This window comes from Plesiomonas sp. ZOR0011, from assembly GCF_000800945.1.
GTDB lineage: Bacteria > Pseudomonadota > Gammaproteobacteria > Enterobacterales > CAMTGL01 > Plesiomonas > Plesiomonas shigelloides.
Window position 1 is genome coordinate 1 of the sequence record NZ_JRKB01000075.1, and the last position, 43,682, is coordinate 43,682.

The 43,682-nt window shown below is 54.4% G+C and carries 35 protein-coding genes, 1 pseudogene and 1 riboswitch; of the genes and pseudogenes, 15 read left to right on the top strand and 21 right to left on the bottom strand.

What is annotated here, in order from left to right; all coding sequences use genetic code 11:
- Nucleotides 1–157: 157 nt before the first annotated feature.
- The gene (locus L975_RS14310; RefSeq protein ID WP_047709137.1) at nt 158–379 is read right to left on the bottom strand and encodes a hypothetical protein; all 222 of its coding nucleotides are present in this window, start codon (nt 377–379) and stop codon (nt 158–160) included.
- Nucleotides 380–468: 89 nt separating this feature from the next.
- Here L975_RS14310 and L975_RS14315 point away from each other — a divergent pair, with 89 nt between their 5' ends.
- The gene (locus L975_RS14315) at nt 469–1,761 is read left to right on the top strand and encodes a GGDEF domain-containing protein (protein ID WP_052181496.1); all 1,293 of its coding nucleotides are present in this window, start codon (nt 469–471) and stop codon (nt 1,759–1,761) included.
- Between the two features lie 83 nt (nt 1,762–1,844).
- Here L975_RS14315 and cydX read toward each other — a convergent pair whose 3' ends face one another.
- The 3 genes from cydX to L975_RS14325 are packed head-to-tail and all read right to left on the bottom strand — an operon-like array spanning nt 1,845 to nt 4,727.
- Nucleotides 1,845–1,958 (bottom strand): cytochrome bd-I oxidase subunit CydX, encoded by a 114-nt coding sequence (gene cydX / locus L975_RS17745; protein WP_010862866.1) that lies wholly within the window; start codon nt 1,956–1,958, stop codon nt 1,845–1,847.
- Nucleotides 1,959–2,018: 60 nt separating this feature from the next.
- The gene (gene cydB, locus L975_RS14320) at nt 2,019–3,155 is read right to left on the bottom strand and encodes a cytochrome d ubiquinol oxidase subunit II (protein ID WP_047709138.1); all 1,137 of its coding nucleotides are present in this window, start codon (nt 3,153–3,155) and stop codon (nt 2,019–2,021) included.
- A 12-nt stretch (nt 3,156–3,167) separates the two neighbouring features.
- Nucleotides 3,168–4,727 carry a cytochrome ubiquinol oxidase subunit I gene (locus tag L975_RS14325; RefSeq protein ID WP_010862864.1) on the bottom strand — a complete coding sequence of 520 codons (1,560 nt, stop codon included), beginning with the start codon at nt 4,725–4,727 and terminating at the stop codon, nt 3,168–3,170.
- A gap of 484 nt (nt 4,728–5,211) precedes the next feature.
- Here L975_RS14325 and L975_RS14330 point away from each other — a divergent pair, with 484 nt between their 5' ends.
- The 5 genes from L975_RS14330 (at nt 5,212) to L975_RS17370 (ending at nt 13,062) form a co-directional block, all read left to right on the top strand.
- Nucleotides 5,212–6,591 carry a DASS family sodium-coupled anion symporter gene (locus tag L975_RS14330; RefSeq protein WP_010862863.1) on the top strand — a complete coding sequence of 460 codons (1,380 nt, stop codon included), beginning with the start codon at nt 5,212–5,214 and terminating at the stop codon, nt 6,589–6,591.
- A gap of 323 nt (nt 6,592–6,914) precedes the next feature.
- Nucleotides 6,915–8,291, top strand: coding sequence for a DASS family sodium-coupled anion symporter (locus tag L975_RS14335; RefSeq protein WP_010862862.1), 1,377 nt, complete (start codon nt 6,915–6,917; stop codon nt 8,289–8,291).
- 72 nt (nt 8,292–8,363) lie between these two features.
- Complete coding sequence (locus L975_RS14340) at nt 8,364–9,434, top strand: FUSC family protein (protein WP_177326648.1); 1,071 nt, start codon at nt 8,364–8,366, stop codon at nt 9,432–9,434.
- A gap of 105 nt (nt 9,435–9,539) precedes the next feature.
- A complete protein-coding gene (locus L975_RS17365; RefSeq protein ID WP_156121224.1) occupies nt 9,540–10,097 on the top strand; it encodes an OmpA family protein in 558 nt (185 codons plus the stop codon).
- A gap of 133 nt (nt 10,098–10,230) precedes the next feature.
- On the top strand, nt 10,231–13,062 hold the full coding sequence (locus tag L975_RS17370) for a pitrilysin family protein (protein ID WP_081995716.1): 2,832 nt from the start codon (nt 10,231–10,233) through the stop codon (nt 13,060–13,062).
- 64 nt (nt 13,063–13,126) lie between these two features.
- On the opposite strand, the gene L975_RS14355 is transcribed toward L975_RS17370, so the two are convergent.
- On the bottom strand, nt 13,127–13,597 hold the full coding sequence (locus tag L975_RS14355) for a thioesterase family protein (protein WP_039046430.1): 471 nt from the start codon (nt 13,595–13,597) through the stop codon (nt 13,127–13,129).
- 292 nt (nt 13,598–13,889) lie between these two features.
- Between L975_RS14355 and pldA the strand changes: the two genes are divergently transcribed.
- Together pldA and recQ are read left to right on the top strand one after the other, a co-directional pair.
- Nucleotides 13,890–14,861, top strand: a complete 972-nt coding sequence (gene pldA / locus L975_RS14360) for a phospholipase A (RefSeq protein ID WP_230400820.1) — start codon at nt 13,890–13,892, stop codon at nt 14,859–14,861.
- A gap of 168 nt (nt 14,862–15,029) precedes the next feature.
- A complete protein-coding gene (gene recQ / locus L975_RS14365) occupies nt 15,030–16,850 on the top strand; it encodes an ATP-dependent DNA helicase RecQ (protein WP_047709140.1) in 1,821 nt (606 codons plus the stop codon).
- A gap of 146 nt (nt 16,851–16,996) precedes the next feature.
- On the opposite strand, the gene L975_RS14370 is transcribed toward recQ, so the two are convergent.
- The 5 genes from L975_RS14370 to L975_RS14390 form a co-directional block, all read right to left on the bottom strand.
- Entirely contained in the window at nt 16,997–17,686 is a 690-nt protein-coding gene (locus L975_RS14370) for a pirin family protein (RefSeq protein WP_010862855.1), read from the bottom strand.
- Nucleotides 17,687–17,991: 305 nt separating this feature from the next.
- The gene (locus L975_RS14375; protein WP_047709141.1) at nt 17,992–19,641 is read right to left on the bottom strand and encodes a methyl-accepting chemotaxis protein; all 1,650 of its coding nucleotides are present in this window, start codon (nt 19,639–19,641) and stop codon (nt 17,992–17,994) included.
- Nucleotides 19,642–20,129: 488 nt separating this feature from the next.
- A complete protein-coding gene (locus L975_RS14380; RefSeq protein WP_047709142.1) occupies nt 20,130–21,776 on the bottom strand; it encodes a methyl-accepting chemotaxis protein in 1,647 nt (548 codons plus the stop codon).
- A gap of 502 nt (nt 21,777–22,278) precedes the next feature.
- Nucleotides 22,279–23,928 carry a methyl-accepting chemotaxis protein gene (locus tag L975_RS14385; RefSeq protein WP_047709143.1) on the bottom strand — a complete coding sequence of 550 codons (1,650 nt, stop codon included), beginning with the start codon at nt 23,926–23,928 and terminating at the stop codon, nt 22,279–22,281.
- Nucleotides 23,929–24,300: 372 nt separating this feature from the next.
- On the bottom strand, nt 24,301–25,947 hold the full coding sequence (locus L975_RS14390; RefSeq protein ID WP_010862851.1) for a methyl-accepting chemotaxis protein: 1,647 nt from the start codon (nt 25,945–25,947) through the stop codon (nt 24,301–24,303).
- Nucleotides 25,948–26,177: 230 nt separating this feature from the next.
- Here L975_RS14390 and L975_RS14395 point away from each other — a divergent pair, with 230 nt between their 5' ends.
- Together L975_RS14395 and L975_RS14400 are read left to right on the top strand one after the other, a co-directional pair.
- Nucleotides 26,178–26,453, top strand: coding sequence for a DUF3630 family protein (locus L975_RS14395; protein ID WP_052181501.1), 276 nt, complete (start codon nt 26,178–26,180; stop codon nt 26,451–26,453).
- Between the two features lie 132 nt (nt 26,454–26,585).
- Complete coding sequence (locus L975_RS14400) at nt 26,586–27,245, top strand: 7-cyano-7-deazaguanine/7-aminomethyl-7-deazaguanine transporter (protein ID WP_010862849.1); 660 nt, start codon at nt 26,586–26,588, stop codon at nt 27,243–27,245.
- 82 nt (nt 27,246–27,327) lie between these two features.
- Here the strand turns inward: L975_RS14400 and L975_RS14405 are convergent, their stop codons facing one another.
- The 4 genes from L975_RS14405 to glpA form a co-directional block, all read right to left on the bottom strand.
- Complete coding sequence (locus L975_RS14405; RefSeq protein ID WP_010862848.1) at nt 27,328–27,828, bottom strand: hypothetical protein; 501 nt, start codon at nt 27,826–27,828, stop codon at nt 27,328–27,330.
- Nucleotides 27,829–28,215: 387 nt separating this feature from the next.
- Nucleotides 28,216–29,415, bottom strand: coding sequence for an anaerobic glycerol-3-phosphate dehydrogenase subunit GlpC (glpC, locus tag L975_RS14410; RefSeq protein WP_039046435.1), 1,200 nt, complete (start codon nt 29,413–29,415; stop codon nt 28,216–28,218).
- The gene (gene glpB, locus L975_RS14415; protein ID WP_047709144.1) at nt 29,412–30,695 is read right to left on the bottom strand and encodes a glycerol-3-phosphate dehydrogenase subunit GlpB; all 1,284 of its coding nucleotides are present in this window, start codon (nt 30,693–30,695) and stop codon (nt 29,412–29,414) included. The genes glpC and glpB overlap by 4 nt, the downstream gene beginning before the upstream one ends.
- Nucleotides 30,692–32,368 carry an anaerobic glycerol-3-phosphate dehydrogenase subunit A gene (gene glpA, locus L975_RS14420; protein ID WP_052181503.1) on the bottom strand — a complete coding sequence of 559 codons (1,677 nt, stop codon included), beginning with the start codon at nt 32,366–32,368 and terminating at the stop codon, nt 30,692–30,694. The genes glpB and glpA overlap by 4 nt, the downstream gene beginning before the upstream one ends.
- A gap of 507 nt (nt 32,369–32,875) precedes the next feature.
- Between glpA and glpT the strand changes: the two genes are divergently transcribed.
- Together glpT and glpQ are read left to right on the top strand one after the other, a co-directional pair.
- Nucleotides 32,876–34,222 (top strand): glycerol-3-phosphate transporter, encoded by a 1,347-nt coding sequence (gene glpT / locus L975_RS14425; RefSeq protein ID WP_010862844.1) that lies wholly within the window; start codon nt 32,876–32,878, stop codon nt 34,220–34,222.
- A gap of 162 nt (nt 34,223–34,384) precedes the next feature.
- A complete protein-coding gene (gene glpQ / locus L975_RS14430; protein WP_010862843.1) occupies nt 34,385–35,467 on the top strand; it encodes a glycerophosphodiester phosphodiesterase in 1,083 nt (360 codons plus the stop codon).
- Nucleotides 35,468–35,611: 144 nt separating this feature from the next.
- Here the strand turns inward: glpQ and crcB are convergent, their stop codons facing one another.
- From crcB to L975_RS14450, 4 genes are all read right to left on the bottom strand, one after another.
- Nucleotides 35,612–36,010: a fluoride efflux transporter CrcB gene (gene crcB, locus L975_RS14435; RefSeq protein ID WP_010862842.1), complete on the bottom strand. Its 399-nt coding sequence runs from the start codon at nt 36,008–36,010 to the stop codon at nt 35,612–35,614.
- Between the two features lie 228 nt (nt 36,011–36,238).
- Nucleotides 36,239–36,305, bottom strand: a riboswitch (Fluoride riboswitch).
- Nucleotides 36,306–36,340: 35 nt separating this feature from the next.
- Nucleotides 36,341–37,138 (bottom strand): sugar/pyridoxal phosphate phosphatase YigL, encoded by a 798-nt coding sequence (gene yigL, locus L975_RS14440; RefSeq protein WP_010862841.1) that lies wholly within the window; start codon nt 37,136–37,138, stop codon nt 36,341–36,343.
- 235 nt (nt 37,139–37,373) lie between these two features.
- Entirely contained in the window at nt 37,374–38,393 is a 1,020-nt protein-coding gene (gene pldB / locus L975_RS14445; RefSeq protein ID WP_052181505.1) for a lysophospholipase L2, read from the bottom strand.
- Between the two features lie 187 nt (nt 38,394–38,580).
- On the bottom strand, nt 38,581–39,138 hold the full coding sequence (locus tag L975_RS14450; protein ID WP_133240570.1) for a hypothetical protein: 558 nt from the start codon (nt 39,136–39,138) through the stop codon (nt 38,581–38,583).
- A 421-nt stretch (nt 39,139–39,559) separates the two neighbouring features.
- On the opposite strand from L975_RS14450, the gene L975_RS14455 reads away from it, so the two are divergent.
- Nucleotides 39,560–39,907: a hypothetical protein gene (locus tag L975_RS14455; protein WP_047709145.1), complete on the top strand. Its 348-nt coding sequence runs from the start codon at nt 39,560–39,562 to the stop codon at nt 39,905–39,907.
- Nucleotides 39,908–39,975: 68 nt separating this feature from the next.
- On the opposite strand, the gene asd is transcribed toward L975_RS14455, so the two are convergent.
- Nucleotides 39,976–41,088, bottom strand: a complete 1,113-nt coding sequence (gene asd, locus L975_RS14460) for an aspartate-semialdehyde dehydrogenase (RefSeq protein WP_047709146.1) — start codon at nt 41,086–41,088, stop codon at nt 39,976–39,978.
- 305 nt (nt 41,089–41,393) lie between these two features.
- Between asd and L975_RS14465 the strand changes: the two genes are divergently transcribed.
- Nucleotides 41,394–42,002 (top strand): YhgN family NAAT transporter, encoded by a 609-nt coding sequence (locus tag L975_RS14465; protein ID WP_010862836.1) that lies wholly within the window; start codon nt 41,394–41,396, stop codon nt 42,000–42,002.
- Between the two features lie 160 nt (nt 42,003–42,162).
- Here the strand turns inward: L975_RS14465 and L975_RS14470 are convergent, their stop codons facing one another.
- Nucleotides 42,163–42,480, bottom strand: a complete 318-nt coding sequence (locus L975_RS14470) for a DUF1145 domain-containing protein (protein WP_081995717.1) — start codon at nt 42,478–42,480, stop codon at nt 42,163–42,165.
- A complete protein-coding gene (gene rsmD / locus L975_RS14475) occupies nt 42,470–43,090 on the bottom strand; it encodes a 16S rRNA (guanine(966)-N(2))-methyltransferase (RefSeq protein ID WP_036768684.1) in 621 nt (206 codons plus the stop codon). Before rsmD ends, L975_RS14470 begins: the two co-directional genes overlap by 11 nt.
- Nucleotides 43,091–43,173: 83 nt before the next feature.
- Here rsmD and L975_RS14480 point away from each other — a divergent pair.
- Nucleotides 43,174–43,682, top strand: a pseudogene (locus tag L975_RS14480) (signal recognition particle-docking protein FtsY); the annotation flags it as partial.

The following is a 43,682-nucleotide window of genomic DNA, read 5'->3' on the forward strand; positions in this document are numbered from 1 at the left end:
GTGAGTAGCGCAGTCCGGTAGCGCAACTGGTTTGGGACCAGTGGGTCGGAGGTTCGAATCCTCTCTCACCGACCAGCATTCTTGAAAAACCCAGCCTTATGGCTGGGTTTTTTGCATTGTTTTTTTGTATTAGTTTTTTGTATTGGCGTTTTGGCTCCTATCCTTCCTTGATCTTGTTGTTCTTTTCTCTTGGACTCCCTGCCTGTTCGTTTTTCTTCCTGCCGCTATCTGGCATCTCTTCTCGTGGCTGGATTTTAGGTTTCGGTGCGGCATGGTGATTCTGATGCAGTGCATTGGTTGCCATATACCTATCTTGTTTGTAGGCTTTTCTCGGCAGATAAACCCAATAATCAGACATATAACTGCGTGTTTGTTCCATTTAATCCTTTTTAAGCAATGCTAAACTTCACTGTTGTAGATCTAATTTATAAAAAGAACATACCAAGAGTAATGAGAGAGCGCTGGTTAATGGTGTGGCAGAATGCCGCGGCCAAGTTTTTTACTGCCCTGTTGCTGCTAACAGTCGCGGCGGTGGTGTTATACCCGGTGTTTGCCCATCGGGTGATCCGAATTGATGGCTTGAGTGCCGACAGTGTTGAACCGATAGATGATCGGGTGCGCGGTGGCACCTCTGAAGCCGTGGTGACGGTAGACAAAAATGGCCGGATTAATCTGAATTGTCAGTTAACTACCGATTATCGTTGGCCGTATTGTGAGGCGTCACTGCTGGTGGCGGAGCCGGAATTGGGGCTGGATTTGTCTAAGTTTGAGCGGATCCGCATTGCGCTGCGCTCATCCGGTGAAGAGCCGCAGTTCTGGCGTTTGTACCTGCGTAATTACGATCCGGCCTATTCGCGCTGTGATGAGCCATTATCGCATAAGGTTAACGAGCTGATTGTGCGTCCAGCCGATACCGGCAATATGGTGGATGTACCAATGCGCGCATTTCAGGTGGCCAGCTGGTGGATCAACGATTTTAAAGTGCCTGTACAACACGCTTTGCCGCAATTTGATCGGGTCTTTCAGCTGGAATTTGCCTCTAGCGAGGTGATGCCGGCCGGTGAGCACCGTTTGCAGATTGATTATGTGGAGTTTCACGGCAAGTGGATTTCGCAAGAGCATTATTATCTGCTGATCATCGCGGTGTGGGTAGTGAGTATGCTGACCTATTTGTCGCTGATGCACGTGCAGATGCGCGCTCAGCTGCGTAGTGCTCGCCAGCGCCAGCAGCAGTTGTCAGAGCTGAATCTGATGCTGAAGCTGCGTAATGAAGAGGTGGAGTATCAGGCCAAATACGATCCGCTGACTGGGGCATTGAACCGCTACGGCGCACGCGCCTTGATGCTGGATATGTGGCGGCCGACCAAGGCCGAAACGGAAGGCGCGATGATTTTGCTGGATATCGACCACTTCAAGCGCATCAATGACACCTATGGCCATTCGGTCGGGGATGAAGTGTTGCAGCATCTGGCGCACCGTTGTCGCAGTCTGATCCCCGCCAATTGCCGTTTGGTGCGTTGGGGCGGTGAAGAGTTTATGTTGCTGTGCCCTGATATGACCTTGTACCGTGCGCAATATGTGGCTGAGCAGCTGCGCAGTGAGTTTGAGCAGACGATTTGGCCGCTCAATATTGCGGTGACCGCCTCGTTTGGGGTGGTGGAGTTGGGCGTAGGTGAGAATATGGCCGATACCATCTGCCGCGCCGATGTGGCCTTGTATCAGGCCAAGCAAAACGGGCGCAATTGTGTCTGCTTGGGCTAGCGCCGCGGCATGATGCATCACGTGGTGCATAAAAAGCCCCGCCGAGAGGTGGGGCTTTTTAGTGGGCGGATGTCCGTGGTGATTTACTGCGCCTGCGGTGGCTCAGGCGGCAGGTGGGTATTTTCCAACCAGACACCAAGGATGATTGCGCAGGCACAGGCCAGTAAAATGGCCAAAAACCATGCCAGATACCACATATTTGGTTACCTCTTCAGATGGTGTGGAGCGCTGCGGTTAATGCCAGCGCTCCCACGCGTTTAATACAGTTGATGATCATGTTGCTCGATGAAGTCGGCATGTAAGCGACCGAACATCTTGTAGTAGCACCATCCGGTGTACAGCAGTACGATCGGCAAGAAAATCGCCACGATAATTAGCATGATCTCCAACGTTTCATGGCTGGATGTGCCATCCCACAAGGTCAGGCTGGCGACCGGATTGAGGCTCGATGGCATCACAAACGGGAACAGGGTAAATCCCGCCGTGAGGATCACCCCAGCCTGAGTCAGCGAGGCGGTCAAAAAGGCCCAGCCAGACCAGCGGCGCGCACTGGTGAGCAAGGTCAGCAGCGACATCACGACCGCCAGCAGCGGGAAGACCAGCATCCACGGATGCGTGATAAAGTTATTGGCCCACGCCCCCGGCATTACCGCGACGCTTTTCAGCAGCGGGTTAGACGGGCCATTGGGGTTTGCATGCAACAGCAGATAGCCCGGGATCCCTTCCATCAACCAGTAACCGGCCAGCAAGAAGCAGCACAGTAGCAGCCAGCCACTGCTGCGGGTGATCATACGCGCACGCAGGTGCAGCACGCCGCCAGTTTTGAGCTGCAAATAGCAACTGCCTTGCAGCAAGATCATGCACAGGCTGAGCAGGCCACACAGCAGAGCAAACGGATTGAGCAGCGCCCAAAAGGTGCCTTGGTAGCTGATATGCAGATTGTTATCTAAGGTAAATGGCACCCCTTGCAGCAGGTTACCGAACACCACACCGAACAGTATGGCCGGTACCGCGCTGCCGATAAACAGACCCCAATCCCACAGGTTACGCCAGCGGGCATCGGCAATTTTGCCGCGATAATCAAACGCCAGCGGCCGGAAAAACAGGGCGCTGAGCAAGATGATCATGGCAGCATAAAAACCGGAGAACGCTGCGGCGTACACCAAAGGCCACGCGGCAAACAGCGCGCCGCCAGCTAAGATCAGCCATACCTGATTGCCTTCCCAGTGTGGGCCGACGCTGTTGAGTAAAATGCGTTTTTCGGTATCGTTAGCCGCAATAAAGGGCAGTAGCGTGCCGACCCCCATATCAAAGCCATCGCTGACGGCAAAACCAATTAAGATCACGCCGATGATCAGCCACCAGATCAGGCGCAGAGTCTCGTAATCAAACATAGTCATCTCTCCTTAGGCCTGTGGACGGCTGGCTTGCTCCAGCGCATAGCGACCGGTGTGCAAACTGCTGGGGCCCAAGCGGGCGTATTTGATCATCAGGTAGACTTCGGCGATGAGGAACAGGGTGTACAGACCGCAAATCAACAAGATCGAGAACCATAACTGGCCGGCGGTTAACGCTGAATTAGCGGCGGCGGTGGGTAAGACATCTTGAATCGCCCACGGTTGACGGCCAAATTCGGTCATGAACCAACCGGCTTCGATGCTAAACCACGGTAACGGCAAGCTATACAGACAAACGCGCAGTAGCCGTGGGGAGTCGGCCACTTTGCCGCGCACGGTTTGGATAATCGCCGCCAGCATCACCAACGCAATCAACATGCCGCAGCCAATCATGATGCGGAAACTCCAGAACACCGGAGCCACTTCGGGGATGCTGCCTTTCATGGCTGCTTGGTACTGCTCTGTGGTGACGTGTGTCATGTCTGGCGCATACTGTTTCAGCAGCAGGCCAAAGCCCAAATCGGCTTTCACTTTGTCGAACGCGGCTTGGGTTTGTGCGTTGCTTTGGCCTTGATTGATTTGCTGGAGCAGTAAATAGGCTTCGCGGCCGCGCTCTAAGCGTGGCAAGGTCTCGTTCATCAGTGGAACTAGCCCGGGCACCGGTTTATCCAACGAATGCGTGGCTAAAATCCCTAATAAGGCTGGGATCTTGATGGCAAAATCATTTTTCTGCGCGTCTTGGTTCGGCCAAGCGACTAAGTGAAATGGCGCTGGGGCCGGTGAGGTTTGCCATTCGCCTTCCATTGCCGCCAGTTTCACCGGCTGCACTTTGGCCACTTCAAACGCTGAGCTGTCACCCAGTTGAATCGCGCCGAGGATCGACAGCATGCCAAAGCAGGCCGCGACCGAAAACGAGCGCAAGGCAAAGCCGCGATCACGACCGCGCAGCAGGTAATAGGCGCTGATCGCCATCACGAACATCGCGCCGGCCACATAACCGGCGGTGACGGTATGGACAAATTTGACCTGACTGACGGGGTTAAACACCAGATCGCTAAAACTGACCATCTCCATGCGCATGGTCTGGAAGTTGAAGCTGGCACCGGTGGGATACTGCATCCAGCCGTTGGCGTTTAAGATCCACAGCGCCGAGATATTGGAGCCGAAGGCCACCAACCAGGTGGCGAGCAGGTGCTGGTATTTATTCAGCCGCTCCCAGCCAAAGAAAAACATGCCGACAAAGGTGGATTCGAGGAAGAAGGCCATCAGGGCTTCCATCGCCAGCGGCGCGCCGAAAATATCCCCCACATAGTGTGAGTAATATGACCAGTTGGTCCCGAATTGGAACTCCATGGTCAGGCCGGTGGCAACGCCAAGGGCAAAGTTAATCCCGAACAGCTTACCCCAGAACTGGGTCATATCGCGGTAGACGGTTTTGCCGGTGACCACATACAAGCTTTCCATGATCACCAGCAAAAACGACAACCCGAGAGTTAAGGGTACAAATATAAAGTGATAGAGCGCGGTCAGGGCAAACTGTAGCCGCGATAGATCAACAACATCCCACATGTTGACTCCTTTCAGAACACCTGCCTGTGACACGCATAAACGTGACAAGCCATCAATGAGAACGCAAAACAGCGAGCGGGGCGCTAACCAGTTGGGCGTGACCCAGTACCGGCTCACTGATGCGCAATCACTGGCAACAGGCGTCCCTTGCGTTAGGGTAGAGCGTTGGCGGAGAAAACATAGTGTCGGGATACCGCTTGCGGTTGTTATTAACGGGTTGTTTCTTTTTTGGGTAAACGCTCATAGGTACTACAAAATGCTACCTACTAATTTAGTGGCGCGATTTCTGCTGTCTTTTAGTGGAAAAGGTCGCCTAACTATTCGTTTCAGCTCTCATCATTGGCATTAAAGTGAATAGTTAACGTTTAAATCAATTTATCCATTGTTGTGTTGCGGTTATCGTTTGGTGAAATTGATGCGCCTCGGAGGTTGTGTCTGTTGCTTAACTGCGGGGTTATTGATCCCCAACAAGAAAGGATGATTTATGAGCGAGCTGTCTGTCTCTCCTTCACCCGCGTCTGGTGGTATCAGTCGTAGCAGTGTGATTTTGGCAGCGGATATTCTGCTGCTGGGATTGCTATTGGCGTTTTTACCGTTTGAGCCGGCGGCCAACAAAGGGTTGGCGCTGATGATTTTTATCGGTGTGCTGTGGCTGACCGAAGCCTTGCACGTCACCCTGACCGCGCTGCTGGTGCCGATTATGGCGGTGGTGCTGGGGCTGCTGGAAGCGCCTAAAGCGCTGTCGATGTTTGCTGACCCGATCATTTTCCTGTTCTTCGGTGGTTTTGCCTTGGCCACTGCGCTGCACATTCAGGGCATTGACCGTCTGCTGGCCAATCAGCTGCTGCTGGCGGCACGCGGCCGAATGGGCGTGGCGGTAATGATGCTGTTTGGGGTGTCGGCGGGGTTGTCGATGTGGATCAGTAACACCGCCACGGCCGCCATGATGCTGCCACTGGCGCTGGGCGTGCTGGCACAGCTCGATAGCGAAAAAGACCACCGTACCTTCGTGTTTGTGCTGCTCGGCATTGCCTATAGCTGCAGTATTGGCGGCTTGGGCACCTTGGTGGGCAGCCCACCAAACGCGATCGCAGCGGCGCAATTAGGCTTAGATTTTGCCGGTTGGATGAAGTTCGGGATCCCGGTGATGCTGGTCACCATGCCGCTGATGATTGGGCTGCTTTATCTGCTGCTGCGCCCGAACTTGCGCCATACCTTTAAGGTGGAAGTAGAAACCTTGAGTTGGACGCGTCCGCGCCTGCTGGCATTGGCGATTTTTGCCCTGACCGTGGTGTGCTGGATTTTCAGTACCCAGATCAGTGCTGCGCTGGGGGGCGTGAAGCAGTTTGACTCGCTGGTGGCGTTAAGTGCCGCGGTGTTGATTGGTGCCTGTGGGGTGGCTAATTGGCAGCAGATCCAGAAAAACACCGAGTGGGGCGTGCTGATGCTGTTTGGTGGCGGCCTGACCTTGAGTGCGGTGTTAAAAGAGTCAGGGGCTAGCGTGGTGATGGCTAACGGCATGGCCGATCTGTTTGGCGCCGGTCACTGGTTTATCATCATTCTGGCGGTGGCGGCGTTTATCATCTTCCTGACCGAATTTACCTCCAACACCGCCAGTGCGGCGCTGTTAGTGCCGGTATTTGCGACTGTGGCTGAAGCGCTCGGCATGCCGTCGGCCCTGCTGACGCTGGTGATCGGCATGGGGGCGTCGTGCGCCTTTATGTTGCCGGTGGCCACGCCGCCCAACGCGATTGTGTTTGGTACGGGGCAAATTCGCCAAAGCGAGATGGTGCGCGTGGGGATTTGGCTTAACTTGCTGTGCGTCGGCATCGTGACGCTGTTTGCTTGGTTTGTGTGGCGTTAAGCGCCTCAGTCATGCGCTTTAGGCACTAAGCCGCATCCTGTCGCTACGGCAACAATTGCAAACACGGCAACCTCGCGGCTGGAATTTAACCCGCGGGGTTTAAAACAGCCGAATGTTAGAAATGGCTATGCTTGCATAGCCATATTCTTTTTAAGGTCTAAAACGCTTCAGCTCTCAGATTGATAATATGTAGCATATTTGACTAGTTGTCCTCTGGCTGAATGTTTTTATTTGGTTATCTTTGTGTGAAATCAAGGTGTGTTTGTGGGTGACCCTACATGCATACCGGCCGCAGGTCGTATTTTCACAGGGAGTTTTACCATATGGCCGATGTTCCTCTCACTCCGGCGCTGGGCGCAGGTGTTAGCCGCAATGGCGTCATTATCCTGCTGGATATGGCGCTGTTTGCTTTATTACTCAACGTATTACCGTTTAGCCCCGATGCCAACAAAGGCTTGGCGCTGATGGTCTTTATCGGCGTGCTGTGGTTGACCGAAGCGTTGCATGTCACCTTAACCGCGCTGCTGGTGCCGCTGGTTGCCGTCGGCCTTGGCTTGTTGGATGCGCCTAAAGCGCTCTCTTCGTTTGCCGATCCGATTATTTTCTTGTTCTTCGGCGGCTTTGCGCTGGCGACTGCGCTGCATATTCAAGGGCTAGATCGCCTGATCGCCAATCGTCTGATGGTACTGGCGCGCGGCAAAATGTCGACCGCGGTGCTGCTGCTGTTTGGGGTTACCGCAGCGCTTTCTATGTGGATCAGTAACACCGCCACTGCGGCGATGATGCTGCCACTGGCGCTGGGGATCCTGAGCAAATTGGATAAGGAAAAAGACAGCCGTACTTTCGTGTTCGTGCTGCTGGGGGTGGCTTATAGCGCCAGTATCGGCGGTCTGGGTACCTTGGTGGGCAGCCCACCAAACGCGATCGCTGCCGCCCAATTGGGATTGGATTTTGCCGGTTGGATGAAGTTCGGTCTGCCAGTGATGCTGGTGACCATGCCGGTGATGATGGCGGTGCTGTATCTGGTACTGCGCCCGAACCTCAAGCATGTGGTCAGCATCGAAACGGAAACCATGGTGTGGACACCGTCGCGCATGATCACCTTGAGCATCTTTGCGGTGACGGTAGTGTGCTGGATCTTCAGTAGCCAAATCAGTGCAGCACTCGGCGGGATCAAGCAATTTGACTCACTGGTGGCGTTAAGTGCCGCGGTGCTGATTGGTGCGACCGGCGTGGCCAATTGGCAGCAAATTCAGAAAAACACCGAGTGGGGAGTGCTGATGCTGTTCGGTGGCGGTCTGACCTTAAGTGCGGTGCTGAAAGACTCTGGCGCCAGCTTGGTGATGGCCAACGGCATGGCGGATATCTTCGGTGCCAGCCACTGGTTCATCATTATCTTAGCCGTGGCCGCGTTTATCATCTTCCTGACCGAATTTACCTCGAATACCGCCAGTGCGGCGCTGCTGGTACCGGTGTTTGCGACCGTGGCTGAAGCCTTAGGCATGCCACCGTTGCTGCTGACCTTGGTGATCGGGATGGGCGCATCGTTTGCCTTCATGCTGCCAGTGGCCACACCGCCGAATGCGATTGTGTTTGGTACCGGTTTGGTGCGCCAACGCGACATGATCCGCGTGGGTTGGTGGCTGAACTTAGTGTGCATTCTGGTTATCAGTTTGTTCGCTTGGTTTGTGTGGCTGTAATCACATTTTTCTGTTCTCACGCAAGGAGCCTGCTAAAATGCAGGCTCTCTTTTTTGCTGCGTGGTTCTTCCCGTGCGTTTAGTTGATCGCGAATTTATCTTTCGCCACTATCGAGCCTATCATGCGCTGCGTGTCGGTTCGGCCTTCCTGCTGACCTTAATCCTGTTGCATTACGCGCCGCTCGGCCATAGCCCGTGGGTACTGGTTACTCTGTTGGTGGTGATGAGTAACATTCCCTACATGGGGGGCGTGTGGCAAAAGGGCTGGCACCGCATTCTCGGTACCCTGATTGGCGCTGCCGCCGGTCTGATTAGCATCAAAATGCAGTTGATTGCACCGTGGGCAGCATGGGCGTGGATGAGTCTGGTGGCGACGGCCTGTGGCTATTATGGCCTTGGCAAGCGCCCGTATGTGGCGATGCTGTGTGGGATCACGCTGGCCATGATTGGTTGGGGCGGAATGGCCGGCGAGCAAGAAGCCTTATGGCGTGCCGCCGATGTCTTGATCGGCACCGTGCTGGCGATTTTCTTTAGCAGCATCTTCCCGCAACACGCGTCACGCCGCTGGCAATTACTGCTGAGCGATAACCTCAAAGCGATGGCGCAACTGTATCAAGTGCACCGCTCGGAAGTGCTGTTACAGTCACTCGACAGCGAACAAGCCATTAAAACCATCTATAACCGCCATCTTTCGATGCGGCCTCTGTTGGCGCCAGCCTCGCGCGAGCACTTCTTGCCGCTGGAAACCCTCAACGAAATTCAAAACTTGCTGCGTCTGATGCTCAGTACCTTAGAGCTGTTGGTCGGCACCCATCAAGCTTATTCTGATGCGCAAATCCATTGGGAATTGCCGAAACTGAAAGCCGAGCAAATGCAGCTGGCGCGGGCGATGAACGCGCAGGCGATGCGTTTGCGCGGCCAAGATGCATCGCGCCCCGATAGCGGCATGTTCGAAACCTTTGTCCAAGCTGGCGTTGTACCGCTGCGCGAAGCGGGGCGTTTGCCACTCAGTCCATTTGGTTATCTGTGGCTCAATCGGGAGCTGGCGCGTCAATTTACCCGTTTACAGGGTTTATTGCTGCAGGCTGAGCCGCCGCGTAAGCGGGGGGCGAAAATGCTCACCACCGAGGCCGACAGCCAATAAGCGCCGTGGTGTAGCCTACGGTCGTGGCATTGCGTCTTGGGTACTTTAGCTCGCATAATAGACAGATGCGGATAATCACCGCGCGGTTGGATGCAGGAGAAGGATATGATGCCATTGCAACGAACTGGGTCACGCAGATGGTGGTTGGGCTGTGTCATGAGCACCTTGGTGGTGCTACCGGTGAGCCGTGCGCTGGCCGATGTCCCGGTGCTGTTTCAGGTTCACGAGGAAGTGATCTCACGCGGTTATCAGATGCCGATTGCTGGCCCCTATCCAGCGCAGGTGATCCCCGCGGATTGCGAGCAGTATTTGCAACATAACCAGTTTGATGTGCTGGGGGTCGATCCGGTGCATTTTGCCTTTAATCGCAGCGAGCTTAACCCGCGCGATCAGGCGATCGTGCGCTGTGTGGCGCGTGTGATGCAGCAAAGCGATCTGCGTGTGGGCTTGGTCGGGCATACCGACAGCATAGGCAGCGCCGCCTTTAACCAAGGCCTTGGGATGCGTCGTTCGCAATCGACCGCCCGCAGTTTGCTGAATAACAGCGCACCGGCGTCGCAAATTGGCCCACTGCGCAGTGCTGGGGAAAGTGAGCCGGTCGCCACCAACAGCACCGCCGCCGGACGCGCACAGAACCGACGTGTTCAGTTTGTCATTGAGTAAGTGGCGCGCGTGTTATTACGCGCGTATCACTGCTTAATTACTAACGCAGATTATTACTTATATTGTTATCGCCAAGCTTGTGATGGCTGCTCGTGTGTGGGTCGCCATCGGCTGATTATCAGGATGAGAAAACATGGTACAGGGATATGTAAGGCGCCACCTTGCGCGTGGTATGGCGCCGGTGATGGCGTGGCTGGCGGCGGCGCTGATGCTGGTGGCTACGCAGGTGGCGGCCGAGGTGTTGCAACCGGATCCGGCTTGGTTGGAAGGGCGACTGGATAACGGCCTGCATTGGCAGATCTTAAATACCCCACAGCGGCCGAACGATCGCATCGAGTTGCGCTTGCTCGTGCGTACCGGCTCGCTTCAAGAGCGCCCAGAGCAGGCCGGTTATGCCCATTTCCTGGAACACATGGCCTTTAACGGCACCGCCCGTTTCCCTGAGCAAGCCATTCGCGATCTCTGGCAGCAAGCTGGGTTGACCTTTGGCGATGACCTCAATGCTTCCACCGAATATGACAACACCCTGTACCGCATCAGTTTACCGGCGGATAAGCCGCAGTTGCTGACCCCGGCCCTGACTTGGCTCAGTGATGTGGCGGGTGGCTTGAGCTTGCAGCCGGCGCAAGTGTCGGCCGAGCGTGGGGTGATTTTGGGTGAGAGCCTGACCCGCGATAAGAATCAACGTTCGGCCCATCAGCAGTGGTGGGATTACCAAATCAAAGGCTCCGCGCTGGCCAAGCACGATCCGATTGGTGAGGCCGAGGTGATCAACAGTGCTACCCGTGAGCGTTTACAGGCTTTTTACCGTCAGTGGTACACCCCAGATGCGATGACGCTTTTGATCAGCGGCAATGTGGATGCGCGCAAGGTCAGTAGTGAAGTGGCGCATTTGTTTGCTCCCCTGCAGGGCAAGCGTAGCGAGGCCGTGCCGCCGGCCGTGCTGCCGCCACTGGCGGCCAGCCCACTGCAAATCAGCGCGCATAAGCAATTGAACAACCAATTGCTGTTGGTGTGGGACAGCGCGTGGCAGCCGCCACAAGACAGTGCCGCGTTGGATGCGTTGTGGCTGGGGGATTTTGTGCGCGGTTTGATCCGCCAGCGCCTGAGCGATGCCATCAGTCAGCACGGCAGTCAGCCGATCAGTTTAACCTTGGGCTGCAGTGTGCGTTATGCGCGCGAGTCGTGCGCGCTGAGCGTGGAAAGCGATGCCGAGCAGCGGCAAAAGTGGTTGCAATTTGTGGCCACCGAGTTGGCTCGTTTGCGTCAGCACGGGGTGTTACCTAGCGAGCTGACCTTAGCGCATCGCTTGGCCAATGACGATCTTAACCGCTTTTATGAGCAATACGCCCGCATGACCAGCGGCGATTTTATTAATCAGCGTCTGTTTGCCCTCGAATCGGGCGCGCCAGATCTGGGACCGGAGCAGTATCGCCGTTTACGCGCCACCTTCTTGCAAAACTTAAGTTTAGAGCGGGTCAATCAAGAGCTGCAGCGTCAGCTGGCGATCGAGCCGGTCTTGGTGCTGATGCAACCGCACAGTGAAGCGGCGCAATCCGCCGATAGCCTGATGCAGGCTTGGCGTTTTTTATCCGCACAACCGCAAGCGCCGTTGAGTCGCAGCGAATCTGGTGCCGCCGCCGCGCAGCAAATGTTGGCTACGCCGGCACAGATCGGCCAGATCACCGAACAGCAAAGCTGGCCGCAGTGGAAACTGAGTCGCGCGCTGCTGAGTAACGGCTTATCGGTGCTGGTTCGCCAAGACCCGCAAGCTAAAGACCGCATTTATTTGCGTTTACGCTCGCGTGGCGGTGTGCGTTCACTGCCGGTGGAGCTGCTGCCTGCCAGTCAATTGCTCGGCGTGTGGGGCGCGCACGGTGTTGGGCCGTTGGATCGTACTCAAACGCAGCAGTTTATGGATGTGAACCGTTTGGACATGTGGCCACTGCTCACCCTGAGCCAACATGGGTTGGGTGGCTCGTCGGATGTTGAGCATCTCGATGCTTGGTTGGCGATGGCGCGCCAGAGCTTACTAGCGCCGAAGTTGGATAATCAGGTGCTGGACGATGTGCGCACTCAGCAAGCCAGCCAGTTGACCCAGTATCTGGCCACCGCGCAAGGACGTTTTAATCAGATGCTGGATCAGCATCTGTTCCCGCATAACCGCTATGCCGAGTTACCAACGCCAGCGCAGCTCAAGCAAGTCTCACTGAAACAGCTACAGGCGCTGCACCAGATCTTTATCTCGACGATGCAAGATGCCGAGCTGGTCGTGGTGGGAGATGTGGATCCGGCCAAGGTGTTTGCGCTGGCCGCGCGTTATTTAGGCGGCATTGATTTGGGCGGTGAGCCGGAGTGGGCGCGTTATCCGTTCTTACTGCGCCAGAGTAAACCGCTGCTGCGGCAAGACAACCCAGAAGATCGCACTTTGGTTATTGAGTCGCGCTTGTCAGTGCCGGCGATGCAAGATGATTTAACCCACCGTTTGGCGCACGACATGCTGCTGCGTATTTTGCAGCAACGTCTGGAGAATCAACTGCGCGAAGCCTTGGGGCTCACTTATGGGGTGGCGGTGGACATGGATTACCCCAGCACCGACATGCAGCTGAATCTGCTACAAATTCGAGTGCTGGTGGCACCGGATAAGCAAGAAGAGGCGCAAGAGGCGATAGCCGAGCAGCTGGCTTTGCTGCTGGATAAAGGGATCAGCGAACAAGAGTTCACGCAGGCGCGCGGCCAAGTGGCGACCTCGTTGCAAGATATCTGGCGGCAACCTGCTGCTACGGTGGAGCTGCTCAGTCAGTACCGCTTAGCCGGTTATCCGTTAGAGGAGGTGATGGACGTCAATCAGGTACTCAATGGCATTACCGAGCAGACGGTGCGCGATCTGATGCTGCATTACCTGCGTGCGCCGGGCCAGCTAAGTGCGGTGTTCGCGCCGCCGGTGGCCGCCAAGTCAAAATGATCATGCGCCTGAGCGCAGAGTGAGAAGACCGGTAGGGGCGAGCAGGCTCTCGCCCCTGCGGGCATCATCCCACCAGATAGGTGCCGGTCCCGAACGCGATATGGGTGCCATGCTCGTTGTGCAGCTCCATACGGGTGACCGCCACTTTGTTACCGGCGCGGATCAGGTGGCCGGTAGCGATCAGCATCTGGCCACGGCCGGGGCGCAGGTAGTCGATACGCAAATCGATGGTACCGACTTTACCGAGGCGCTCGGCCAGCAGCGCCTCGGTCAGCTGTTCACCTTGGGTTAGGGCTGAGGTGGCGGCTAAGATGCCGCCGACCACATCCAAAATGGCGGCAGTGACGCCGCCGTGCAAGATCCGGTGGTGCGGATTGCCAATCAGCTCATCGCGCATCGGGACTCGGATCTCAACTAAATCTGCATCATTTTGTGTCAGCTGCATATCCAGCAGGCGGTTAAAGGGCATGTCCTGCATGAAGATCTGGCCGATAAAATCCCGCGCTTGAGCCACAGAAAGGTAGGGGGATGGCATACAGGCTCCTTATCCATAAGCGGTAATCGCCATTAATGTGATTAAACTGTTGCGTTAGTGTTTTTACTTTAAATCAGCGCTGATGAAAAAACACGCACAATGCGTTAGGCCGCCCACACTTTTTGCGACACATTTTTGCTCACACAAAAGTGCTTGATATTGCTAACAGCGGCGGCGGATTCCTTGTTAGGATGCGCGCACAATAAGCAGATACCTACCGGCAACCTGACCGCGGACAGGGCCGGCAACAAGCTCAATAAAGGCAGAAGGCAGAACCTAAAGAGGAGTAATTATGTCAGGTATGCGGGGATGGCTGAGTGCAGGACTGGTACTGAGCAGTGCGTTAGGCAGTGCCAGTGTGCTGGCTCAGGAAACGGATTTAGACGCTGGCACAGCGGTGCCGGCCAGTGAAGCAACGGCGAGTGAGTCAGCACCGAGTGCGGCGAGTCGGCCCAATTATGCCGGTCGGATTGCAAATTTGCTGGAGCGCCATGACACGCCATTTTTGCTGATCCCGTATGACACCAATTACATCCTGTACACCTATACCGATCGTCTCAACAAAGACATGTATGCTAACCGTGGCTACGATGCGGACGACCTGCGTAAAGACAACATCAAATTCCAGCTCAGCTTTGCCTTCCCGATTTGGCGGGGCGCGTTTGGCCATAACTCGGTGATTGCCGCTGCCTATACTCAAAAATCGGTGTGGCAAGCGACGAATTTCTCGATTTCGGCGCCGTTCTTGGAAACTAACTATGAGCCGCGCATCTTTACCGCGTGGAGCACCGATTACAATCTGGCCGGCTGGAGCTTTAAAGAGCTGGAGTTCGGTTTCGTGCACCAGTCGAATGGTCGTGGCTACGATTATTTCGATGAGCAGGACGAAAAGCATGACACCTCACGCAGCTGGAACCGCATTTATGCGCGCGTCATGGCGCAGCGCGGTAACTGGATGGTTGATTTAGAGCCGTGGGTGCGGGTGGACTCGGATAAAAACGATGACAACCCCGATATCGTCGATTACCTCGGCCACTATCGTCTGCAAGTGGGCTATAAAGCCGGCGACAGCGTCTACAGCATGGAAGGACGCTACAACTGGGATTCCGACAAAGGCAGCGTACAGCTAGGCTGGAGTTATCCACTGACGCCAAGCGTGCGCTTCTACACCCAACTGTTCACCGGTTACGGTCAAACCATGATTGATTACAACTACCGCCAGACCTCGTTCGGGATTGGCGTGATGTTGAATGACATCATGTAAGTGGGTCAGCGTAACAAGCGCCACTGACGGGCTCGCCGACGTTACTGCATGCCGTATATCCGGTGCGTCGGCGGCGCGCAATGTGCTCACGCCGCGATCAGATAGCGACAAACGGCGGCAGTGTTTTTACAATACCGCCTTTGTGTTCTCTTGAGATAGGATGGCGGCGTGTCAGTGGCGGAAGTTTCTCCAGCTCCTTCAGCGGCCGCGCAGGTTCTGCGCGACGTGTTCGGTTATCAGTCGTTCCGGCCTGGGCAGGCGGCGATCATCGAACGGGCGCTGCACGGCCGTGACAATCTGGTCATCATGCCGACCGGTGGCGGTAAATCGCTGTGTTATCAGGTGCCGGCGCTGTTATTGCCCGGTCTGACCTTGGTGATTTCTCCGCTCATCTCGCTGATGAAAGATCAGGTCGACCAATTGCGCGCCAATGGCGTGGCTGCCGCCTGTCTGAATTCCACCTTAAGCCGCGAAGAGCAACTGCAAGTGATGCAAGATGCGCGTAGCGGCGTGCTCAAATTGCTGTATGTCTCGCCGGAGCGCTTGTTAACCGGTGGCTTGCAACAGCAGTTGGCGCAGTGGCCTCTCTCGTTATTGGCGGTGGATGAGGCGCACTGTATCTCGCAGTGGGGACACGATTTTCGCCCAGAATACCGTGCGCTCGGCGAGATCAAACAGCGTTTCCCACAGCTGCCTGTGATGGCGCTGACCGCCACAGCCGATGACACCACCCGCCAAGATATCGTGCGCCATCTGGCACTCACCGATTACGATCTGCATCTGGGCAGCTTTGACCGCCCCAATATTCGCTACACGCTGGTGGAAAAATTCAAACCGGCCGAACAGCTGCTGCGCTATGTGCAAGAGCAGCGCGGCAAAAGCGGTATTATCTACTGTAATAGCCGCACCAAGGTGGAAGACACCGCCCAGCGTCTGAAAGCCCGTGGCTTGAGTGCTGCGGCGTATCACGCCGGATTAACCACCGAGCGGCGCAGTGATGTGCAAGAGGCTTTTCAGCGCGATGATTTACAGATAGTGGTCGCCACGGTGGCGTTCGGCATGGGGATCAACAAGCCGAACGTGCGCTTTGTGGTGCACTTTGATATTCCGCGCAACATCGAGTCCTACTATCAAGAAACGGGCCGTGCCGGCCGTGATGGTTTGCCGGCCGAAGCAGTATTGTTCTTCGACCCAGCCGATATGGTGTGGCTGCGCCGGATGCTAGAAGAAAAAGAACCCGGGCCGGTGCGGGATGTGGAAACCCACAAGCTCAATGCCATGGGCGCATTTGCCGAGGCGCAAACGTGTCGCCGTTTGGTGCTGCTGAACTATTTTGGCGAGAGCCGCCAAGAGCCGTGCGGTAACTGCGATATCTGCCTTGATCCGCCCAAGCGTTATGATGGCTTGGAGGATGCGCAAAAGGCGCTGTCGTGCATTTATCGGGTCGGCCAGCGTTTTGGTTTGGGCTACGTGGTGGAAGTGCTGCGCGGGGCGCAGAGTCAGCGGATCCGTGATCATGGCCATGATAAACTTTCGGTGTACGGCGTCGGGCGTGACCACAGCCATGAACATTGGGTCAGTGTGCTACGCCAACTGATCCACTTAGGTTTTGTCACCCAGAATATCGCTCTGCATTCCGCCTTACAGCTGACCGAAGCGGCCAGACCGTTGCTGCGCGGGGAAGTCAGTTTGCAATTGGCGCAGCCACGCGTCATCTTAGGCAAACTACGTAGCAGCGCCAAGACACTGTTGAGCCATTATGATCGTCAACTGTTTGCCAAGCTGCGTAAGCTGCGCAAATCGATTGCCGATGAAGAAGGGATCCCGCCGTATGTGGTGTTTAACGATGCCACTTTGCAGGAGATGGCGGAGCAAATGCCCACCACCGCACGCGACATGTTGAGCGTTAACGGTGTTGGCCAGCGTAAACTGGAGCGCTTTGGCTCGCCGTTTTTGCACCTGATCCGCGAGCATATTGATACCGAATAGTAATAATCGAATTGTGTGCTCTCGATGCAGGTAGACATAAAAAAGCCAAGCATCATGCTTGGCTTTTAAGAGCATAGCTCGACGGTTACAGGCATGCCAGTCGAGCGATGCCATCGAATTAGCGCTCGCTAATCCACGCCCGCGTATTAAGGCAAATCAAACAGCAGGAATTCGCTGTCACTGTCGGCGCTGATGTGCAGCAGATTTTCTTCCCACAGCGCTAACCCATCACTGTTTTCCAACTGCTCACCATTGACGGTTAAGCTACCGCTGACCAGTTGCAGCCATAAACGGCGATTATCCAACAGCGTGTAAGTCGCTTGCTCACCTTGCTGGAGCATCCAGCGCCACAGCTGCATGTCTTGAAACACCTGCAACGAGCCATCGCGCGCATCCGGTGACAAGATCAGTTGTGGCCCTGATTGTGGCTCAAAACGGCGCTGGGCATAGCGCGGCTCCAGCCCTTTTTGCTGCGGCAGGATCCAGATCTGGAACAGGTGCAGTAGCTCATCATTGCTCGGGTTGTATTCGGAGTGGCGAATACCGGTCCCCGCGCTCATGATTTGGAATTCCCCCGCTTGTACCTCAGTGGCATTGCCCATGCTGTCTTTATGGGCGACCCGACCTTGGCGGACATAGGTCAGAATCTCCATGTCTTTGTGCGGGTGAGTGGGAAAGCCGCAGCCTTCATCGATAAAATCTTCGTTAATCACCCGCAGGGCCGAAAAGCCCATGTAGCTGGGGTCAAAGTAATCAGCAAAAGAGAAGCTGTGCCAGGTATCTAGCCAGCCGTGATTGGCATGACCGCGTTGCTCGCTTTTTCTCAGATGTAACATACACACCTCCCAGACTTGATGGGATCAGTGTAGTCCGCGGCAGCATGAAAAAAAGCGCAAAAAACGCACAAAACCTTTCGATTATTACGAATATTCGATTTTTACGCCTCGCCGAGCCAAGCGCGCATCTAATGCTGGAAAACCTTTCCGTGCCGGGGACAGTGCGCGAGGTAAAAAGGGGATGGCGGGTAACGGCAGAGATAAAAAAGGCCACCCAGTATGCCTGGATGGCCTGTTGCTCTATTGCGCGCTATTTACTTAGCGTCCTGCTCCGGGTGTGTACCTCGCCGAGAGGATGCTGAGGCTTACAGGGCGAAGCGATTGGTCATCTGCTGCAGATGTACCGCCAACTGGCTCAGCTCAGCACAAGCTTGCGCCGTTTGGTTAGCGCCTTGCGCCACTTCATCCGAGGCATTGTGAATATTCACGATGCTGCGGTTCAGCTCTTCGGTCACAGAGTTTTGCTCTTCGGTGGCGCTGGCAATCTGGGTGTTCATGTCGGAAATCCGGATCACCGCCTGATTGATCTGCTCGATAGTGGCACCGGCATTGCGCGCCTGCTCAACGCTGGTTTGCATCTGCTGACGGCTGATCTGCATCGCTTGACCAGCTTCGGCAGCACGGGATTGCAACACTTCGATGATCTTGTTGATTTCAGCCGTCGAGTCTTGGGTACGCTGCGCCAAGGTACGCACTTCATCGGCGACCACCGCAAAGCCACGACCTTGTTCACCGGCACGCGCAGCTTCAATGGCGGCGTTCAGCGCCAGCAAGTTGGTTTGGTCAGCAATGTTGCGAATGACGTCCAACACCACGCTGATGCTGGCACTGTCTTGCTCTAGCTGCTGTACCACTTGGCCAGAATGTTCGATTTCTTGCGCCACGGCTTCAATGCTGTGGATCGCGCTGTGCACCACTTTGCTACCAGAGCCAGAAGACTCGGAGGCATCGTGCGCCGCTGAGGCGGCATCGGTAGTGTTACGGGACACTTCCATCACGGTGGATTGCATCTCGTTCATCGCCGTGGCCAGCTGCGACACTTCGCTTTGTTGCTGCTGCATACCGTGTGACGACTGCTCGGCAATTGCGCTCACTTCTTCCACCGCAGTGCTCAGCTGCGATACTGAGGAGGTGATCTCGTTCACCAGCTGGTGCAGACCTTCTTTCATCTGGCGAATCGCTTTGGCTAACTGACCGATTTCATCGTTGGCCATTTTGCCGGAGTCCAGATAGTCGCACAGTGCGCCGCGCGCCAAGTTACCGCCAGCAATCTGTTTGGCTTGATCAACCAGCAACAGCAGTGGATCGCGAATTTGACGCGTCAGAATGTTAGCGAAAACCACTACCAGAACAATCGCCACCGCGATGCAGATGAAGATGCTCAGTTTGGCTGACCCAAACACATTTTCCGCCATCTGACGGCCTTCAACCGCATAGGCTTGGTTGATGTTCATCAGCTCGGTGGTTTGGGCATTCAGCTTCTGATAAGCAGGGATCCCTTGGGTCAGGAAGAAGTGACGTGCTTGCTGAACTTCGCCACGGTTTAACATATCCATCACCTGACGATGCAGACCCAGATAGGCCAACCATTCATTTTTAATGTTGTTATAGGTCTGACGCTCGTGGTCACTGTAGACCAATGGCGCATATTCGGTCAGCGCACCATCAACTTGAGACGGCAGATTTTGCAAGACACGTTGATATTCGGCATTGCGGCTTGGATCGTCATTGACCAAGAACATGCCCAATTCATAGCGGCGGAAATTACCCACTTCATCACTGATTCGGGCTGCCACGCGGATACTTGGCATGACATTGTCAGTCAAATCCAGTGATTCAGCATTCAGCCGAGTGAACTGCAGTAAGGAAAACAGGCCGATACCGATAATCAGCAGACATAACAGCGAGAACGCCGCAGTCAGCTTTTTGCCGATGGAAAGATGCTTAAATAACATATCACTATTCTCGTTTAGCAGAGGTGAGCGATCAGAAAGAGGTTCCGTAACGGTCGGAGAGAACCTCCGGCCGGTGCGATAAAAGATACGTTTATCCTTGTATACCGATTAGTAGCGGCCGCTGGCGGACAGAATTAAGCCAAAAGATATAAATAAATATGTCATTCTCGACACACTTTCGGACGAATAGTCACTAATGCATTGATTTATAATAGAAATGAATAAAAGCGTAATGGTAAAAATTTCTTTCCATATACCTTGCACTATTATTGGTATCGTGGATTACATGACGAGTGGTTTGTTACTGGCGGCAGGTTATGGATGGCAGAGAAGTACGCTTCTTGTTGCCCAAGCATGTCGAGTTTACGGGGCGGTATGGTGTGATTTGGTCATTCGGTGCGATTAACGCATCGCCATCAATAAAGCGCCGGTCGCCCAATGAAGGGCAACCCGCGCTTAATCACCGTTAACGTATCGGGAGTGCGTGCTTACACGGCAAAGCGGTTAGTCACTTGCTGTAAGTGAATCGCCAGTTGGCTGAGCTCGGCACAGGCTTGCGCAGTTTGGTTAGCCCCTTGCGCCACTTCATCGGAGGCATTGTGAATGGTCACAATGCTGCGATTGAGCTCATCGGTCACTGAGCTTTGCTGCTCGGTGGCACTGGCAATCTGCGTGTTCATATCAGAAATGCGCACCACTGCGTGGTTAATTTGCTCGATGGTGGCACCGGCATTGCGCGCTTGCTCAACACTGGTGTGCATTTGTTGACGGCTTACCTGCATCGCTTGCCCCGCTTCGGCGGCACGCGATTGCAGCACCTCGATAATCTTATGGATCTCGGCGGTGGAATCTTGGGTGCGCTGTGCAAGTGTGCGTACTTCATCGGCCACCACGGCAAAGCCACGCCCTTGCTCACCGGCGCGCGCCGCTTCAATGGCGGCGTTCAGTGCCAACAGGTTGGTCTGATCGGCAATATTGCGGATCACATCCAGTACCACGCTGATGCTGGCACTGTCTTGTTCCAGTTGCTGCACCACTTGGCCTGAGTGCTCGATTTCACCGGCTACACGCTCGATACTGCCGATGGCATCCTGTACCACTTTGCTGCCGGAGTCCGAGGCATCAGAGGCTTGCTGGGCGGCGCTGGCGGCATCGGTGGTATTGCGCGACACTTCCTGTACGGTGGATTGCATCTCGTTCATTGCCGTGGCCAGCTGCGAAACCTCTGATTGCTGCTGTTGCATACCGTGTGATGATTGCTCGGCAATGGCGCTCACTTCTTCCACCGCGGTGCTGAGCTGGGAAACCGAGGAGGAAATCTCACTCACCAAGCCACTCAAATTGTCTTTCATCTCGCGAATGGCAAAGGCCAACTGACCGATTTCATCTTGTGATGCTTTGCCGGCGTCGAGGAAATTACACAGCGCACCACGCTGCAAATCACCGCGGGCAATTTGATGGGCTTGTTCCAGAATCACTAATAATGGATCGCGGATCTGACGGGTCAACACTGTCGCCAGTAATATCACCAGGCCGATGGCCACCAATAGCGCAATGCCGACGTTCAGTTTTACCATCGAATAAATAGAAAGTGCAGAGGTGCGATTTTCCACACTGTAATCACGGTTAATTTTCATCAAGTTGGCGATTAAATCATCCAGCTCAAAAATGGTCGAATTACCGGAGGTCAATAATATTTGCTTGGCTTGATTGGTATCGCCTGCATGCAATGCGGAAATAAACTGATTGTGGATGTTCAGATATTGCGCCCATTTATTGGTGACGCGCTGATAAGCTTCTTGATCATCGGCACCTGATACATAGCTGGCGTATTTTTGCAACTCATTACTGGCATCTTGTTTCAGCTCCAGCAATTTATTCAGATACTCTTGACGGTTTGCGTCATTAATAACCAGTAAATAGCCCAGTTCATAACGACGAAAGTCGCTAATCAGGATCGATGCTTCGGACACTAGCATCAGACTAGGTACTGTATTATCAGTCACTTCCAACGTTTCTGCGTTCATGCGTTGAAACAGTGTCAGTGATAAGCCCCCAATCCCGATAATAATCAGACAGAGCAAGGAAAAGGATAAGAACAGCTTTTTACCGATATTTAAGTCACGTAATGACATTGATTGCTCCAGCATAACGGCAGTGATATCGCATCAGAAATTGAATTTAACCGCATGCTCCATTGCTAGTTTCAAACATGATGCGTCAGGTCTATTTTCGATAATGTATTCAGAGAGAATCTATCGGATAGAAAAAAAGAATATTAAATGTGATCTGTGTCATTGGGATAAAAAATAGCCAAATATGCAGCGATTGGCAATTAAACCGCACGCAATGCAAAAAATAACGTCGCTGACTAATTTGTGCGACAAATATAAATATATCTCACTGTCATATTTACTTTGTTTTGTGTTTTTGCCGTGGCGATGGATTTATTGTGCGATATTCAATTAACGATCTGGTTTGATGTGCTTAATTAAATGATTGTGGCGGTGTTTATGTCTGTTTTTTGCCTTTAGATTGATATAAGTGGTTATATCGAAAAATGTATTTGGCCGGCGGCGCTGGCTTGGATAGCCAGCGCCACGGTGTAGAGATGCGTGCTAAAGCGAAGAGTGCGCCTTATAGGCTAAATCGAGCGATCGTCTGCTGTAGATTGTTCGCCAGTTGATTGAGCTCACCACAGGCCTGCGCGGTCTGATTGGCACCTTGTGCCACCTCATCGGAGGCATTGTGGATGTTAACAATGCTGCGGTTGAGCTCATCGGTCACGGAGTTTTGCTGCTCGGTGGCGCTGGCAATTTGGGTATTCATATCGGAAATGCGTATCACGGCATCATTAATTTGTTCGATGGTGGCGCCGGCGTTGCGCGCTTGCTCGACACTGGTATGCATTTGTTGACGACTTAACTGCATGGCTTGACCCGCTTCCGCAGCACGTGATTGCAGTACCTCGATGATCTTGTTGATCTCAGCTGTCGAGTCTTGGGTGCGCTGCGCCAGCGTGCGCACTTCATCGGCCACCACGGCAAAACCACGCCCCTGCTCGCCAGCCCGCGCTGCCTCAATGGCCGCATTCAGTGCCAGTAAGTTAGTTTGATCGGCAATATTGCGGATCACATCCAGAACCATGCTGATGCTGGCGCTGTCTTGCTCCAGCTGATGCACCACTTGACCGGAGTGTTCAATTTCACTGGCGACCCGCTCAATACTGCCAATGGCATCTTGCACCACTTTGCTTCCACTGCCTGAGGAGGCCGAGGCCACTTGCGCTGCGGATGCCGCTTCGGTGGTGTTACGTGACACTTCTTGCACGGTGGATTGCATCTCGTTCATGGCGGTGGCCAATTGTGAGACTTCCGACTGTTGCTGCTGCATCCCGTGCGCCGATTGTTCGGCGATAGCACTCACTTCCTCGACGGCGGCACTGAGTTGCGATACCGAGGAGGTGATTTCATTGACCAGAGTATACAGCCCCTCTTTCATCTGCCGGATTGCCAGCGCCAGTTGCCCCGTTTCATCGCGAGAGAGTTTACCGGAGTCGATATAGTCGCACAGCGCAGAGCGGCCAAGCTGCCCGTTAGCAATCAGGCGTGCCTGACTCACCAGCAGTAACAGTGGATCGCGGATTTGCCGCGTCAGCAGGGTGGCAAAGAACACCACCATGACCACGGCGAGAGCAATGCTGATAGCAATACTGACCTTCGAGGCACTGAAGATATTGTCTACATCTTGGCGTGCATTGTTGGCAAAGGTCTGATTAATATTGATTAAATCTTGTACGTGTGCGGTGAGTTGTCTGAATAGGCTACGGCTTTGGTCGACCAAAATATAACGCGCTTGCTGCAAATCACCGCGCTCGATAGCGTCCATCATCTGACGATGCAGACCTTGATAGGCTAACCACTCATTTTTGATGTTGTTATAGATCTGGCGCTCCTGCTCGCTTTCCAGCAACGGCGCAAATTGGGCAATGGCATCATCAATTTGGGCGGGAATGGCGTCTAACAGCTTCTGATAGTCAGCCTTCATGGTTGGGTTATCGTAGACCACGATGATCCCCATTTCATTACGGCGCAATCGGCTGATGTGGCTATCGATAGTGGCCGCCTGAGTGATACTGGGGATCACCTGTTCGGCGAGATGCTGTGAACCACCGTTTAAGCGGCTGAATTGCAACAGCGAGAACAGGCCGATGCCGATGATTAACAAACACAATAAAGAAAATGCGGAGGTCAGCTTTTTGCCGATGGAAAGGTGCTTCAATAACATACCATTATTCTCATTTAGCAAGTTTAAGCGGTCAGGAATAAGGCGTCGCAACGACAACATCCCAATGGTGCAACTTAATATATGTATCTTTTTGTATATATTTATTAATAACGGCTGCAGCTGGGCAAAATTAAAGCAAAAAAGAAAATTTAGTGTGACAATTCGGCGTGTATGTCGTTGCGTTTAGATTAACTGATTGATTTTAAATGAATGATAAATCGACAGTGCTAGAGAGGAAAAAGAATAAAAAAGCGGTATTAAGGGAAAGGAAAACGCGAAGGGATATATCACTGACCGCCATATTCTCAATGACGGTCAGTGTAAGCAGTATCTTATGCGCCGACTGATGTCGGCGCGATATGCAGGGGGGATTTACACCGCGAAACGATTGGTGACCTGTTGCAGGTGAATGGCCAGCTGACTCAGCTCCGCGCAGGCTTGCGCAGTCTGATTCGCGCCTTGCGCCACTTCATCGGAAGCATTGTGGATAGTGACAATGCTGCGATTGAGCTCATCGGTCACCGAGTTCTGCTGCTCGGTGGCGCTGGCAATTTGGGTATTCATATCCGAAATGCGTACCACGGCGTGGTTAATTTGGGCGATGGTGGCCCCAGCATTGCGCGCTTGCTCGACGCTGGTGTGCATCTGCTGGCGACTGATCTGCATCGCTTGACCGGCTTCAGCGGCGCGTGATTGCAGCACTTCGATGATCTTGTTGATCTCCGCGGTCGAGTCTTGGGTACGCTGTGCCAGCGTACGGACTTCATCGGCCACCACGGCAAAGCCGCGACCTTGCTCTCCGGCGCGCGCCGCTTCAATCGCTGCGTTCAGCGCCAGCAGGTTAGTTTGGTCGGCAATGTTGCGGATCACATCCAGCACCACACTGATGCTGGCACTGTCTTGCTCCAGCTGCTGAACCACTTGGCCGGAGTGTTCGATTTCACTGGCGACACGTTCGATACTGCCAATCGCATCCTGCACCACTTTACTGCCGGAATCTGAGGCATTGGAGGCTTGATGGGCGGCACTGGCGGCATCGGTGGTGTTACGGGAGACTTCTTGCACGGTGGATTGCATCTCGTTCATCGCCGTGGCCAGCTGCGAGACTTCGGATTGCTGCTGTTGCATGCCATGAGAAGATTGTTCGGCAATCGCACTCACTTCTTCTACCGCAGTGCTGAGCTGGGAAACGGAGGAGGAGATTTCATTGACCAGATGTCCCAAGCCTTCTTTCATATCGCGAATAGCAAAGGCGACTTGGCCAATTTCATCGCGTGCCGCTTGGCCAGATGCCAGATAATCACACAGTACACCGCGTTGCAGGTTACCGTTAGAGATTTGTTTGGCTTGATCCAGGATAGTCAGGAGAGGGTCGCGAATTTGGCGGGTCAGAACGCGGGCTAATACAGTAACGAGCGCAATGGCAATTAGAATACTGATGGAGACATACAGCTGCACCGAGGAGTAAATTTGTACAGCTTTGGTGCGACTTTCATTGGCATATTGTTTATTAATTTTGATCAGGGCATTGATGGAATTATTTAGCTCGGAAAATTGTGTCATGCCCTGATTGAGTAAAATCTGCTCAGCTTGCGCTAAATTACCATTTTGCAGATTATTCATTACGTCCTGATTGATATCCAGATAGCGCTGCCACTGAATTTTTACGTTCTGAAACATCTGCTTATCTTCCGCACTGAACGCATACGGTGCGTATTTTTCCAGCTCGGAGTCCACTTGTGCACGCAGTGCGTTAATTTTATCGAAGTATTGGTTTTTTTGGGGATTATCTAATACGAGTTGATAACCTAATTGGTAACGGCGAAAGCTGCTAACGGCTTCACTGGTTTGAGAAACGATCATGATGCCGGGAACGATATTATCGGTTACGTCCAACGTTTGTTCATTCATACGGCTAAACAAAGTGAGTGATAAAGCACCAATACCGATAATAACCAAGCCGAGTAGCGAGAAAGATAAAAACAGCTTTTTACCAATATTCAGGTCACGGAATGACATTTTTGTCTCCAGGAGAAAGCCTACGCCGCCACGACGGGGCGTTAAAAAACCATAACACAAGGTGATTTGTGCTGGAGGTATAGCGTAATAGCAGAACAGATATATCGGACAAATGTCCGAAAAATTTAATTTCTTCGACTATTTATTGCGGATTCATGAATAATCTGCTGATGTTTATATTGTCGCTTAACGCATAATTCACAGCCGTAATTGGAAATTTTTGAATCGATATGGAAAATTACTCAATAACTATTCCCGTGCCGGGGCTCAATTTTGATAATTTCGCCGAGCGGGCGCAGCCGGTGATTTCTCGGTTAGAGCTGCTGGTTTTAGAGCGTCAATGTGATGCCGATTTGCACACTTGGCGGGTTGAATTTGAGGGTACCCCTTTGCTGCTGCGTGGCGATCATTATACCGAGTGCTTGTGGCTAGAAGCGCAGAATGAAGAGGGCGGCGACGTCTTAGCCTTTTTGGCGCAGATCCTCGCGGATGAGCGCACGTTTTGAGCTGACAAGCCCAGATGAGACGGTTATAATTTCACCTTACGCCTGTGGCTGCGTGCCGATAACGCAGCGAATCAACAGGCTGGGTATGTATTTGGGTTCCCTCACCCCAACCAACAAAAAGGTGCACAATCAATGTCATCCTTCTCTCCTGCCCAGCAGCGTAATGCGCTGATCTGGCTGGTGCTGTTCCACGTATTTATCATTGCCTCCAGTAACTATCTGGTGCAATTGCCGATCTCCATTTTTGGTTTTCATACCACGTGGGGCGCGTTCTCATTCCCGTTTATCTTCTTGGCGACTGACCTGACGGTGCGGATTTATGGTGCCTCGTTGGCGCGGCGGATTATTCTGGCGGTCATGGCGCCTGCGCTGCTGATCTCGTATGTGGTGTCGGTACTGTTTTTTAACGGCGAATTTCAGGGCTTCAATGCGCTGGGCGATTTCAACTTGTTTGTCGCGCGTATTGCGGTGGCCAGCTTTATGGCCTATTTGCTCGGCCAGATCTTGGATATCAATGTCTTTAACCGTCTGCGACAGATGAAGGCGTGGTGGGTGGCACCAACGGCCTCGACGCTGTTTGGCAATGTTAGCGATACGGTTTCATTCTTCTTTATCGCCTTTTACAAAAGTCCCGATCCGTTCATGGCGCAGCACTGGGTGGAAATTGCCACCGTGGATTACTGCTTTAAGCTCATCATCAGCTTGGGGCTGTTCTTGCCCGCTTACGGGGTATTGCTGAATGTGCTGCTCAAACGCCTGACGCGTACCGAGCAGACCACCGCGCTGGCCTGATGGGTTAAGTCAGTAAGCGATAAAAAGAACGGGCAGCTGAGGGGCTGCCCGTTTTTATTTGGCCTTTGTAGATGCTGCGCGCTTATTGATTTAAGTATTGCAGCAGCTCGCTTTCCAGCACGCCGCGTGATACGCACACGGGGGTGACGGATGGTGCGGCGATCCGGCTACCATCGCTATCGATGTAGTCGACGCGGCTGGTGCCTTTTAGGTTCACGTTGGCCGCGCTCTTATCCCCATTGGGGGTGATGATCAGATTCAGCTTCACATCTGGGTTGGCAATTGCCACTTTGCTGCCACCGTTACCGCAATCCAGATATTTGAGGCCATCCACATAGTCTGCTTGGGTGACTGACAGCAAACCGGCGGCGCGATCTTGGTTGGTGGCGGCCAGATTGTGCTCTTTCAGCCAACGCTCGGCGCGCGCCCAAGTCAGATCATAGGGCTTAGCTATCTCGCCATTGCTGGTGATCGCAACGGGAGTGGGTGGGGTGTATTGATAGTCCGCTGATTGCTGGGGCTGATTGCTGGCACATCCTGCCAGAACGACAGACATCACCGCCATTGCCGCATACTTTTTCATTACCATTCCTTGTATCACTGGTTTGGATATTTTGTTGTTATGAGAGGCTGGCTACCGGGCACTGAAGCGAAAACCGGCAGCGTAGTGCGCGGCATTTTACTGCTTTTGTAAGGCAAATCACGCAGATTTTACTGCCGACATTAAAAAAGATGATTTGCAGGGAAAAGGCCGGTTTTAGCAGAGAAAAAACGCTGTTTGGCACAGAAAAAGGGAATACAGAGCAAAAAGAGCCGGACCCGGAAAGGGCAGTGGTGTCCGGCCTCAGACAGGTAACTATGACCTAAGCACACAAGGATAAGTCCCAGCCGCAAAGCGGCTGGGGGGATGAAACGGTTTACTTACACCAACGCGCTTGACCCGACTTGATCAGGCAAGGGCGCGTTGGCATTACGCTAACGCTTGCGCCAGCACAGTGATGGGGTGTTCGCAGCGTTTGCTGGTCGACATCTCAATCTGCCATTTACAGGTTTCGCAATCGGAGACCACAAAATCGACCCCGCTTTCCTCAATTTGACGGAACAGCGGCGCGCCGATGGCTTGTGAGGTATCGTAGTTCTCACTTTTGAAGCCGTAGGTACCGGCGATCCCACAGCACTGCGAGTCGAGCATGATGAGCTCGAGACCCGGAATGCGCTGCAGCAGATCCAGCGTATACGGCACCCAGCCCATTTTTTCCATATGACAAGGCGTGTGGTACGCCACGCGCAGCGGGGTGTGCTTGAGCTTAAGCTCACGCCCAGCACTCAGCTCACGGTATAAAAAGCGGGTCACCAGATCGATATGGCTGCGCACCTTGCTGTTATCCACCCCCAGAATGTGCGGATACTCATCGCGCAGGGTAAACGTACAGGTGGACGAGGTAGCAATCACCGGCAGACCTTTTTCGGTCACCGCGGTTTCCAAATGGCGCACGTTGAAGGCGGCCTGCTTTTTCGCTTTGTCGGTAAAACCGTTGGCAATCAGCGGCACACCACAGCATTTTTCCCGATCCAACAACTGCACACCCATTCCCATGGCGTTAAACACACGGATTAAATCTTTGCCCAGTTGCGGATGGTTGTAGTTGACGTAGCAGCCGTGGAAATAGGCCACTTGCTCGGCAAACTGCTTTTGGCTGTCGGCGTGCTTGCGATACCAGTTACGGAAAGTGCCGTGTGAGTATTTCGGCAGTTCACGACGATGGTCGACTTTCAGCGCCGTATCCAGCAATTTACGCACCGGCTTTAAGCCGGTGGTCAGGTTAACGATCGGCGCGAACGGGGTTGACAGCGTGCCCATCAGATCGGTGTGACTTAAAATCGCATCGCGCAGAGTTGGTTTTTTATGGCTGTACTGAGCGCGTGCGCGCTGGATGATGTCACCGATTTTCACATCCGATGGACACCCGACCTCGCAGCGCTTGCAGTTAGTGCAGTACTTCAGCGCGTCATCGTACAGCGCCGGATCTTTGAGGCGCAGACGTTCGCCATCTGGCCCTGCTTGTTTTGGCCCCGGATAGGCCGGATTGACTTTGGCCACCGGACACAAGGTGGTACAGGCGGTACATTTAATGCAGCTTTCGAAGCTCGAGTCGTGTGTCTGGCTCATGCGGTTTCCTCCTGCTGTTGCAGGATCTGTTCAGCGACATGCAGGGCGGTCGTCACCGAGACTCCCGCACCGCAGCCTTGATAAATCGGATCATAGCCACCCAGCACAGCGCCGATGGCATACACATTGTGCAACGTTTGGCCGTCTTTACGCACCCGCAGGCGGTTATCGACGCTGACACCAAACTGTAAGAATGGCTGGCTGGTCAGGAAGCGCTCTTCGCTCCACTCGGCGCGTGGGCCGGTTTCAATCACATCCAGCCCGAAAACCGGCTCGCGGATCCGATCAAACTCTGCCACCAGACCATTACTGAAAAAGCTACCGCTGGCCAGCACCACATCGCGCGCCTCGACCGGAATTTCTTCATGGTTGCGGGTATACAAGGCGGTCACACGCTGATTTTCGATGCGGGCTGACTGCACCTGATCGCCATTCATAAACAGGCCACCGAGCTGCTGGAAGCGGCGCTTGAGGGCTTGTTGTAAGCGGATCCCCAGCACGGATGGTGGCAGGGTTGGCAGTTCCAGCAGTTGCAGGCCGGTGAGGCGCTCTAATTCGCTACGCAGGCGGGTGTTCTCTAATCCTAATACCGCCGGCAGGATCACGGTCGTGGCACTTTGCGCGGCGCGTTTTAGCTCGGCGGCCAATGGCGCTAAGTCGGTCAGCTGTTCCAGTACGCGCGCCACGTTAACCGAGCGAAACTCACTGGGATTACGGCGCAACTGATCCAGCTGTGGCAGGGTCAACTGGCCGGTCAGGATCTGACAGCCCTGATAGGCCGGGTATTGTTGTAAGGTGGCGGCCGCCATTTCCGGTTGGAAGTCATGGAAGCCTTCGATACCAATCAGCGCTAAGGCTCCGCTTTGTGCCGGCAGTGGCAGCGGTTGTACCGGTACACTCAGCGGGGATAACCACGTCGGGCGCAAACTGCCGAGCGGGGTCATACGCAGATGGTTGTGCTGGGCCTCGCCTTGCATCTCGATATTGCTGGCTTGCAGCAGCTGCATAAAGTGCGCGACATGGCGCGTCATGGCGGCGCTGCCCATGCGAGTATACGGATGCTGCGGCGCTTGGGTGGTCAGCTGATCAAGCGCCTGTAGTGGCGCGGCCACCGCCGTGCCATCCGGCAGGCGACTGAGCAGATCCAGTGAGCCGGATGAGAAATTCAGCGCACACTGGCCGGCGCTAATAATGGTGCAGCGCTGACCGCTGGCGGCCAGCTGAATACCGCAGGTCAGGCCGGCCAAACCGGCTCCGATGATGGCAACATCAAACTTCATTGCGGCTCTCCCTGTGGCAGTGTGTTGCTGTGTGGCGATTCGGTGTCAGGCAGGCTAGGTGGAATGTCATCGAGTCCACACAGGCCTTGATACACCCAGCTGGTAAATTCAGATTCGCGCAGCGCATCGCCCCACGCAATCGGGCGGATCCCTTTCCAGCGCTCTTCGAGGAAGCTTTGCAGCTGGGCGGTGGATTGCTGTGCGGTGGTGGCCTTGAAACGGGCCATGGCACCGGCGGCGCGACAGGCGCACAGTTCACCCTGACAAGGGCCCATGCCAACCCGTGTCCGACGACGCAGGTCAATTAAGTTATTCACCTTCAGCTCGTTAACGGCATAGCGCACTTCGGCGGCGGTCACCGCTTCACATTCGCACACCAGTGAGTTGTCGGTGCGATCTTCGGCGGCAAAGCGCGGCGCGCGATCGCCGTGGCGGTACACTGCCGAGCCGCGCAGTGGTGCTGGCAGGCTGAACAGTTTGGCATGGGTTTCTTCGGTGCGCTCTTCTGAGCCCGGCAACGGTTTTTCGGCCGTGGTACAGGTGGCGCTGTGATTGAGTTTGCGGCACACCAGATCCGAGGCCCATTCGGCCATCAAACGGTAGGTCATCAGCTTGCCGCCGGTGATGGTGACAAAGCCTTCCAAACCATCGCGCTCGGCGTGATCCAGCAGCACAATACCGCGGCTGACGTTACGACCGGACGGGTCATTGTCGCTAGCAACCAGCGGACGCACCCCGGCATAGGCGCGCAGAATACGGGTACGGCCCATCACTGGGGCCAGTTTTTCCCCTTCGCGGATCAGAATGTCTACTTCTTCTGGCGTTACGCGCATATCGTCGATGCGATCATACGGCACGCGGCTGGAAGTGGTGCCAATTAAGGAGATGGTATCGCCCGGCACCAGAATATCGGCATCGGCCGGTTTACGGCAGCGGTTGATCACGCGGTTATTGATGCGATGCCCCATGATCAACAGCGCGCCTTTGGCCGGGAACATGCGAATGCTCAGATCCGCGTATTCGGCAATGCGCTGACCCCAGATCCCGCCGGCGTTAACCACGATCGCCGCATACACTTCCACTACCTGATGCGTTTGATGGTTGAAAGCGCGCACGCCAATCACGCGATCGCCTTCGCGGATCAGCCCGACCACTTCGCAATAAGTCAGCACCTGAGTGCCATTTTCCCGCGCATCCAGCATGTTGGCGGCGGTCAGACGAAACGGGTCGACGGTGCCATCTGGTACGGTCACTGCGCCGAGCAGCGCTGGGTTCACCGACGGCTCTAAGCGGATCGCCTCTTGCGGCGAAATTGCTTTGGCATCAATGCCTGCGGTTTGGCAGGCGCGGATAAAGCCGTCCTGAAACGCTAAGTCATCTTCTGGCAGGGTGATAAACAGGCCACCAGTCGGTTCGATACAGTGGCGAGCAATCTTCTTTAAGATCTTGTTTTCACTGATACATTCACGGGCTGATTCTTCGTCAGTCACCGCATAACGGGCGCCACTGTGCAGCAGGCCGTGGTTACGTCCGGTCGCACCGGTAGCAATGTCATCGCGCTCTAACAGAACGCAGCGCAGGCCGCGCAGGGCACAGTCGCGGGCGACACCAGCACCGGTGGCGCCGCCGCCGATAATCGCGACATCAGTTTCGATTCGGGTTGCGCTATTCATAGGGTCAGGGTTCTCGCAGGTCAGCGGTTTGGCAACGAGGTACGCCGGTGCGACTGCGGGTAATTAGAAGAGGAAAGTCAGTCGCATGCAGGCGTTCAGTTCATGCGCGGAGTATCGCAATTTCGCCGGTTGAAATGTTTGATATAGACCATAAATGAGCAAAAACGAAATCAAAATGAGCGTTAATTAATGCTAATTTGTGATTCCAATCACCATTTGTCACATTTATATACAGTGTAAATCATGCCAATGCGCGGATGAAAATGGCGCGAACGAAAAAGATATGTTCGTAACTGATTTATTTTAAACGAAAAATTAATAATAAATATGACGAATTGTGTTTTGACTCACACCATTTACGAAACATAGTCACTATTATTGCGCTCGTTTACGAACTGCCAATAGGGTCACCTCTGTTCCTTTTACGGCATTCGCCGCGTAATCGTTTTCGGTTTCGCAAACCCATTACTACAAAATAACAGCCACAGACATATCGAGGATCCGAATATGTTGAGTATTTTCCGTCCTGCGGCGCATCGTGCCCGACTGCCGGAAGCGCAGATCGATAGCACGTATAAGCGTCTGCGCTGGCAGATCTTTGCCGGTATTTTCTTCGGCTATGCCGGTTACTATCTCGTCCGTAAAAACTTCTCACTGGCAATGCCGTATCTGGTGGAACAAGGGTTCTCGCGTGGGGATCTGGGTTTTGCTATGTCCGGTGTGGCCATCGCCTACGGCCTGTCTAAGTTCCTGATGGGCGCGGTATCTGACCGCTCCAACCCGCGGGTGTTCCTGACCGCGGGTCTGCTGCTGTCGGCGGCGATTTTCTTCATCATGGGCTTTATGCCATGGGCCACGTCGAGCATCGCCATCATGTTTGTCCTGCTGTTCTTAAATGGCTGGGTACAAGGCATGGGTTGGCCTCCTTGCGGCCGTACTATGGTGCACTGGTGGTCACAGAAAGAGCGTGGCGGCATCGTGTCCATCTGGAACTGTGCCCACAACGTGGGTGGCGGCATGATTGGTCCACTGTTCATTCTGGGCATGGGCTGGTTCAATGATTGGCGCTCAGCGTTCTATGTACCGGCTGCGGCTGCGGTGGGGGTGGCAATTTTCGCTTACCTGACCATGCGTGATACGCCACAGTCTTGTGGTTTGCCGCCAATCGAAGAGTACAAGGATGACTATCCAGAAGATTACAGCGCCAAGAACGAAGTGGAGCTGACGGCTAAAGAGATCTTCACCAAGTACATTCTGCCGAACAAACTGCTGTGGTATATCGCTTTTGCTAACGTATTCGTCTATCTGCTGCGCTATGGCGTACTGGACTGGGCACCGACTTATCTGAAAGAAGTGAAGCACTTCTCGGTGGATAAATCCTCATGGGCTTACTTCTTCTACGAGTGGGCTGGGATCCCGGGCACCTTGGTGTGTGGCTGGATGTCGGACAAAGTGTTCAAAGGTAACCGTGGTGCCACCGGCGTGTTCTTCATGGTACTGGTTGCGCTGGCGACTACTGTGTACTGGCTGAACCCACCAGGTAACCCAATGGTGGATATGGCGTCTCTGGTGGCGATCGGCTTCCTGATTTACGGCCCAGTGATGCTGATTGGTCTGCATGCGCTGGAGCTGGCACCGAAGAAAGCGGCAGGTACCGCGGCGGGCTTTACCGGTCTGTTCGGTTACCTCGGTGGCTCAGTTGCGGCGAACGCCGTGGTGGGTTACACCGTAGACCACTTTGGTTGGGATGGCGGCTTCATGTTGCTGATCGGCTCTTGTGTGGCGGCGGTGATCTTGCTGGCGCTGACCATGATCCATCACAACAAAGCACAAGAAGAGAAGGCGAACGCTTAAGCGAGCCTAATCGGATAGTGGTGCGAATGCACTGCATTGAGCAATAAGTAACAACACGGCGGATTGTGACAGCAATCCGCCGAGTAAAAATAAAACTGCAATAAAAATAACATCTTACATCTTTACCTTACCCTACACTGATAAAACCAAAGAGCGATAATGATGAACAAGACTCTGCTTGCACTGATGACCAGTGCCGTATTGGTGGCACCGGTATTTGCCCAGACCGGGGATAAAATTGTCGTCGCGCACCGTGGTGCCAGTGGTTATTTGCCGGAGCATACCCTGCCGGCCAAAGCCATGGCGCATGCGATGGGTGCCGATTATTTGGAGCAAGATGTGGTGATGACCAAGGACAATCAGCTGATCGTCCTGCATGACCACTATCTGGATCGCGTGACTGACGTGGCCAAGAAATTCCCAGGCCGTGCGCGCGCCGATGGCCGTTACTACGCCATTGATTTCACCTTGCCGGAAATTCGCCAGCTTTCGTTTACCGAAGAGTTTGTGCTGGATAAAGATGGCAAGATGAGCCAGAAATTCCCGAATCGTTTCCCAATGTGGAAGAGCGATTTCCGCATCCATACGCTGGCCGAAGAGATCGAGATGATCCAAGGCATGAACCACTCCACCGGTAAGAACGTGGGGATTTATGTCGAGACCAAAGCGCCGTGGTTCCATAAAACCGAAGGCAAAGACATCTCCGTGGCGGTACTGGAAACCCTGAAAAAGTACGGCTACACCAAGAAAGATGACAAAGTTTTCCTGCAAAGCTTTGACGCGCCAGATCTGCAGCGGGTACACGATGAGCTGCTGCCGAAGATGGGGATGGATATCAAGCTGGTACAGCTGATCACCCTGACCGATGACAAAGAAACCATGGTCATCAACAAAGATGGCACGCTGACCAACTACAGCTACGACTGGATGTTCGAGCCGGGCGCGATGGCCAAGATTGCCAAGTATGCTGACGGTGTCGGCCCATGGTATCCGATGGTGGTAGAAGAGAGCTCCACCCCGGGCAACATTAAGACCACTATCATGGTCAAAGAAGCCCATGCCAACGGTCTGGTGGTGCACCCGTACACCTTCCGTCAAGACGCCGGTAAGGTACCGCCGTATGCTAAGAACCTGACGGATATGCTGGATATCTTCTACAACACCGCCGATGTCGATGGCGTGTTTACCGACTTTCCAGACGTCGCGGTAGAGTTCCTGCGTAACCAGAAAGCCGCCGCCAAATAAGCGCGGTCAGTGAATCTGGCTCCCCCTCCAGATTCACTGTTTCACTGACGAAGCCTCTGACATTGCTTCATGCAAAAAGCCACTCATGGTGCCGCTGATGGTATCGGGTGGCTTTTTTATTTGGGTGCTCCCGATGCCAGTGACTTACTGCGGCCACAACAAGCGGGTCAGGCTCATCCCGGCCACGGTCATCAGCAGCGAGCCGCCTAAGTGTAAGGTGATCCCACCGAGTACCCACAGGGTATGGCCTTTTTGCAGTGAGGTGATCATCTCGGCGGAAAAGCTGGAGAAGGTGGTGAGGCCACCGAGAAAACCGGTGATGATAAACAGGCGCAAATGCGGTGATAGATGCGGCATGCGCAAAAAGACTTCCACCGCAATCCCAATCAAAAATCCACCGAGCAAGTTGACCAGCAGGGTACCGGGTGGCAGATGGGGTAAGAGGGTATTGAGCTTGCTGCTGACCCACCAGCGCAAAGAGGCACCAAAAGCGGCGCCGCCACTGACGGCAAGCAACGAGCTGAGTAGGGATGTTTCGGACATACTGGCGATCCTGAACGTCATGCCGGCAATCCTGCCGACGTAAATAACCACGCCGAGCGTACATTCGGCGTTAGCGTTAGCCACGCTCGAATAATGCACACCGGCGACAATCGCTCCCGATTGCAACAGGGGTCGACAGGGTGACGTAAGCCGAGTCTTGCGAACCGATTTTCGCGCAATTCGCTCAGGGATAACACGCACATGCCCGCCTTCCTGTTACAGATCAGGAATCTAGCAGGCATCATCAGACGGGAAACCCGACGGTTAAGGGAGGAATGCCATCTCCACGATGGCATTCAGTGTATACCGGGGTTTAGCGTGGAAACAAGATCAGGCGATAAACATGCGGCGCAGATAGTGCGCGACGGCTTCATCGGCATTATCGCCAATCACTTCTGCATCCGGCAGCGCATCTTTCAGGCGCTGATGCGCGTTTTGCATCACGCAGCCTTTGCCGACCATGCTCAGCATCTCTAAGTCATTCATGCCATCGCCAAACGCGATGCAGTCCGCCAGTGTCATCCCTTTGAGGGGCAGCACTTGCTCCAACGCATGGCCTTTTGACACGCCGCCGGCCATCACTTCCAAGCACTCTGGCAGTGAGAAACTGACATTGACCTTGTCGCCAAAGCGGGCGTTGATCGCCTCTTCCATCGGCAGCAGGGTTTCATGCGCGCCCAGATAAAAGACCTTGGCTACGCCATCACAATCGACCAGCTGCATGTTGCTGATATTGCAATGGAAGCCGGTTTCATCGTGGAATTCGGCCAGCCAATCGACTTCCCGATCGATGTGCCATTCGTCTTCACGGTAGACGTTGGTGATGATGTCAGGGTGATTGTGGGCCAGTGTCATCAGATCATGGGCAATTTCCGGCGCCAGATCGTGTTTGAACACCAGATCACCGGCGGTATTGTGTACCCGAGCGCCATTGGAGGTCACCATGTAAGCATCAATCCCCAGATTTTCGCGGATCTTGGCTACATCTACGTGATGGCGACCGGTGGCGAAAATAAAGCGGATCCCTTGCTCGGTTAACATACGCAGGGTATCGGCGGTAAAAGGGGAGACCCGGTGATCCGGTGTCAGCAGGGTTCCGTCCAGATCGGAGGCTACAACTCGGTACATAAATCACACACTCTGATAGCAGAAAGGAGAAAGCACAGTATACCTGCTGCACGCAGCCAGTCTGTTAATCTGACAAATTTCATCCCGTAAGGTGATCTGGCTCACCAAAAGCCATGACATCCCGTTAGGTGAGAATGTTGGTGTGTGCCGGGTTAAGAGATAAACGACGTGCCGCTTATCGACACGTCGTCAGTTGCCTACCGTTTTGCTCTGTTGAGGCGCGAGTCAGCCTACATCAGTAGCGCGCAAAAAAGGTCAAAATTTGGCGCAGAGCTTGGGTGCGCAGCGGGTCTTGCTCAAACAGCAGCTCGTGGCGCGCGCCGTCAATCACGTATGGCTGATTGCCTTCGCATGGGTGACCCGCCTGTGCCATCGCGGTACAAAAACGTCGGTGCGCCTCGTTATCGACCACCGAATCTTGGCCGCCTTGTAGCAGCAACAGTGGGGTGGTCAGCTCGGGGGCGTGGGTGATGGCATCTTCACCGGCTTGCATCCCTTCGCGGATCCAGTGCAAGGTAGGGCCACCGAGTTGCACGTTTGGATTGGCGGCATACAGCTCACGGAACCACTGATAACGTGGCTCACTGTGGGTCAGATCGTTATTGGCAAACGGCGTGGCTTTGTACGGCCCGGTGCCTGGTGCATAACTTTCTGCCCAGCTATCTACCCACTCGGCCACACCGGTAATGCTGCGCGTTAGCCAGTGCGGCAGTGGTAAGGCGATCCCCAGCATCGGGGCCGACAGCGCCGCGGCAGTAAAATCTTGTGGATAGGTTTCCAGATAACCGGCTGAGACTGCGCCGCCCATCGAGTGCGCCAGCAAGAAGGCTTGTTGGTAGCCTTGCCCAGCAATCAGGGTCTGATAGACCTGTTTCATGTCGCGTTGATAGTCGGAGAAATCGGCCACATAGCCTTTGTGCCTATCTGGGAGCATCCGGCCCGATAGCCCTTGGCCGCGATGATCGAACATCACCACATCATAGCCTTGCTGGAACAAATCGTAGGCCAGCTCCTGATACTTGAGGAAACTCTCCAGTCGTCCGTTGACCACCATGATCACCTGCTGGTGCTGCGGTGAGTGAAAACGGATGGTTTGTAGCGGCAGGCCATCGGTGCTGGTCAGGGTCTGTTGTTGCCCTTGCTGCCAAAACGGTGTCACCTGTTGCTGCATAAACTCGGGGTAGTTCGCTTCACGCGGCGCCGGCGAAAAGGATGACGGCTCGGCAACCGGCGCGGCCTGTAATACTGCGCTCATGATAAGAGATCCCAGATAAACTAAATGGCGTTTCATGTGGCATGACTCCCAGCTCGGAGAGCATGATGATAACAGAAGGCGCTCAGAGTAGTAGACGGTGCGCGCTGTCGCGGCGCAATTCTACGCGTCGACCTGCTTACGGGCGGCGTAACGCGAACAGGGCTCCGCGCCGGCGGTTCGGCGTCGGTCAGCGCTCGATGCGCAAAGAGGAGGACTCAAAGTCCGATTGCAGCGTCATGCTAGCCTGATTGGCGGTTTGCATCAGCTCGCGCAGCGCCATGGTATCCGGTAAATGCGCGTCTTTCAGCCAACCGGCATTGCCACGCAGGGTAAATTGAATTCTGGGCGCATCCAATTGGCCGCTGACTTCCCCGTTGGCATGTAAACTGATTTCATCGAAGGTACACACCGCAGTCACCGTTTGGCAGTGGACGATCCGAATCCGGTTATCCAGCGCCGATTGCTCGAGGGCGTTGACCTGATACAGCTGATCTTCAATCACAATGGCCACTTGCTGGAACGGGTAGTGCTCTTGTTGCCAGACCCCCAGCTCGCCTCCTGATTCAAAACTGCTGGCATTGGGGTCGAAGAAAATAGTGGCGTTGAAAGTGGCACCGCGCGGATGGTTGAGGAACGGGGTGGCTAAGGTGCCTTTAAAGTCGAGGCTGGCGGCGCCTGCCGGGAGCAGCGCACTCAGACAGTAAAGAACCAGAGCAGAAAAATAACGGCATCTGGTCATTGGCATGCGGTTCACTCTCACAGTCAGTAGGGACACAGTGAGCGCTGAATAGGAATGACGGCCCAACGCATACTGCGCGTTGGCTGGGTTGTCACTCTTCTTCGGCGTCACAGAGGGTTATCGTTGTGATTTTTCTATTGATTGTAACAAAGGGCTGCCCTGCAGACCGAACAAACAGCCTGTAACGTTACCTCGCTCTCAAATTGAAAATGTTAATAAATTGTTTTCAGGCTGCGCGATGCGTTTCATCATCTTTTCTCGCACCGCTTTCTCGTATGGCTTTGGATGTCGCGGCCACGGGATAACCGTTGCACAGCAGCTTACAAATCAGTCACACTAGAGAAAAATCGGTGCGCTTAACGTGGGAAGCTGAGCGGCTTAGTTGCGCCGTTCGCCGCGTCAGCAGTCAGGCAACAAGGAGGATGGCATGGGACAAATAGATCGGGTAGTCAAAGCCACCCGGCGTCTGGAGCGCTTGCTGCGCCAGCATTTTCATGCCGAAGGTCGCGGATTACATGAGTTGATCACCTCATGCGACGATCGCCTACCGGAAGCGGCGGCGCGCAAATTGCGTTTTATCGCTACGGTGCGTAATCGCTTGATGCATGAAGATGGCTATCGCTTGGAGGATGAGCGCGATTTTTTCCGCGCGTGTCGCGAATGTGAGCAGTTACTCACTCCGCGCGCGCCACGGTTGATGTGGCTGCTGGTGGCCATTTTGGTGCTCGGCGTCACCTTGCTGTTTTTGCTGTTAGGCTGGTTTTGGCCGGTGTAACCGTCCGGCGTACAGCCAGTACCGGACGGTATTGCGTGCATCGGTTGCAGCGATGACTGCGGCCGCGCTTAGGCGCTTAGCAGCAGACGCAGCATGCGGCGTAGCGGCTCGGCCGCGCCCCACAGCAGCTGGTCACCCACGGTGAAGGCCGACAGATAATCAGGCCCCATATTCAGCTTACGCAGACGGCCTACCGGTACCGACAGGGTGCCGGTCACGCGGGCTGGCGTTAGCTCTTGCATGGTGATTTCGCGCTGATTCGGGATCACTTTGACCCAATCATTGTGGGTCGCCAACAGCTGTTCGATGCTGGTTAGGCTGACGTCACGCTTGAGTTTCAAGGTGAAGGCTTGGCTGTGGCAGCGCAGCGCGCCAACACGCACACACAGGCCATCGACCGGAATCGGTTGGCCGTCGATGCCCAAAATCTTGTTGGTTTCCGCCTGACCTTTCCACTCTTCACGGCTCTGGCCGTTATCCAGTTGTTTGTCGATCCACGGGATCAAACTGCCTGCTAGCGGCACGCCAAAGTTATCGACCGGCAGACTGCCGTCACGGGTTTTGGCGGTAACTTTACGTTCGATATCCAAAATGGCGGAGGCCGGATCGGCCAGTTCGCTGGCCACGGTCTGTTGCAGCATGCCCATTTGGGTCAGCAGCTCACGCATGTGGCGCGCACCACCGCCAGAGGCGGCTTGATAGGTGGCCACCGACACCCACTCCACCAGATCTTCAGCAAACAGGCCACCGAGCGCCATCAGCATCAAACTCACGGTACAGTTACCGCCGACAAAGGTCTTAATGCCTTGCTCCAGACCGCGCTGGATCACTTGCTGGTTGACTGGGTCGAGAATGATGATGGCTTCGTCTTGCATACGCAGGCTAGAGGCCGCATCAATCCAGTAACCCTGCCAGCCGCTGGCGCGTAATTTCGGGTAGATCTCGTTGGTGTAATCACCGCCTTGGCAGGTGATAATAATGTCCAGCGCCCGCAGGGCATCCAGATCATAGGCATCTTGCAGCACGCCCGTTTTCCCGCCGACCATCGGCGCCGCTTGACCGGCTTGCGAGGTGGTGAAAAACACCGGGTTAATCAGAGCGAAATCCTGTTCTTCCTGCATGCGCTGCATCAGCACGGAGCCGACCATGCCACGCCATCCAACGAGTCCTACATTTTTCATCACGCGATCATCCTAAGCTGAGTGAGTGAAAGTCCGAAAATGTGCCGGCCGTATTGCCGGAGCACCTCTTTCACCTTACCGATTGCATAAGCCGGTGCAACCCCTGAAGGCGGCTTTTTACCGCTTTCAATTAATAACACAAAGAAAGTGGGATTTATCCGCTATTTATTGCTGGGAAAATGTGCATTTAAGCCATAAATGACCGGTTAAAGCCACGCGCGCTGCCCCTTGCATATGGAGCTTTACCACGGCCACTGGGTATACTTGCCGTTTGACTACACGGCCAACAGGCAGGAAAAGGCACGATGGAAATGATGTCAGCAGCGGTGCTGTTGTTTCTGATTATGGATCCTTTGGGAAATTTACCGGTATTTATGTCGGTATTGCGGCATTTGGAGCCAAAACGTAGACGTTTTGTCTTGTTGCGCGAGCTGCTGATTGCGTTGCTGGTGATGATGCTGTTCTTGTTTGCTGGCGATCACCTGCTGTCATTCCTGAATGTCCGCGAAGAAACCGTGTCGATTTCCGGCGGTATTATTCTGTTCTTGATTGCGATCCGCATGATTTTCCCTAAGCCCGGTGGCGTGACCGGATTAAAGCCGGGTGAAGAGCCGTTTTTGGTGCCGTTGGCGATCCCGCTGGTGGCTGGACCGTCAGTATTGGCGGCTTTGTTGTTGCTGGCAAAGCAGCATCCAGGGGAAAACATGACCTTGGTGCTGGCGCTGTTGCTGTCGTGGGGCTTGAGCGTGCTGATTTTGCTGTCGTCAGAAGTGCTGAATCGCTGGTTGGGAACCAAAGGCTTGGATGCGATGGAGCGTCTGATGGGGCTGATTTTGGTGATGATCTCCACCCAAATGTTCCTCGATGGTATTGCGCGCTATTTCCACTTGCCGCTGCCGGGTGTGAACCGCTAAGGCCGCGCTGACAAGGTACGTTATCCGGCTCTAAGTGATTCGAGCTAGGGTCGATAGCAGGATGACGCCCTACGGCGTCATCCATCCCAGCCATTCTCGCCGCTGATGCTTAGCTTTGGCGCTGAGCTTGTTCGCTAAGCTGTCTTACTATGATGCTTGGTTATTGTTGCTGGCGCGGTAGCGTTGCGTCAGAAGGCGCCGCGCTAGGCCTAGCATCTTGTTCCAAACGGCGACGCAGTGGGATCAGCTCCAGTACCCCAAACAGCATCACGCGCAGACTGCCTGCGCGTCCCAGCGGACGGCTTTTGCCCAGCAGGGTGCGCGCCAACAGCAATTGCAGCGTATGCATCACCAAGGTCAGCCCCAGCAGCAGATACAGCAGAGCGCTCAGGGTTTTCGGTGATAGCGGGTGTACCAGATTAGTCAGTAGCAGCCCCCACACCACCAGCATCAAGGCGCGCCCGAGATTAAGCCACATCGTCAGCCTCCGCAGGCGCCTCTTCCGTGCCACGAATATACAAGCGATAGGCCACTTGGCCGGCAGTTTTCTCGCGGTGTAAGCGCCAGTTGTGCGGCACGGGCAGGTCGCCGGCCTCTAATTCGGCCTCGACATAGATATAAGCCCCCGCACTGAGCCAATTATTTTGCTCTAACAGGCGACAGCAATCGTGCAGCATGCCACGACGAAAAGGCGGATCGATAAACACTACATCAAACGGCTGTCCCGGTTGAGCCAGATACTGCAGACTGTCGGTCTGAATCACCTTAGCTTGCTCGGATTTCAATAATTGCACGTTTTTTCGCAGCTGTTCGGCTACATTGCGTTCATATTCCAGCATAATGACTTCACTGGCATAGCGGGACAGCGCTTCTAACCCCAGCGCTCCGCTACCGGTAAAGCAATCGAGGCAGCGTGCTCCATGCAGCACCGGGGCTAACCAGTTAAAGACAGTTTCCCGTACCCTGTCGGTGGTTGGGCGCAGGCCCGGACTGTCTGGGACGGGCAGTTTGCGTCCACGCCACTGTCCGCTGATAATCCGGATTTGACCGGTAGGATTTTTTGCTGTTGTCGGAGATCGTCTAGCCATACAATTTTTTGACCGCCAGGAAAGTGGTAAACTACGGGGTTCATTCAAGATTACATTCTAATTGCGCAGGGTCGTATTGCGAAATGACTAAAGAAAAGAAACGTGGATTTTGGTCGTGGCTGGGATTGGGCCGTAATAAAGAGCAGGAGTCTGTCGACGAACAGGCCACTGCGGATACGTCTGCTTCCCCAACCGAGGCCGTGACCTCGCCAGTCGAAGACCATCAAGCTCAGGCCCCTGCGCAGTCGTCGGCTGATTCGTCTGTGGCCGCCGCGGTGGTTGCAGAAAGCGCGGCTAACGCGCCGGCGCCAGTTGACAGTCAGCCAGTGGTGGGTGCGCCTGTTACTGAACAGCCTGAACAGCCTGAACAGCCTCATGTTGAGCCGGAAGCCGACACTACGCCAGCGCCGCTGGCGGCTGAGGTGAGTGAACCGGTGGTTACTCATGCGCCAGAAATGGTTAGCGAGCCCGCGAGCGAGCCGGTTGCTCCTGTGATTGAGAGCGTTACTCTGCCTGCAGAGCCAGAGCCAGAGCCAGAGCCAGAGCCAGAGCCAGAGCCAGAGCCAGAGCCAGAGCCAGAGCCAGAGCCAGA

Bases quoted from the DNA above. Each gene is read 5' to 3' on its own strand.
- L975_RS14310 (WP_047709137.1), bottom strand. From the start codon at position 379: ATGGAACAAACACGCAGTTATATGTCTGATTATTGGGTTTATCTGCCG.
- L975_RS14315 (WP_052181496.1), top strand. From the start codon at position 469: ATGGTGTGGCAGAATGCCGCGGCCAAGTTTTTTACTGCCCTGTTGCTG.
- cydX (WP_010862866.1), bottom strand. From the start codon at position 1,958: ATGTGGTATCTGGCATGGTTTTTGGCCATTTTACTGGCCTGTGCCTGC.
- cydB (WP_047709138.1), bottom strand. From the start codon at position 3,155: ATGTTTGATTACGAGACTCTGCGCCTGATCTGGTGGCTGATCATCGGC.
- L975_RS14325 (WP_010862864.1), bottom strand. From the start codon at position 4,727: ATGTGGGATGTTGTTGATCTATCGCGGCTACAGTTTGCCCTGACCGCG.
- L975_RS14330 (WP_010862863.1), top strand. From the start codon at position 5,212: ATGAGCGAGCTGTCTGTCTCTCCTTCACCCGCGTCTGGTGGTATCAGT.
- L975_RS14335 (WP_010862862.1), top strand. From the start codon at position 6,915: ATGGCCGATGTTCCTCTCACTCCGGCGCTGGGCGCAGGTGTTAGCCGC.
- L975_RS17365 (WP_156121224.1), top strand. From the start codon at position 9,540: ATGATGCCATTGCAACGAACTGGGTCACGCAGATGGTGGTTGGGCTGT.
- L975_RS17370 (WP_081995716.1), top strand. From the start codon at position 10,231: ATGGTACAGGGATATGTAAGGCGCCACCTTGCGCGTGGTATGGCGCCG.
- L975_RS14355 (WP_039046430.1), bottom strand. From the start codon at position 13,597: ATGCCATCCCCCTACCTTTCTGTGGCTCAAGCGCGGGATTTTATCGGC.
- pldA (WP_230400820.1), top strand. From the start codon at position 13,890: ATGTCAGGTATGCGGGGATGGCTGAGTGCAGGACTGGTACTGAGCAGT.
- L975_RS14370 (WP_010862855.1), bottom strand. From the start codon at position 17,686: ATGTTACATCTGAGAAAAAGCGAGCAACGCGGTCATGCCAATCACGGC.
- L975_RS14375 (WP_047709141.1), bottom strand. From the start codon at position 19,641: ATGTTATTTAAGCATCTTTCCATCGGCAAAAAGCTGACTGCGGCGTTC.
- L975_RS14380 (WP_047709142.1), bottom strand. From the start codon at position 21,776: ATGTCATTACGTGACTTAAATATCGGTAAAAAGCTGTTCTTATCCTTT.
- L975_RS14385 (WP_047709143.1), bottom strand. From the start codon at position 23,928: ATGTTATTGAAGCACCTTTCCATCGGCAAAAAGCTGACCTCCGCATTT.
- L975_RS14390 (WP_010862851.1), bottom strand. From the start codon at position 25,947: ATGTCATTCCGTGACCTGAATATTGGTAAAAAGCTGTTTTTATCTTTC.
- L975_RS14395 (WP_052181501.1), top strand. From the start codon at position 26,178: ATGGAAAATTACTCAATAACTATTCCCGTGCCGGGGCTCAATTTTGAT.
- L975_RS14400 (WP_010862849.1), top strand. From the start codon at position 26,586: ATGTCATCCTTCTCTCCTGCCCAGCAGCGTAATGCGCTGATCTGGCTG.
- L975_RS14405 (WP_010862848.1), bottom strand. From the start codon at position 27,828: ATGAAAAAGTATGCGGCAATGGCGGTGATGTCTGTCGTTCTGGCAGGA.
- glpC (WP_039046435.1), bottom strand. From the start codon at position 29,415: ATGAGCCAGACACACGACTCGAGCTTCGAAAGCTGCATTAAATGTACC.
- glpB (WP_047709144.1), bottom strand. From the start codon at position 30,695: ATGAAGTTTGATGTTGCCATCATCGGAGCCGGTTTGGCCGGCCTGACC.
- glpA (WP_052181503.1), bottom strand. From the start codon at position 32,368: ATGAATAGCGCAACCCGAATCGAAACTGATGTCGCGATTATCGGCGGC.
- glpT (WP_010862844.1), top strand. From the start codon at position 32,876: ATGTTGAGTATTTTCCGTCCTGCGGCGCATCGTGCCCGACTGCCGGAA.
- glpQ (WP_010862843.1), top strand. From the start codon at position 34,385: ATGAACAAGACTCTGCTTGCACTGATGACCAGTGCCGTATTGGTGGCA.
- crcB (WP_010862842.1), bottom strand. From the start codon at position 36,010: ATGTCCGAAACATCCCTACTCAGCTCGTTGCTTGCCGTCAGTGGCGGC.
- yigL (WP_010862841.1), bottom strand. From the start codon at position 37,138: ATGTACCGAGTTGTAGCCTCCGATCTGGACGGAACCCTGCTGACACCG.
- pldB (WP_052181505.1), bottom strand. From the start codon at position 38,393: ATGAGCGCAGTATTACAGGCCGCGCCGGTTGCCGAGCCGTCATCCTTT.
- L975_RS14450 (WP_133240570.1), bottom strand. From the start codon at position 39,138: ATGCCAATGACCAGATGCCGTTATTTTTCTGCTCTGGTTCTTTACTGT.
- L975_RS14455 (WP_047709145.1), top strand. From the start codon at position 39,560: ATGGGACAAATAGATCGGGTAGTCAAAGCCACCCGGCGTCTGGAGCGC.
- asd (WP_047709146.1), bottom strand. From the start codon at position 41,088: ATGAAAAATGTAGGACTCGTTGGATGGCGTGGCATGGTCGGCTCCGTG.
- L975_RS14465 (WP_010862836.1), top strand. From the start codon at position 41,394: ATGGAAATGATGTCAGCAGCGGTGCTGTTGTTTCTGATTATGGATCCT.
- L975_RS14470 (WP_081995717.1), bottom strand. From the start codon at position 42,480: ATGTGGCTTAATCTCGGGCGCGCCTTGATGCTGGTGGTGTGGGGGCTG.
- rsmD (WP_036768684.1), bottom strand. From the start codon at position 43,090: ATGGCTAGACGATCTCCGACAACAGCAAAAAATCCTACCGGTCAAATC.